This window comes from Salinigranum halophilum, assembly GCF_007004735.1.
In the GTDB taxonomy this organism is placed as follows: Archaea; Halobacteriota; Halobacteria; order Halobacteriales; family Haloferacaceae; genus Salinigranum; species Salinigranum halophilum.
Map to the genome: position 1 here is coordinate 277,058 of NZ_SSNL01000004.1, position 55,555 is coordinate 332,612.

The window sequence follows — 55,555 nt, forward strand, 5'->3', positions numbered from 1 at the left end:
ACGTTCCAGTAGGACCTTTTTTCGGGTCCTCGCACGTCTTCGACGCGCTCCGCTTCGCCGAACAGCCCGACACCCACACCGAGCCGTCCCTTCGACAGGTTCTTAACCCCGCTCCCCCGAGTCGCAGGTCCGAACACCTCGTCGGGCAGCGCGACGACACGACTTCGTTTCACCGGAAATCGGGTGTGTCAAATCGCTAGACTGGAGCGGTGTCGCTCTTCTGATTTATAACTCGTCTTCGAGGTCGAGCAGGATGCCTTCCGCGTGGTCCTCCGGCGAGACGTTCTCGTACGCGCGGACGACCCGTCCGTCGGGACCGACGACGTAGGTGTTGCGGAACACCCCGTCGAACGTCTTGCCGAACATGTTCTTCTCGCCGTAGGAGTCGTACGCCGCGGAGACCTCGCCGGACTCGTCGGACAGGAGGTCGAACGAGAGGTCGTGTTTCTCGGCGAAGGCGGCGAGGTCGGAGACGGGGTCGTCGCTGATGCCGACGACCGAGATACCTCGTTCTTCGAACGCGTCGAGCGAGTCACGGAAGCCACACGCCTCGGTGGTACACCCAGGAGTGTCCGCGCGGGGGTAGAAGTAGACGACCACCCACCCGTCGAAGTCGGTCAGCGAGACTGTCTCGCCGTGTTGGTTCTGCAGTTCGAACGTCGGGGCTGTCGTCCCAGTTTCGAGCATGGTCGTACTCGCGTCGCGGATGGCAAGAACCCTGATGACTGCCGTGACCGCTTGCCGGTAGTCGCTCGGGGCAGCGACATCCGGACCCGGCTCACGGCAGTCCTCAGTCGATGCGTTCGGCCGCGTTTTTCTGCACGAGGGGGTCGGCGTTGGTCGTCGGAAGCATCACCACGTCGTCGCGCGCGAGGTCGTACTCGCGCTCGTCGACGCCGTAGACGGTCCCGACGTCCGCCGTGATGCGCAGTGTCGTCCGCGTCAGGCCGGTCCCGGCCTCGTCCGTCTCGGTCGTCTCGTCCGCGGACGACTCGTCGCCGACGGCCGAGGCCGTCGGGGCCGCACCGTCGGCCGTCGCCTCGCTGGAATCGCCGGAGGCGGCCACGACCCCCTCGGGGGGCCGGTCCCCGTCCGTCGTCTCCGTCTCCGCCGCCTCACCGGCCGGTGTCGTCTCTTCGGCAGCGGGCGTGTCCGGCGGGGCGGGCGGAGAACCGGCCTCACCGGCCGCGGACTCGTTCCCGAGCGCGTCCACGAGGAGGTCGTCCGAGGCATCGGCGGGTCGGTCACGTCCGACGTCGGACGACTGTCCCCCGGTCGCCCCCGCCTCCGGCACCGCGTCGTCGACCGGACCACTCCCGGCCGCGCTCGCCCCACCCGTCCCTTCGAGGGTCGTCATGACCGTCTCACGGTTCTGCCGGATACGCGCGACGAGGTCGTCGAACAGTTCCCGCTCCTCGGTGGTCATTCCCTCTTCGTCCGTCGCCATGTCCGCGGCGGCGAACGAGGCGTGTTTGACGACCTTGCCCACGCGACGCTCGTACAGCGCGTTCGCGACCTCCTGTGTCGACTCGATGGTGTCTGTCAGCTGGCGGACGTCCTCGGAGGCGAAGGGGTCGTCGGCCGCCTCGACGGCCCGCTCGCGCTCGTCTTTCAACTGGGCGACGTAGTCGGCGACGTCCTCGTAGAAGGAGTCCCGCAGGTGCTGGAGGCTGTCCTTCTGGCGCTCTGCCCGTTGCACACTGCGTAACTCTTCGAGGTTCATCTGTTAGGGATCATCTCGTCTCGGACCGGGTCACGACTGAACGACTTCCGCGCGCCCTCGCGCGAGGAGGAACACGCCGACGCACTCACGAACCGACACGACACCCTCCTCTACCCTAAAGCTGTCGCCCTCCATCTGCACCGGGCCGGGCTCGGTCACCTCGACCCGTATCTCCCGGTCGGTGAACGGCTCGGCCACCGCGTCGACGAGCGGGTCGAACGACTCGATACCCGCCACCGGGAGCCGGCGAACCACGAGCCCCGTCCCGCCGTGGAGGCTGCCCGGGAACCGGATGAGCCGTCGGAGGTCCGTCGTCACCGGTTCGTCGATGGGCGCCGTCTCGTCGGCGACGACCTCCCGTGCGAGTGACTCGACCAGCGTTCTGACGCCGGGGCCGCCGGCCTCGAGGTTCCCGGTTCGGACGGCCTCCGGGGTGGTCTCGAACGCGCCCAGGATAGTTCGGGCGCGCTTCTCGCCGATGCCGTCGAGTTCCATGAGCCGCGCGGTCGCGTCGGCTTCGTCCATCGCCGCGAGTTCGTCGACGAACGCGAGGAGTCGGCGGTGCGTCCGCGCCCCCCAACCGCCTTCGGTCTTGAGCATCCGGCGCGTCGTTCCCCGCCTGGTCTCCGTCCGGACGAGGCCGTCGATGTCGAGGTCGATGGCGCGCAGGTAGTCGACGACCTCGCGCCGCGCCGTCGAGTCGAGCGTCCGGACGCTCTCCTCGCGCACGTGCACGTGATATCCACGACCTCCCGAGAAGACGACCTGGAGGTCATCGTTCGAGAACCCGAGGTCGTCGGTGAGGAGGTCGACGAGGCGGACGAGCGCGCCCTTACACCGCTCGAGCATCTCCGGGTAGGGCGTCGACTCGTCGACGCCGTCGAGGTGGTCGCCGTCGAGGTCGAAGACGAGGTCGGCCGCCAGCCACCCCTTCTCGTCCATCGTTCCAGCACCGGGGGCCCGATACTCGGCGGCCGAGAAGTACACGTGTCGGGGCGCCTCGTCGGCGAGGAACGTCCCGACGTCGCCGAGGTCGACGAGCGCTTTGTGTCGGACCATCGTGGTCCCGCCGGCGGTCCACGGGATGTAGCCCCACTCGCGCGACTCGGCCGCCGGCGGGAGGTCGACGTCGGTCGACGCGTAGTACGCGCTGAACCGACGGCGCAGGAAGTCGCGGGTCGCGGGGTCCATGTCGGCGGATGTTGTCGAGAGGTCGGTAAAGTCGTTGCGTCTGCGCGGTCCGGACACCGATCCACTGAAGCATTAAGTCGTGAAGTCACATACGCCTACGGAAGGGGACTGGTTCGGGGCGGTCGGATGAGCCGGTGGCCACCTTCGGGCTCACGCGTAGTGATGACGGCGAATTTACTACAACTGCGGTAGTAACAATTACCGAAAGAATAAATAAGAGGTATACTAACACATCGAACTGTAATGGTCGATACTGAGCCACACGACAGCGAATCGGGTGTGTCGCGGCGGAGTTTCGTCAAGGCAGCAGGGGCCTCGGGGGTCGCAGTCGGGCTCGCAGGGTGTGTGAGCACCGGCGGCGGCAGTTCCGATGGTAACGGCGGTGGCGGCTCCGATGGCGGCAGCGGTGGGTCGACGGACACGCCCATCAGCACCGAGGAGCCGACCGAAGAGATCACGATTCAGTGGGCGGCGGACACGCGCGTCGCCAACGCGAGCGAAGAGATCCAGCAGGCGCTGACCGACGCGGGCCTGCCGGACAACATCACGGTCGAAATCCTCGCCGGGTCGCAGGTCACGGACAACCGCCAGTCGCAGTACCAGCAGTGGCTGAGCTCGGGTCGCGAGGACCCCACGCTCATGATGATGGACAGCGGATGGACGATTCCGTTCATCGCCCGCGAACAGCTGCAGAACCTGAGCCAGTCGCTCCCGAGCGAGATGGTGAGCGAGGTCGAAGACGAGTACTTCCAGGCGTCGGTCAACACCGCACAGGGACCGAACGGTGACCTGTACGGGATTCCGCTGTTCCCGGACTTCCCGACCATGCAGTACCGCAAGGACCTCCTTCGGAACGCGGGCTACGGCGACTCGGACTTCGAGACGTGGGCGACCGAGTCCATGTCGTGGCAGGAGTTCTCGCAGGTCACGCGGGAGGCGCTCGACGCCAACGACGTCGAGTACGGGTACACGTTCCAGGCGAACGTCTACGAGGGCCTCTCGTGCTGTGACTTCAACGAGTTCATGACCTCGTGGGGTGGCGCGTACTTCGGCGACCCCTCGCAGTACCTGTTCGGCCCCATTGGCGACCGCCCCATCACGGTCGACGAGCAGCCGGTCATCGACTCCATCAAGATGGTCCGGACGTTCATCCACGGCACGGACGACCCCGAGGGCATCGGCGGCGACTTCGCGGGGAACATCGCCCCCGAAGCCGTCCTCCAGTGGACCGAGGAGCCATCGCGCAAGCCGTTCACGAGCGGCGACGCCATCATGCACCGCAACTGGCCGTACGCCATCCCGATCAACGGGGCCGAAGACACCTTCGGCGAGGACCTCGGCGTCATGCCCATCCCCTACGGTGTCACCGCCGACGAGGCCGAGTACCCGATGACGGGTGGCCCGGTCGCCGCGCTCGGTGGCTGGCACATGACGATGAACCCGAACTCGTCGTCCGCGAAGAAGCAGGCCGCCGTCTCCGTGCTCCGCGCCATGATGAAGGAGTCGTTCGCGCTCGCGATGTTCCGCATCATCGGCTGGATTCCGCCGAAGCCGACGCTGCTCGACTCCGACGCCGCGGCGGAGGTCGACATCATCGGCCGCTACACGGAGCAGCTGAAGGTGGCCGGCGAGAACGCCATCCCGCGGCCCGTCACCGTCGTCTGGCCCCAGCAGTCGGGCCGCATCGCCAGTCAGGTCAACGCCGCCTACGCGCAGGAGAAGACTCCCCAGCAGGCGATGTCCGACCTGAAGTCTCAGCTCGAGCAGATCGAGAACAGCGCATAAGTACCCTCGGTACACTCTGTCACACGAACACACATGGCAACAGAACAACGAACCGAGGAGGGCGTTCGCACGAGCGGGGGCCCCATTACGGCGGTCACCCGCTGGATGGAGAACCTCTCGGAGGCGCAGTACGCGTATCTGCTCCTCATCCCGGCACTCTTGCTCCTGCTCGTCATCGCCATCTACCCCTTGGCGTCGACGTTCCTCATGTCGCTGTCGGCGGACGCCCTGACGGGCTCTGCTCGTCTGGGTGAGTTCGTCGGCCTCCAGAACTACGTACAGCTCCTCACGGGACAGATCGACTTCAAGTTCCCCTCGCCGTTCCTGCCCGGCGGGGGAGTCGGATTCATCCAGAGCGCACTCGGTGTCACCCTGGTCTTCACCGCGGTGAGCGTCCTGTTCGAGACCATCATCGGCTTCGGCCAGGCGTTCGTCCTCGACCAGGACTTCCGGGGTCGTCGGTGGGTCCGCGTCGCCATCATCATCCCGTGGGCCGTCCCCATCGTCATCCAGGGGATGATCTTCTTCCTGATGTTCCAGCCGAACATCGGCTTTCTCATCGGGACCACGGAGAACCCGACGCTGCTCAATCAGCTCGGCATCAGCACGACGCCGTTGCGGAACACGGTGGACTCACTCACGCTGATCATCGTCGCCGACGTCTGGAAGACGACGGCGTTCATGGCGCTCCTCATCCTGGCAGGAATGCAGAGCATCGACCGCTCGCTGTACGACGTGGCGAAGGTGGCAGGCGCCTCGCCGTGGCAGCAGTTCAAGATGATTACGTTCCCGCTCATCCTCCCGACCATCCTGGTCGCGATGCTGTTCCGCACCATCGCCGCGATGCGCGTGTACGGCATCATCGAGACGATGGCGGGCTGTTCGACCGTGCCGTCGCTGTCGTGTCTCGTCGTGACGACGTTCAACTCACGACTGTACGGCACCTCGGCGACGGTCGCGTTCGTGACTGCGGCCATCATCGCCGTCGTCGTGTCGGTGTACATCTTCAAGTTCGCCGACGCAGAGGGAGGTGCCTTCTGAGATGTCGATCGAGGACTCAACCCAGGGAATGGGCAAGATGGACGACGCACCGATCAAGCGCGGCCCGCTCGCGACGTGGGTCAGCAAGGTCATCAAGAACCCCAAGCGCGCGTACCGCGCGATGTTCTACGTCCTGACCATCTTCTTCCTCATCACGACGCTGTTCCCGTTCTACTGGCTGCTCGTGCTGGCGCTCACGCCGAACGAGGCCATCTCGAACATGGGGCTGCTCCCCAAGGGGTTCAACCCCGGCGTGTTCGTCACGATGTTCGAACGGGTGCCGTTCCACCTGTACATGTTCAACAGCTTCGTGCTCGGCATCACGACGACCGTCATCGTCCTCCTGCTGGCGTCGCTGGCAGGCTACGTCTTCGGTCGGCTTCGCTTCCCCGGGAAGAACGTGCTGATGCTGGCCATCCTGGCCATCTCGTACTTCCCGCCGGCAGCGTTCCTCATCCCGCTGTTCCAGCTCTTCACCGGGAACGTCTCACTGACGTTCATGATACCTGGGCTGCCGGAGTTGACAGTGTCATCGCCAGACACGTTCAACACGCCCATCCCGATGGTGATGCCGTTCAGCGCGCTGTTCATGCCGCTGTCCATATTCATCCTCACGACGTTCTACGGCCAGATTCCGGACGGCCTCGAGGACGCCGCGCGGGTGGAGGGAACCACCAGACTGGGCGCGCTGTTCCGCGTCATCATCCCGCTCTCGGCGCCAGGGGTCGCGACGGCGGGCGTCCTGACGTTCATCAGCGTCTACAACGAGTTCTTCTTCTCGTTCCTGATGAACAACGGTGAGGCATCCTCGTGGGCGCCCATCGTCGCTGGCATCCTGAAGTATCAGGGCCAGTTCGACACGCCGTTCAACCTCATGGCAGCAGCGAGCATCGTCGGGGTTCTGCCCGTCGCAATACTGGTCATCATCGCTCAGGAGCGTATCGTGAGTGGGCTGACCGCCGGAGCACTCAAGGAGTAATACAATGGGAGACGTCAAACTCGAGAACGTGTACAAGCGGTACGAGGACGTAACGGCAGTCGAAGACATGAACATCCACATCAGAGACGGCGAGTTCGTCTGTCTCGTCGGTCCCTCTGGCTGTGGGAAGTCGACCACGATGGAGATGGTCGCCGGGCTCACCATCCCCTCCGAGGGGAGTGTCTACATCGGCGGGCGCGAGGTGACGAACCTCCCGCCGAAAGACCGCGGCATCGCGATGGTGTTCCAGAACATCGCGCTGTTCCCGCACATGGACGTGTACGACAACGTCTCGTTCGGGCTCCGGCTGCGTGACTTCGACAAGGAGGAGATCGACCGCCGCGTCGAGCGCGCTGCGGAGATCGTCCAGATCACCAACATGCTCGACCGGATGCCCGACGAGATGTCCGGCGGGCAGCGCCAGCGCGTCGCCATCGCTCGTGCCATCGTTCGGAACCCCGACGTGTTCCTGATGGACGAGCCGCTCGCCAACCTGGACGCGAAGCTTCGCGTCCACATGCGGACGGAACTGCAGCGCCTCCACAAGGAGCTGCAGACCACCATCATCTACGTGACGCACGACCAGGCCGAGGCGATGACGATGAGCGACCGCATCGCGGTCATCGACTCCGGCAGTCTCCAGCAGATCGACCCGCCGCTCGTCTGTTACAACGAGCCGGCGAACATGTTCGTCGCGACGTTCATCGGCTCGCCGTCGATGAACATGCTCGACGGGCGCATCGGCGAGAACGGCTGGGAGAACGACAACATCTCCGTCGACTTCGACCCCGCGCAGTACGGTCTCTCGCCGGGCGACGAGGTCGCGATGGGCATCCGCCCCGAGGACGTCTACCCCGTCAACCAGGCGGGCGGCGTCGAGAGCCAGACGAAGGTCATCAACGCCGACACCGACGTCATGGAGCCGATGGGAGACGAGACGTTCGTCTACCTCCTCCTCTCGGAAGACGCCGAGGTCGACCTCGAAGAGGGCTCTGGCAGCGGGCAACTCCTCATCAGCGTCTCGCCCGACACGGAGATCGAAGAAGACGAGGGCATCGAGGTCGTCCTCGACCGCTCGAAGGTCCACCTGTTCGACCGCGACACCGGCGAAGCCGTCCAGCACGGGCTGGACACCATGACCAGCACCGGCGGTGCGGCCGAAGCGGCCGAGAGCGACGACTGACCTCGTCTCGTCGAACCGCGACTGCGACTCCACTGTCCTGTTATTTTCACCCCCTGTGAGCCACAGGACCGTGCGCCGAGCACGGCGACAGCGCACCGACCGGCGGTGTCGACGGTGCTCGGTTCCGTGGCCGCGCCGACCCCGCATGACCGAGCTATAAGTATCGCCCGTGCCTCCGGTCGGTATGGTCACGATAGAGGGGTACGCCTACCTGGGCGGGATGACCCTGCTCTTCTTCTTCTGGGCGTACGGTATCGTCCGGTTCTTCATGGACGTGAAGAACATCTACGTCCCGAAGGGCAAACAGTACGTCCGCGGGCGCCGGCGGCTCAAAGAGGAGAAGAAACAGGAAGAAGAGCGCGAGGAGAAGGAGCGACAGCTGTACTGAGCGGTCTCGCGCCCCGCCGTGGCGTGCGAACGACTCACAGGACCGCCTGCAACACACAACACGTAACCACCTTCCCCGTTTCGGGTGAGCTATGACCTCCAGCGCAGACGGACGGGTTCGAATCGGCATCGTCGGCCTCGGCAACATCGGCACCTACCACGCGGAGTTCCTGGCGGACGTCGAGGCCGCAGCCCTGGTCGCTGGCCTCGACATCGACGCGGACGCCCGTGAGTCGTTCGCCGAGACGTTCGACGTCGACACGTACGCCGACCGCGGCGACCTCTTCGACGACGTCGACGCCGTCATCGTCACCACGCCGAACCGCTTTCACGAGGACTACGCCGTCGCCGCGCTCGACGCCGGCGTCGACGTCCTCCTGGAGAAACCGCTCGCACACACCCTCGAGAGCGCAGAGCGTATCGCCGCCGCGGCGGAAGCGAGCGACGCGCTCTGTATGGTCGGGTTCAACAACCGCTTTGCGAACCCGGTCGAAGTGCTGAAACACGACCTCCGCACGGGACGGTTCGGCGACGTCACACACGTCGAGGCGAACTACGTCCGCCGTCGGGGAATCCCCGGCCGCGGTTCGTGGTTCACCTCGAAGGAGGTCGCCGGCGGCGGTGCGCTCATCGACATCGGCGTCCACGCCATCGACCTCGCGCTGTACTTCCTCGACTTCCCCGAGGTGGTCGAGGTGTCGGGGACGACCCGCGCGGAGTTCGGCATCCACGACGAATACGCGTACCTCCGGCAGTGGGGCGCAGACCACGGTCCCGGCGGGTTCGACGTGGAGGACTCGGCGACGGCGTTCATCCGCTGTGCCGACGGCCAGACCGTCTCGCTCGAGGTGGCGTGGGCCGCGAACCGCCCCGACTCCGACGAGTTCGTCATCCGCGGCACCGAGGCCGGTGCGACCCTCGACCGGGGGGACCACGAACTCACCGTCTACGAGGCGGGTATCGGCGGTGCCAACCACTTCTCGACGACGGACGTCGAGACCCAGGAGGCCGTGACCCACCAGCAAGAACAGCGGGCGTTCGTCGAGGCCGTCGACCAGGGTCGACTCGAGCGGAACACCGTCGACCAGGCGCTCGCGGTCCAGCGGGTCATCGACGCTATCTACCGCTCGGCGGCACACGGGAGCGCCGTCAGGCTCGACGACTGAGCCGGCGTCGCCCCGAGAGAGACAGCTTGAAACGGCCGGCTCACCCATCCCACACCATGTCACCGTCAGCGCTCTCGCGCCTCCGCCGCCCGGAGTACACGGGGGAGAACCGGTGTTGGCCGTGTACCGTGTTGAACGTCGCGCTCGTTGCCCTCGGGAGCGCCGCCGTCGGCCTCCTCTCACCCGTACTGGGTGCGCTCTCTCTTCTCGGCGGCCTCGTCCTCGTCGCGCTCCGTGGGTACGTCGTCCCGTCCACACCCGAGTTCGCGCCGCGGGTCGCCGCGGCGCTCCCCGTCGACCTGGGCTTCCACCAGCACCGCACCGACGGCGGCCGGACCTCCGAGTCGCTGACGGGTGCCGACGAGGTCGACGGCGAGACCCTCGTCCGTCGACTCGCCGAGGCCGGCCTCATCACCGCCGACGAGTCGGGCGAACTCTTCCTCGCCGCGGAGACCCGCCGGACGTGGGAGGCGGGGATGCGACGCCTGCGCGACGTCTCCGACGACGAACTGGCCGCGGCGACGGCCTCGGCCGCGCCGTTCCCCGCCGAGGGTCGAGTCGAGGGTGACTGGGTCGTCGTGACGCGGACCGGCGACGCGGACGGAACGGCTATCGACGGCGACGAGGGCGACGAGGTGTGGCTCTCGCGGGCGCACGCCGTCGCGGACACGGCCGCCGTCGCCGCGATGGGCGACGCGGTCGACGCGGAGACGGCCGCACAGGCCGCGATGCCGTTCCGTCTGTTCATCGAGACGTGTCCGCTGTGCGGCGGCGACACCGAAGAGACCGTCGTGCGCGAGTGTTGCGGGGGCACCCAGGGCGTCTACGACAACCCCGAGACACCCGTCCTCGCGTGTGTGGCGTGTGGCGAGGTCCTGTACGAGTTCTGACGGCCGCGTCCCGAGGCTCGCTACTCGAACGCCGACCGGTCCGGAACGCCCTCTCTCCCCAGGAGAATCTCCTGTGCCTCGACGGATTCGAGCGCGGCGACCAGCCCACCGACGTCGACGGGGCCGTCGGCGGTCTCGATGACGAACGACGCGACCTCTTCGGACTCCTCGAAGGTGTACGTCTCGACACGGCCTTCGACGACGACGGTCTCGCCGGTCTCGACGTCGCGCCCGGAGACGGAGGCGTAGAAGGGGCCCTCCAGCTCGCGAACGTCTTTGACCGCGCGGCGAATCGAGGCGTAGCGGCGGGGGAACGGCCGCCGCTTGCCGTCCGCGGCGAGCGTCTCGGCCGTCGTCCACAGCACGGTGCCGAAGAAGCCGCTCACGAGGAAGCCGAGCGCGGAGCGGTTGAAGATGACGCCGTAGCGGTCACGGTCGTCGCGGAGGGCGTCCTGCGTCGCGTAGATGGAGTAGTCGCCGTCGGCGACCGCCAGGACGGGCGTCGTGATGCCGCGGCGGGCCCGTGCGACGGTGGCGACGTCGAGGTAGTCGAACTCGCTCGGGTTCGGGGCGCGCGAGGCAGGGGTGACGAGCAGGTCGATGCTCACGCCCGCGTCGATCTGGGCGGCGAGGTCGTCGCGGAACCGCCGGAGGAGGTCGGGTGTCAGCGAGAGGACGAGTTCGTACTCGGCGGTCTCGATGATCTCCTCGATGTACCGCAGGATGGTCGACCGGGACTTGACGAGCGTGACGGCCTCGGTGTCGCGAGCCGGCGCGGTGTAGCGCGCTCCGAGTTCGGTGACCAGTTCGTCCAAGGAGCTCTGGATGCTCCCGAAGGCGTCGTCGGGGTCGACGGCGACCACCTTCATCGGACGTGACTCGCGGAGTTCGACGAGCCCCCTGTCGGAGAGCGAGCGGACCGTGTCGTACACCCGCGGCTGTGGGATGTCGGTCCGGTCGGCGATCTCGCTCGCGGTCAGCTGCCCGTGTTCGAGGACCGCGAGGTACGCCTCGATCTCGTACTCCCCGAGGTTGAACCGGTCGCCGACGCGCTCCATCGTCGTCCGCAGGTCGTCTACCATACCGTGACGGTCGCGCGTGGGGGCCTAAAGGATTTATTATAATTCGAGTAGCACGGCGTTACAGAAACTCGTTCTCGGAGCGGCGTTCTCGTCGCTCCGGGCCGCGAGGACAACCCTTTTTTGTAGATGCGCCGAGCGTTCCCCATGGACCCCCTGGCCGTGGCGTTGCAGGCGACGGACGAGCCCACGCTGGCGGACGTCTTGCCGGGGTGGGCGCAGTTCCCCGGGTGGCGGCTCATCGTCGTCGTCGCCATCCTCGGCATCGGGGCGTACGTCTCGAAGTATCTCGTCCGGCTCCTCGGTCGGCCCATCGCACGGCGGTTCGAGCGCCAGAGCGTCGCCCAGACCGCCCTCAAGGGCGCGCGGGTGGTGACTATCCTCCTCGCGGGCGCGTTCGCGCTCAACGTCGTCGGCATCGAACTGGGGAACATCGTCCTCTCCGTGACGGTGCTTTCGGCGGTAATCGGTATCGTCCTCGCGCCAATCATCGGGAGCGCCATCAACGGGCTGTTCATCCTCGCCGACCAGCCGTACGAGATCGGCGACATGATCGAACTCGACGACGGACGGCGCGGGTTCGTCGACGACATCACCCTCCGCTACACCAAGATGTTCACGCTCGACAACACGTTCCTCGTCATCCCGAACTCCACGATTCGCAACCGCGACGTGGTCAACTACTCCGCGGAGGACGAGCGGACCCGGCTCACCCTCGAGGTGCTCGTCACGTACGAGTCGGACCTCGACAAGTCACGGCGACTGCTCGAACAGGCGGGGCGACAGTGTGACATGGTCATCGAGGGGGGCCCGGACATCCGCATCGGAAGCGCGCGCTACCCTGCGAAGCCGACGGCGTACATCGGACAGTACGCCGACCACGGTATCACGCTCTCGCTCCGCTACTGGGCGAAGAAGCCGTACAAGCTCGGGACCGTCCGCTCGCGCGTGCTGACGAACCTCGGGCGGCTCCTCGAGACCGACGGCGAGAACGTCGAGATGGCCTACCCGCACCAGCACCTCGTGTTCGACGAGACGAGCGGCGTCGCACGGGTAGAACTGGGAGACGGCCGTGAACGAGCGCGTGACGACGGTGAGCGTACGGACGCCGACCACGACGGCCGACAGCCCCTCACGCAGTCCGACAGCGACGGGTGACCCGCGCGCTCACTCGGCGCGGACGGTGACGACCTGACAGTCGAGTTTCTGCTCTAGAAACGTCTCGATGTCGGGGTCGTCGAGGAACCGCTTGACCATGGTTCGCCAGCGCGAGGCCTGCTGGGAGCCGATGACGACGATGTCGGCCTGTTCGGCGGCGACCTCTTCGAGGATGGTCTCCTCGACGAGAAACCCCCGTCGGACGACGTACCGGGCGCGGTCGATCTGGCCGACGGCGCGCTCGGCCGCCCGTTTGAGGTCCGCACGGGTGACTCCCCGCGAGTCCTGATAGAGGTCGACGTGGAGGACGGTGATGTCCGCGTCGTTCTCGCGGGCGATTCGAACGGCCTCTCGCAGTGTCGCTTCGGAGGGCTCCGACAGCGGATACCTGACCGGAACCACGACGCGCGTCATGTCCGGGGCAAAACGCCCCGGTAGCCTGAACGTTTCCCTTGCGGTTCATTTCGGGAGCCGTCCGTCGACGCACGCGTCGACGCCCTCCGAGCGCGCGTACGCCCAGAGCACCTCGTACTGGATTCCGACCTCCCCGGCGCGGTGGCGCTGGGCCAGCGTGGGGAACTCGTGGTCGGTGTGCAGCAAGTAATCGGAGGTCCCGACGGTGTACGTCCTGTCGGGGTCGAGCGGTTCGCCGCCGACCGAGACCTCCGTCGTGCCGTTCGCGACCGCCACCGAGACGCCGCTGACGTGACCGTGCCACCAGTCGGGGTCGCCGAACGAGAGGTTCTCTCCCGCCGACTCGGCGAGGATGGCTTCGAGTTCCGCGCCCGTCACCTCCGCGGTGACGACCTGTTCTTCGAAGGGGACGAGGCTCACGAGGTCGCCGGTCGTCACCGCGCCCACGAGCGGTGGCCCGTCGCGGAGGCCGCCGCTGTTCTGCAGGCCGACGTCGGACTCGGTCGCCCAGCGGTAGGCGTCGGCGACGAAGTTCCCGACGCGACACTCCCCGCCGAAGACGGTGTCGCGGTCTCTGGCGAGGGGTTCGTCGACGTGGGCGACCACCTCGTCGAAGCCGGCCGCGGCGACCCGGTCGCGGAGCGCGTCGACGAGCGGTTCGTACGGCTCGGCCGCGTCGGTGTCGTGGAGTGTCGCCGTCCCCGTCGACAGGTCGACCTCGCAGACGGCCTCGCCGTTGACGCCGGGGCGCGTACAGCGTGTTCCCCCCACGAGTTCGTTCCGTCGGCTGTGGACGTGGCCGCCGAGGACAACGTCGACCCCCTCGACGGCGGCGAGGTCGTCGTCGCCGGCACCGAGGTGCGAGAGGGCGACGACGTGGTCGACGCTGCCGAGCGAACTGACCGCCTCGCGCGCCGCCGCGATGGGGTCGACGAACGTCACGTCGGCCGCCATGGGGTTGAGCGAGCCGGTCGCAGGGTCGGTGACGCCGAAGAACCCGACGCGCTCGCCGTCGACTCGGGCGACGGCGTGGGGGACGACGCCGGCATCGCGCCCGAACGGCCGCCCGTCGAGTCGGGCGTTCGCGCTCACCCACGTCGCTTCCGAGTCGGCGACGATGTCGAGCGCCGCGTCGGGACCGAAGTCGAAGTCGTGGTTCCCGAAGGTCTCGAAGGCCGTGTCGACGGCGTCGAAGAGGTCGAGCGCCTGGCGACCGCGCGACGCGAGCGCGACGACGCCGGGTGCGGTGTCGTCCCCGGTCCCGACGACGAGCGAATCGCGGTCAGACAGCGCTCGGAGACAGCCCGCGAGGCGACCGGCGCGAACGGGGTCGTCGTAGACGTTCTCGACGTCCGAATACTGCAACAGCCGGACCATCTCTCTCCCGGAAGCGGGTCGGCGGCAAAAAGGCGGCGTTGTCTACTGCGGTCCTTCGAGTTCGAACGCCACCGTGACTTCGGCCTGGTACTCGCGGTCCTCGACACTGGCGATCTCGACGCCGAGTTCGTCGACCTCGACCCAGTGGACGTTGTCGAGGGTGTCGTTGGCCCGGTCGATAGCGTCGTCGACGGCGGCGTCGAAGCTCTCCGCGCTGCGGCCGATGAGTGTGATCTTCTTGTAGACCATACTGACACGTTCGGGGTACGGGGACAAAAAATCACACCCCGACTGCGGGGTGTCTCGACGACTACGCTTCGTCGGTCCGCCGCTCCAGATGGCGGACGAGCGCGCCGACGACGTCGCTCAGGTACGCGCTGCCCCAGACGGCGACGACGAGACCGCCGATGATGTCGAACACGAGGTCCAAGAGGGTGTCTTCGAGTCCGTACTGGGTGAGGATGGTGGCTCCGCCGAAGACCGAGCCGAGGCCGCCGACCGCGAACTCCAGCACCTCCCAGAGGACGCCGAACGCGACGACGAACAGGAGGATGAAGACGAAGATGAACCGCGGGGGGAGGGTAACCTGCTCGCTGTGGAGGTCGATGGCGCGGACGGTGGCGTAGCCCGCCGCGGCGACGACCGAGGACGAGAGCGCGTGGGTGAGGTGGTCCCACCACCAGACGCTCTGGTAGAAGCTGAGCTGTGACCCGGGGAGCCCCACGGTGCCGAGCGCGTGGAGGAACACGGCGGTGGTGATCCACAGGGTCAACCTGGCGTCCATCGGGATGCGGTAGTCGCGTTCGAGCGTCGCCGGCAGGTAGGTCACCCCGAGCGCGATGGCGCTGTTGGCGATGATACCGACGTTGCCGCGGTCGAGGCCGATGAACACGAGGCCGACGAGGACGACCTGCATCGCTCGGGTGAGACGACGCTGGGTGTCGGGGGCGAGCGTGACCCTGTCGCGGAGCCTCACGCGTCTGCCACCTCCTCCGCAATACCGCGCGTGCGTGCCCGACGGCGGAAGTAGTACTCGAAGAGGACGCCCGCGAAGACGCCGGCGACCGTCGCGGCCACGAAGTCCCACATGAGTTCCCGCTCGATGACCGCCTCGGGTCGACCGTCGAGCAGGAGCGCCGTCCCGAGGAAGAGGTCGGCCGCCCACTGGGCGACGGCCCAGATGCCCGCGGCGGCCATCGTCGTGACGACGACGAACAGGAGTGCGAACGCCTCGTTCATCCGGACCGGAGTGAACACGTCGAGTTCGACGGCGATGACGAGCGCCACGGCCGCGACGGCCAGATACGTCGTCACCCGACCGGTGAGGGTGAACTCGCCGACCCGCTGGCCGACGATGAACGTCCGCCCCACGACGGGAAACGACGCGAGAAGCAGGACCTCCCACGGCAGCATCACCAGCGGGTTCCCGTACCGGGCGGCGGGAATCACGGCGAGGACGGCGAGGACGGCCGTGAAGCCCGCCCAGACGACACTGCCCCAGGCGGCGTTGATGCCCACGGCGGCGACGAGGAGGGCGACGAGAACCCACGCGAGCACCGCGTTCAGTCGTTCGCTCTCGACGACTGCCCGGAGCCCACTGGTTCGCGACATACCTCACACACGGCCGGATGGGGACAAACCCCTTTCGCCACGCGCAGGTCACACAGCGCGCGAGCGCCCACCCGGTCTCCTCGTCACACGACGAGATACGCGACGGCGTACGCGGCCCACGCGACGGTCACGGCCGCAAGCGCCGTGAACAGCGCCGTCGTCCGGTCGGGGACGGACAGCCGGCGCTGGCGGTCCGCCCGGAGGTGGACGCGGGGCATCACGCCGACGGCACCGACCGCGACGACGCTGAAGACGAACGGGTACGAGAGGTCGAGCGTCGGCGGTGGGATGAGAAAGACGCTGAGGGCGTACCCTACAGCTACGGCGACGCGCGGCGAGACGAGGTCGCCCAGTCGCAGCCCGGCCCCGTCGACGAGGACGGTGACCGCGAACCAGACCGCGAGCAGTTCGAGCGCACCCGCCGCGAGGAGGTGAAGCGTCGGGTCGCCCGCGAGCGCGACCCGCTCGGCGAGGAGGACGACGTCGAGCGGATAGAGCAACGCGGGCGGCGTCCCCGTGAACAGGTCGCCGAACGGGTGCGACAGCAGGCCGAACGCGGCAGCGCCGGCGAACGGGCCGAGGGGAAGCGCCGTCCGCCGGGCCGTCTCCCGCGCGACGACCACCGCGCTGGCGACGAACAGCGCAGTGACGGCACCCCCGAGGACGCCGGTGTCGAAGCCGACGCCGGCGACGAGGCCGCCACCGAGGCCGAGCGCGGCGACGGACCGCGGTCGGGGGCGAGCAGACCGCGTCCCGGCGTACCAGAGCGCGGCGACGCCGGCGACGACCGCCGCGACGACGAGCGAGTGGGTCACGCCGCGATGGACGACCGTCGAGGTCGACCAGAACGCCGACGCGAGCGCGAACGCGTCGAGGCGGGCACCGAGGAGACCGACCGGCGCGTAGAGCATGTCGACGTCGGGAATCGTCGCGAACGCGGCCGCGACGAGGCCGAGGAGGAGTGCCTCGCGGCGCTCCGTACGCCGGCGGGACAGTCGGGTGACGACCGCGAACGCGAGGGCGGCGTGGCCGACGAACATGGCTACCGTTCGCGTCTCCGAGTCATAAATCGAGTGTGAGAACGAGTCTCGCGGCGAACAGCGGGCGACTCCCGCTGCTTACGCCGGTGCCGTCTCGACGCCACGGACGACGTCGTACTCGTCGGAGTCGCGGTCGACGCCGATGACCGCCCACTCACAGTCCGGTGCGGCGCGTCGGAGTCGGTCGACGAGTTCCCCTGTCCGGTCCGTCCAGGTGACGAAACACTGGAACCGATAGTCGCCCTCGCGAACGGTCCCGCCGTCGGGCACGGCGCGGTCGGCATCACCGCCGAGTGCGGTTACGCGGACGGTCCGCCACTTGCGTTCGGCCAGTAGCTCCGGGCCATTCCCCGACACCTCGTATCCGAGTCGTCGGAAGATGGCCCGCGCCTCCTCCACAGGCGGCATGGTAACAGGGGCCATGTGGCTACCGATACCACTCAGGCTATGATAAATCTTGTCACGATTCTCACAGGCTGCGACGAACGGGGCTACTCGTGGGCTGCGTCCCACTCCTCGGGCTTGCGGACGTTCCGACACTCGTTGCACTCGATGCGCCCCATCGTGTCCATCGCGGTGTCGAGCGACCCGCAGTTACCACAGCGGTACCCCCACCGCGTCTCGCGGTCGGGCGTGACGTAGACGACGTAGAAGGGTCCCTTCGACCCGCGCTCGACCTCGTCCTGTGCGACGTACACCGTGTCGCCGGCCTTCGTCTCCGTCGCTTCGAGTTGCATACCCTCTGAACGGCCCCGAGGCGTTATATACTGTCGGCACTCAGGCGTCGTCGGTCACCGGCACGTCGACGAGAGCCGGCCCCGCGTGGGCGAGCGCCCGTTCGAGCGTCGCGTCGAGGTCGTCGACCGAGTCGACGCGGAGTCCCAGTGCACCGTAGCTCTCGGCGCTCTGTACCAGGTCGACCGGCGGGTCGAAGTCGACGCCGTCGTACTCGTAGTCGTCTGGCCGCCCGCCCATGAGCAGCGCCGTGTTCTCCTTCAGGATGCGGTAGTTGCGGTTGTCGGGGACGACGACGGTGAGGTCGAGGTCGTACCGCACCGCAGTGTAGAGCGCCTGGGGGTAGTACAGGTACGAGCCGTCGCCGACGTAGCCGACCACGGGCCGGTCGCGTCCGGCTTCCCGCTCGGCGAGCGCGACACCGACCGCCGCGCCGACGCCGAACCCGAGGCTCCCGCCCTTCTCACCGACGAGTTGTGTCCGCTCGAAGGGGAACGCCGCGTGCAGTGCGGGGCTCGCCGTGATGCCCTCGTCGACGACCACGGCGTCGGGCGCGACGCGGGCGAGCGCCCGCGCCAGCCCCGTCTTCGTCACGGTGTCGTCGACGGCGGTGGGCGCGTCGCTCTCCGCACCGCCCCACGTCCGGGCGGCGTCGAGCCGACGAGCGCGCTCGGCCTCGTCGATGCGACCGCCGAGCCGTTCGGCGAGGTCTGCGAGCACCTGCGCGGGGTCGCCGAGGACCGCCACGTCGGCGGGGGCGTGCTTGCCGAGTTCCCACCCGTCGTTCGTCACGTGGACGCAGGTGGCGTCGTCGGGGACCAACGGTTCGGTCGGTCGCGAGACCGTCGTGTTGGTCGAACAGCCCACGAAGACGAGCGTGTCGGTGTCCATCGCGTCGGCCGTGTACGACGCCCGCGTCGACAGTGGGCCGTGCCACTGCTCGTGCCCGGCCGGGAAGTTCACCTCGCTGGCGAGGATCTCGCCGTGGACGCGCGCGCCGGCGGCCTCCGCGAAGTGGACGGCGGCTTCGACACCGTCGCTTCGGGCCACCTCGTCGCCGAGGACGACGACCGGTTCCGTCGCCGATGCGATGGCCGCGGCCGCGTCGTCGATGGCCGCGCTGTCGCCGCGGCCGGCGGTCGGGATGGGGCCCAACCGCTGTGGGTCGGCGTCGGCCTCGGCCTGCTGGACGTCGACGGGGAGCGCGAGGAAGACGGGACCGGTCGGCGGCGTCAGCGCGGTTCGGACCGCCCGTCGGAGCATCGTCGGCAGCGCGGCGACGTCTTTGACCTCCGCGGCCCACTTCGTGTACTGCTCGGCGAGCGAGACCAGATCACCCGAGAGGATGGGCTCTTCCTGCTGGAAGTCGCGGTGGTGGGTGCCCGCGGTCACGAGGAGCGGCGCGCCCGAGAAGTCGGCGTTCAGGAGGTTGCCGAGGCCGTGGCCCAGCCCGCCCGCGAGGTGGAGGTTCACGACGCCCAACGGACACGTCTCGGCGTCGACGTGGCTGTCGTAGCGCCGCGTCATCGCGTAGCCGGTCGCGGCGGCGACGGCGACGTCCTCGTGGAGGCCGAGCACGTAGTCGACGTCGCTCGCGCCGACGGCCTGCATCAGCGGGAGCTCGGTCGTCCCGGGGTTCCCGAACAGTTGCGTGACGCCGTACGATTCGAGCGCCCTGACGAAGAAGTCTGCACCCGTGGTCATGGCTGAGGGTCACGGCTCCGCGTGAAATAGGTTGGTCTTCGCGGGGGCAACCGGGACAGTCAGACGAGAAGAGCGACGAGCGGGGACGGCGCGCCGTGCAGCCGGCTCGACTCAGGTCCGGAACGACTCGCCGCAGCCGCACTCGCTCACGACGTTCGGGTTCTCGACGTGGAAGCCCGCCGCCTGGAGGCCGCTCTCGTAGTCGAGAGTCGAGCCGCCGATGTACTTCTGGGAGGCCGGGTCGACGAAGATTCGGAGTCCGTGGTGTTCGGTCACCGCGTCGTCCGACTCGGGTTCGTCGTCGAACCGCATCCCGTACGAGAGTCCGGCACAGCCGCCTTGCTGGACGAACAGACGGAGTCCCGCGACGTCCGTGTCGAGACCCTCGCCCTCCAGGAGGGACAGCGCCTCGGAGGCCGCGGCTTCCGTCACCCTGACGGGCGTCTCTTCTCCGTGAGCCGCTTCTGCGCTCATGCGTGTAGGTTTCACACCCAGTGAGTTAACGTTGACGCAGGGCCCCGCCTGCCCCCGGAGACGGCCGCCAGCGGGCGACCGCAATGGCGTCGAACGCGCGGCCACGCCGACCCGGCGACGGCTCCGAATTCCGAGTCCCGAGTCGCTGTCGCGGTCGGTGACGACGGCGTGGCGACGGTCAGTCGTCCACGTCGAACCGCACGCGAACGCTCTCGGCGTGCGCCTCTAACCCCTCGGCCGCCGCGAGCGTCGTGATGGTGTTCGAGAGCCCTGCCAACCCGTCGCGCGACAGGCGCTGGACCGTCGACGACCGGAGGAACGTGTCGACCGAGAGGCCGCCGTGGAGACGCGCACCGCCGCTCGTCGGCAGGACGTGGTTCGTTCCCGAGGCGTAGTCGCCCGCCGCGACGGGGGTGTACGGGCCGAGGAAGACGCTCCCCGCGTTCGAGATTCTGTCGAGGAGGGCCTCGTCGTCGTCGGCCTGAATCGACAGGTGCTCGGCGGCGTACTCCTCGGCGAAGAGGACGGCTTCGGGCATCGACCGCGCGAGGAACACGCCGGAGGCGTCGCTCTCGAGGGCGTCCTTCGCGACGTCGGCGCGCTCGCGACCGGGGAGTTGCTCCGTCACCGCCTCGACGACCGCCTCGGCCACCGATTCGGAGTCGGTGACGCAGACGACCGAGGCGTTCGGGTCGTGTTCGGCCTGTGCGACCAGGTCCGCGGCGGCGTACGCGGGGTGAGCGGTGTCGTCGGCGAGGACGAGGACCTCCGAGGGGCCGGCGAGGAAATCGATCTCCACCTCGCCGCGCACCTCGGCTTTCGCCGCCGTCACCCACCGGTTTCCGGGGCCGACGACCTTCTGCACGCGGTTGACCGTGTCGGTCCCGTACGCGAGCGCGGCGACGGCCTGTGCGCCGCCGATGGAGTACACCCGGTCGGCACCGGCCTCGTGGATGGCCGCGAGCGTGACCGGGTTCAGTTCGTCGGCGGGCGGCGTGGCGACCGCGACGTGGTCGACGCCGGCGACGACGGCGGGCACGACGCCCATGATGGCGCTGGACGGGTACGCCGCAGCGCCGCCAGGGACGTAGACACCGACGCGTTCGATGGGGCGGAACCGCCGGCCGAGTTCGCGGCCCTCCTCCTCGACTCGCCAGTCCTCGGGGACCTGCCGCTCGTGGAACGAGCGGACGTTGTCGATGGCTGTTCGAATCGCCGTCAACACGTCGTCGTCGACCTCGTCGACGGCGCGTTCGGCCTGGTCCGTCACGTCGATGTTACCGACTTCGACGCCGTCGAACTCGCGTGAGAAGTCCCGGACGGCCACGTCGCCCTCGTCGCGGACACGCGCCGTGATGTCGCGGACGTCGCTCCGGATTTCGGTGACGCCGGCGTCGCGTTCGAACAGCGCCTCCCGCTCCGTCGGGCGGAGGTCGCCGACGGCGCGAACGTCGAGATCAAGGTCCATATCCGGAGTTGCGGCGGCGACAGAAAAGACGTTCCGACTCGGCGGCCGTTCCGACGGCCAGAGCGGGCCGCGGTCTCAGTCGCTCGTCTCGGCCGAGTGGGTGGACTCGTGGTCGTCAGACGCGAAGCCGTCGAACGGCGTCGAACTGTCGCCGCGGATGAGCTCTTCCTCGCCGATAGTCAGCCCCAGTTCGACGAGTCGGCGGGCCGCCGTGGTCAACTCCTCGGCGTCCGCGGCGACGACGGTGACGACGACGTTCTCGGTCCCGGTGGCGATCTCGCGGACGTCGACGACGCCGGGGACCGCGAGCGCCCCGGCCGCGAGCGACTCACGCTCCGGAATCGGGGCCGTACAGATGAGGTGCATGTAGAGCGGGTAGCCGGCGCGCTCGTAGTCGACGGCGGCGTGGTAGCCCGTGATGATGCCCTCGGATTCGAGCCGCTGGATGCGCTTTCGGACGGTCGACGCCGAGACGTCCATCCGCTCTGCGATTTCGCCGGACGACGTGTGCCGGGCGTCGCGCTGGAGGGCACCGAGGATGGCCCGGTCCAGGTCGTCGAGTCCCTCGAGAGTCATATCCGTCCTACGAACGGCCTCGCGCATGAACGTTGTCGTTGCAGGGCTGCCGCAGGAGGCGGACAACGTGGACGGCACAGCCGCCCACGGGCCGTCGGTTCGGCGGTTCGACCGCTCACGGGTCGGTGTGCCGGCCCAGTCCGATACGGATACGAGTGTGAGAGCACTGCAGAGACGGTCGCACAGACACCGGCGACGACCGCCCCGAACCGTTCCGATACGGACACGTTAACGTTCAATCGTTCCTGAATCGGCAGCTCATAACCAATATGTCGCCCAGATAACTTGATTCGGAGATGACGCCCAGTCAGACTAGGCGAACAGCCCCTGGAGGTGCCGTACCGTGACCACCCGGAGTCGGCAGGCGACCGTGCTCGTCGTGTCGGCGCTCGTCGTCAGTGCGATCGTGAGTGTCGGCGTCGGTGCGGCGGTCGTCGACGCCGGCGTCGTCGCCGACGGCAACCTCGACCGGGGCAACAACGACGGCCAGATCGGCCTCTGTCAGTGGGTCGCAGTCGAGGAACTGGTCGTCCCGGTCGACCCCGCACAGAACGGGTTCAACGTCGAGTTCGGCCGGTCGGTCGCGGTCGACGGTGAGACCGGGGTCGTCGGCACCCCCGGCTTCGCCGGCGTCACCGACGCGGTGTACGTCTACGACCTCTCGACCTCGCCCACACAGCTCCGGACGACGCTCACTCCCACTGACGGCGCGCCGAACGACGGCTACGGCGTGTCCGTCGCGGTGTCCGGCGACACCGTCGTCGTCGGGGCGTCGGCGCACGACGCCGTGGGTGACGACGCCGGGACGGTGTACGTCTCCGACCTGACGGACCCGACGGCGGAGACGAAGCTCACGGCGTTCGACGGCGAAGCCGGCGACCGGTTCGGTGCGGCAGTCGCGCTCGACGGGGACACGCTGGTCGTCGGCGCACCCGGCGACGATGACGGCACGGGAGCGGTCTACCGCTACGACCTCACCCAGTCCCCGCCGACGGCGGCGAAACTCACGGCGTCGGACGGTGAGGTCGGTGACCGGTTCGGGTCCTCGGTCGCCATCGCCGGCCAGACCGTCCTCGTCGGTGCCCCGAGTGCGGGTGCGAGCGGGGCGGCGTACGTCACCGACCTGACGAACCCGACGGCGGAGACGACGCTCGTCGTCGCCGACGTCGTCGAGTCCGGTCTGGTCGGCGCTGCGGTCGCGCTCTCGGACGGGACCGCGCTCGTCGGCGCACCCGGCGACGGCTCCGTCCACGTCTTCGACCTGACGGCACAGCCGACGGCGGCAGCCGAGGTGCTGACCGACGGGACCGGGTTCGGTGGGGCGGTGGCCGGCTCGGGTGAGACGGCCGTCGTCGGCTCGTCGGGCGCCGTGGCCATCTACGACCTCGGCTCGGCCCACCCGACGGTCCCCGTTGCCGAGGCGACCGGCGTGAACGAGCCGCTGTTCGGAACGTTCGGCGCAGCCGTCGCCGTAGACGGGGAGACGGCGCTGGTCGGGACGGCCGGACGGACGGTGTCGGTCTACCGCTGCGTCGACTGACCGGCGCGTGGTGGCGTCTGTCCTCTCGCAGTCGGGCGACGTCGCCACGTCGCCTACGGAATCAAAAGTACCATGCCACCCCACCACCCAGAGGACCGTACTCAGGTGGTTTCCGTGACAGAGAAACGCGAATACACAGGCGACTATCCGAACAAGAAACTGTACATCCCCGGCCCGACGGGAGTCCGTGACGACGTCATCGAGGCGATGTGTGAACCGATGTTCGGCCACCGCATGGACCGGATGACGGACCTCTACACGACCATCGTCGAGGACACGAAGACGTTCCTCGGCACCGACAACGACGTCATCGTCCTCACGGCGTCGGGGACGGAGTTCTGGGAGGCCGCGACGTTGAACCTCGTCGACGAGAACATGCTCGTGACGACCTGCGGCAGCTTCTCGGAGCGCTTCGCCAACGTGGCCGACCGCCTCGGGAAGAACGTCGACCGACTCGAGTACGAGTGGGGTAACGCGGTCAAACCCGAAGACGTGCGCGCGGCGCTCGAAGAGAGCGACACCCACTACGACGTCGTCGGCTGCGTGATGAACGAGAGTTCGACGGGGGTGCGAAACCCCATCGAGGAGATCGGCGACGTCGTCGCCGACTACCCGGACACGTACTTCGTCGTCGACGCCGTCTCGTCGCTCGGCGGCGACTACGTCGACATCGACGCCCACGGCATCGACGTCATCTTCGCCTCGTCGCAGAAGGCGTTCGCGATGCCGCCGGGCCTGGCCATCTGCGTCGTGAGCGACGAGGCGTACGAGCGGGAACTCGACAAGGAGTCGGCGTCGTGGTACGGCGGGTTCCAGCGCTGTCTCGACTACTACGACCGGAAGGGCCAGACCCACTCGACGCCGGCGATTCCCATCATGCTCGCGTACCGCAAACAGATGAAACACATGCTGGAGGAGGGTCACGAGGGGCGGAGCGAGCGCCACCGCGAGATGGCCGAGTACACCCGCGACTGGGCGTCCGAGCACTTCGAGATGTTCCCCGAGGAGGGGTACGAGTCACAGACGGTGGCCTGCATCGAGAACACCCAGGGAATCGACGTGGCCGCGACCATCGACGAGGTGTCCGAGCGGTACGACATGGTGTTCTCGAACGGCTACGGGTCGACTCTCGGCGAGAAGACGTTCCGCATCGGCCACATGGGCGAACACGACGTCGAGTCCATCGAGGCACTGACCGACGCGATCGAGGACGTCGCCGGCCTGTAATCGGTGTCGGCCGCGCTCACGCGGCCCGCTGTGACTGCGGTGTGACGCGCCCGATTCGAACCCAGGCGACGGCGGTGACGACCACGATACCGACGAGCGGGACGAACAGCAGTCGCATCGCCACGGCGATACCCGCGTCCCCGATGACGAACCCCATCGCCGCGGGGACGCCGGCGATGCCGCAGGAGGAGACGACCAGTCCGATGGCGTTGACCGGCGCGCTGTGTTCGGGCGTGCGCTCGGTGGCGTACGCCAACAGCGTCGGGTAGAGCCCCGACAGGGTGAGACCGATGCCGAACACGCCGACGAGGAGGCCGACGCCCGAGGCGACGACGAACGTGTAGACGGCCGAAATCAAGCAGAGTCCGCCCAGCCCGAAGGCGAGCGGGACCGACCCGAACCGCTCCGAGAGCGACCCGGCGACGAACCGCCCGGGGATGTACGCGGCGAGGAGGACGCTCAGAGAGACGGTCACCAGTGACTCGGGGAGCCGTCCCTCGGCGTACGTCGTGAGCCACGTGAACAGGCCCCCCTCGACGCCGGTGGTGAACAGGATTCCCGCGGCCATCACCAAGACGGCGGGTTTGCGGGCGATTCGACGCAGGCCCGCGAGGGTGAGGGGGTCGTCCCCGCCGTCGACGGACGGACTCGGGAGGGACCAGACGAGTGCGACGACCGGGAGAAACGACGCGCCGAGCACGTAGTACGCGAGGCGCCAGTCGCCGACCCAGAGCGCGGCGGTCACCGCGAGCGGCCCGAGCGTCGCGCCGACGGCCCACATCATGTCGTAGTAGCCGAACAGCCGTCCGCGGCGGTGCGGGTACAGGTGGCTCAACAGCGGCCGGTCGCTGCCGCGGCCGATGCCCGCGAAGGCCCCGCGGAGGACCAGCATGACGAGGAAGACGCCGAACGTGGGGACCAGTCCCATCGCGAAGACGCCGAGCCCGGTCCCGACGACACCGACCAGCAAGAGCGTGCGCGTGTCGAAGCGTCCGGCGACCGCGCCGACGGCGGCGACGAGGACGAGGAACCCGACCGTCCCCGCGGGTGCGACCAGCCCGAGTTGCCACTGCGGTGTCCCGAAGCTCTCGCGCAGCACGGGGACGAGCGCGCCCTGGACCTGCAACGTCGCGCCCTCGAGCGCGACGAACGCGAACACCGCCAGCGTCCACCAGCGACGGCTGTCGGACGCCGGCCGAGTTTCCCCGTCGGTGACCGTCTCCATGTGTCGACCACGGCGCACCCTCGGAAAAATATTTTGTAGATAGTCACACAATATTCTCTCATGTCTGCGGATTCGCTCCGTGACCATCTCGTGTCCTTCGGCCTCTCCGAGAAGGCGGCGGCGGCGTACCTCGCCGTGCTCCAGTCGGGGGAGGCGACGACGGGCGACGTGTCCCGGGCCGCCGGAATCTCTCAGGGGTACGTCTACGAACTCGCGACCGAACTGGCCGAGCGCGGCCTCGTCACCGTCGACGAGACGGCGAGTCCGACCCGGTTGCGGGCGCGCCCGCCAGCGGACGCGCTCGGGATGTTCTCCGAGCGACTCGACCGGATGAGCGAGGACATCGAGCGCCTCTACCGCCGCGCGGAGTCGAGCGAACCGGCCGTCGAAATCGTCCACTCCCGGACGACGGTCCGCAAGCGCATCGCTCGAGCGGTCGACAGCGCGCAGAGCGAGGTGGTGTCGACCATCCCGGCGACGGAGTTCTCCCACCTTCGCGAGGCGCTCGCCGACGCCCGCGAGCGCGGGGTCGCGGTGTACCTCCAGCTCGTCGCGCCCCTCGGTAACGCGTCGACCCCCGTCGACTGGGACGGGTACGGAACCGTCGTCAAGACGTGGGACGCGACGCCACCGGTGACCGTGGTGGCCGACGAGCGAACCGGCGTGATGGGCGCACACGGCGTCCTCTCGGGCCGCCACGGCTCCGCGTACGCGCTCGCGTTCTCACAGCGGGACATCGCGGGGGCCTTCTTCGGCAACGCGATCAGCAACTTCTGGCCGATGGGTAAGGTGCAGCACGTCACCGCGCCCGACCCGCTCCCGGCGACGTACGACCACGTCCGAACCGCGGTGACACACGCCGCGCTCCACCGTGCCGACGGCCGGTCACTCCTCGCCGACGTCACCGTCCGAGCCGTCGGAAGCGAGGAGACGACGACGTACGAACGCGTGCCCGTCGTCGACGTCCGGCAGAACCTCGTCGGCGAGTCGACGAACGCGTTCCCCATCGAGAACAGCCTGGTGTTCGACACCCCGGACGGACAGATCGCCGCGGGTGGCAACGACGGAAGCCTCCAGCCGTTCTACGAGGGCTACGCGGCGGTTTCGGTGACCCTGTACGACGGGGGGACCGCCTGAGGGTCGCCGCCGGAGCCCCGACCGTTCGCGCACCGTCTCGGACGCGGTCACTCCGCCGCTCGCTGGTCGAGTGGGTCTTCGAGTTCGCCCATGACGGCTTCGAGGGCGTCCGTCGCCGTGAGGAGGCCGACGATGTTCCCGTCCTCGATGACGAGCGCGAGTTCCTGGTCTTCCGCCTGGAACTGGTCGAACGCGTCGCTGACGTTCGTCCCGGCCGCGAGCGTCATCGGCGGGGCGGCGATTTCGGCGAACGACAGGACCCCCGACTTCAGCTCCTCGAAGTGCGCGATGATCGAAGGAGCGTACACGATGCCGTGGAAGTCGGTGAGTTCCTCACCGACGAGCGGGAAGCGCGTGTGCGGCGTGTGCTGAATCCGGTCGAAGTTCTCCGCCGGAGACGCCGTCGTCGAGAGGGCGACGACGTCGTCGACCGAGACCATGAGTTCGCGAATCGGGCGTTCGTCCACGTCGAGCGCGCTGAGCACTTCGTCGCGGCGCTCTTCGGGGAGTTCGCCCTCCTCGAGGAGCGAGTGGACGCGGTTTCGGAGCTGAGCCCGTGATTCGAGCACCTCCTCTTCGGTCTCGAGCCAGGCACCGGTCATCTCGACGCCGATCAGTTTGAGCGTCCCCTTGGCGACCCAGTCACCGAGTGTGATGAGCGGCGAGATGAGCCAGTTGAACCAGTAGAGCGGACCGGCCCCGTATCGACAGACCTGCCGCGAGCGTTCGACGCCCAGATACGTCGGCGTCTGCTCGCCGTGGGTGAGATGCAGGAGGTTGATGATGCCGAACGCGACGAGTGCTCCGGCCCCGACCGACGCCAGGGGGGTGTTGGCGAAGTACGGCTCGAACAGGGCAGCCAGGGCGGGTTCGGCGACGATACCGACCGCGATACTGGACGCGGTGATGCCGACCTGACACGTCGTCAGGTAGATCTCCAGGTTCTGTGTCATCTCCCAGGCCCGTTCCAGAGCGGTGTTGCCGTCGATGAACTCCGATTTGCCGAACTGCCGGGCGCGGGTCAGTGCGAACTCGATCGCGACGAAGAACCCGTTGGTGAGGATGAGCGCGAGACCAGCGACCAGGCGGAGGCTGAGTTCCAGCGGGGTCATCGTGCCCTGTTTTCCGAGCCCCCAATAAATAAGCAGGGAAACATGATTGGAGGCCCACAGGAGCCGAACCGACACTCGCCGTGGCGGTCCACCTCCGAACCGTCACGACGCGTCCGTACGCCGCGCGCCCGAACCAGAGCCCGTGACTACACACCAACCCGGTGTCGCCACCCACCGGCTCCGACCGGGCCGCGGGCGCTCACTCGAGGTCGAAACGGTCCGCGGTCATGACTTTGTGCCAGGCGTCGACGAAGTCCTGCACGAACGTTTCCTCGCCGTCTTCGGCGCCGTAAACTTCAGCGATGGCCCGAAGCCGCGAGTTCGAGCCGAAGATGAGGTCGTAGCGGGTCGCCTCCCAGACCTGCTCGCCCGTCTCGCGGTTGTAGCCCTCGTAGACGTGTTCCTCGTCGGCTTCCGCCCACTCGTAGTCCATGCTGAGCAGGTTGTCGAAGAAGTCGGTGGTCAACACGCCAGGTTCGTCGGTGAGCACGCCCAGGTCGGTGTCCTGGTAGGTGGCGCCGAGCTGACGCAGCCCGCCGACCAGCACCGTCATCTCTGTGGGCGTCAGGTCAAGCAGGTCGGCCTTGTCGACCAGTTGTGCTTCGGGCTTGCGGTCGGTGTTCTCGAACGCCTCGCCCAGATAGTTCCGGAAGCCGTCGGCCTCGGGTTTCAGCGCCTCGAAGGACTCCTCGTCGGTCCACTCGTCCTCGGCGTCGACACGGCCCGGTTCGAAGGGCACCTCGATGTCGTGCCCGGCTTCGGCTGCGGCCTGCTCGATTGCCGCGTTCCCACCCAGGACGACGAGGTCAGCGAGCGAGACAGCCGTGCCGTCCGACCGCGACTCGTTGAATTCTGCCTGGACATCTTCGAGCGTCGAGAGCACCGTCTGTAGCTGGTCGGGCTCGTTAGCTTCCCAGCTGCGCTGTGGCTCGAGCCGGATACGGGCGCCGTTTGCGCCGCCGCGTTTGTCGCTGTCACGGTAGGTCGAAGCCGATGCCCACGCGGTCTTGACGAGCTGTTGGGTCGTCAGGTCCGTCTCGAGGATGTCCTCTTTGAGCTGTTCGGCGTCCGCATCGTCGATCGGTGCGAACTCACGGTCCGGCAGCGGGTCCTGCCAGATCATCGTCTCCTCGGGTACTTCGGGGCCGAGGAACCGCTCGGGCGGGCCCATGTCGCGGTGGATGAGCTTGTACCAGGCCCGCGCGAAGGCGTCTAGGAACTCCATCGGGTCGTCTTGGAACTCCTCGATAACCGCTCGGTAGTCGTCGTCTTTTTTGAGCGCGATGTCCGTCGTCAACATCATCGGCGTCTGCGTGTCGTCGGGGTCGTGGGCGGCCGGCGCGTCCTCGACTTCGTCATCGTGTATCGGCGTCCACTGCCACGCACCGCCGGGGCCTTTCTCGACCTCCCACTCGTTGTCAAGCAGCGTGTTGACGTAGGACATGTCCCACATCGTCGGCGTGGAGTTCCAGGGGCCTTCGATGCCGCTGGTGATGGTGTCGTCGCCTTTCCCGGAGCCGTAGTCGCTCTCCCAGCCGAGGCCCATGTTCTCGATGGGCGCGTCCGCGGGCTCGGGACCGACGTACTCGTCTGGGTCGTCCGCGCCGTGGACCTTCCCGAACGTGTGGCCGCCGGCGATGAGTGCGGCCGTTTCCTTGTCGTTCATCGCCATGCGGTCGAAGGACTGCCGGATGCGCTCGGCCGACCACTCGGGGTCCGGTTGCCCTTCCGGCCCCTCGGGGTTGACGTAGATGAGCCCCATCACGGTCGCACCGAGGTGGTCCTCGAGTTCGTCGTCCTCGTCGAAGCGGTCCCACGACTCCATCTCCTGTTCAGGACCCCAGTCAGCGCCCCCGTCGGGCTGGAACGCGTCCGTGCGCCCACCGGCGAAGCCGAAGGTTTCGAATCCCATCGATTCCATGGCGACGTTGCCAGCCAGCACGATGAGGTCAGCCCACGAGAGTTGCTTGCCGTACTTCTGTTTGATCGGCCACAGCAGGCGGCGGGCCTTGTCGAGGTTGGCGTTGTCGGGCCAGCTACCGATTGGCTCGAACCGCTGTGTCCCGCCCGAAGCACCGCCACGGCCGTCGGTCGTCCGATAGGTCCCGGCGCTGTGCCAAGCCATCCGGATAAATAGCGGGCCGTAGTGGCCGTAGTCGGCTGGCCACCATTCCTGGGAGTCGGCCATCAGGTCCTCGAGGTCCTCTTTCACAGCCTCCAGGTCGAGGTCCTGGAACTCCGCTGCGTAATCGAAGTCCTCACCGAGTGGGTACGGTTGTGCGTTCTGGTCGAGTGCGCTCAGGTCCAGTAGGTCGGGCCACCAATCTTGATTTGGCTTACTCATAGCCGTGGGTTGATGCCTTTCCCTGTTAAAATTGTCTCTCTCGGAAGGAATGTTCGCGGTAGACGAAAGAATTTATCCGTTTCGTGTGCTCTCTCGCGCGTGGCGGACAGCGAGAGATTTGTGAACCCCCGCCGGGACAGGGGTCACGACCAGCACGGCGTCGGCCTCCTCGGAGCGGTGACGCCGCGCGTTGTGCCGCGCTACCACGACGAGAGCAGCGCTCGTGTCGCACCCATCGCTACCCAACCCGGAATCGACTGCCCGGGACCCTCCCGGAGGACGGCTGTGCGGTAGCGTCCGGCGCGTCTCTGACGACCGGTCACCCGCCGAGCATCGCGAACACGAACACGAGCGCCAGGTATCCGGTGACGACGACGACGGCCGCGACGGGCACCGGTGCTAGGTGCGAGTAACTACTGATGCGTTCGTCGGCGGTGCCGTTCTCGACGCGTTCGATGTCGACCTCGCCGGACTGAATCGCTTCGGCCTCGGGCATCACCTCGGGGAGTCCCTTCCGCCGGGCGTCGAGTTTGTTGAGCGCGAGGACCGCGGCGGCAGTCAGCACGAACGCGAGCGGGAGGGCGACGAACGGGGTCCGCAGGCCGAGCCCGTAGAGGACGAGTACGACGACAGTGACTCCGGCGGCCGTCGCGGCGAACGGAATCTGCGTACTGACGTGGTCGATGTGGTCCGAGCCGGCGAAGATAGATGACATGACTGTCGTGTCGCTAATCGGCGAACTGTGGTCGCCCCAGATAGCACCGCCGAACAACATCGCCACGACGACGGGGAGGACCGAGGGGCCGACGAGTTCCAGGCTCAGCGGAATCGCCAGCGGCGTCAATATCGCCATCGTTCCCCAGGACGTGCCCGTCGTGAACGCGACGAACATCGCCGCGACGAAGACGATGAGCGGGAGGAAGCCACCGGGCACGCCGCTTCCGACCATCACGTCCACGATGTACTGGGCGGTTCCGACGTTCTCGGCCGCGAGGCCGATGGCCCACGCGAGGACGATAATCGCGAGGGCGATGACCATCGTCTTGAACCCGTCGATGATCGTCTCGCTGGCCTCTTCGAGGTCCATGGTGCGGTAAGCGAGCGAACCGACGAACCCGGTGAGCATGAACGCGAACGCGCCGTACAGCAGACCGAGCGCGACGTCGGTCTCCTGGAACGCTGTCGCGATATCGACGCCGGGCTCGTAGCCGCCCCCGAGATACCACATCGAGACGAGGCCGGTGACGAGTAAGACGAGAATCGGCGCGAAGAAGTTCACCAGCGAGGGGTTCTTCTCGCTCGGCTCGCCCACGTCGGCGGAGACATCCGACAGCGGTGTCGCGTCGTCTTTGATCGTTGCACCCGTCGAACGCGCGCGCCACTCGGCGTCGAGCATCGGGCCGAAGAACCGCTGCGTGATGGAGATGAACCCGACCATGAAGAAGGCCATGAAACAGTAGATGTTCCACGGGATGGACTGGAGGAACAGTCCGAACGCGGTCACGCCGAGTTCCTGGGCCGTTACGCGGGTCGCCTCGAACCCGGCGATGATCATCGACACCTGAAATCCGATCCAGTTCGACACCGGCCCGAACGTCGTCACTGGCGACGTCGTCGAGTCGAGCGCGTAGGCGTGCATCTCTCTGGACGAGCGGTTCTCCTGGGAGAGCTCTCTCGTCGCGTTCCCCGTCACGACGGTGCTCGTGTACGAATCGAAGAAGATGAACACGCCGATGAGCCAGGTGAGTATCTGTGATTCTCGCGCGGTGCTGACCCGGTCGCCGATCGCCCGTTCGAGGGCCAGTATCCCGCCGGACCGATAGATGAAGGCGGCACCAGCACCCATGAAGAGGATGAGAATGATGAACTTGGTGTCGAACGGCGAACGAACCACCTCGACGAGCCAGTCCATCGTCAGTGCCGTCGCTCCGACGGGGTTCCATTCGGCGACGAGCAGTGCACCCACCCAGACACCGGCGAACAGCGACACCAGCACCTGACGCGTCGTCATCGCCAGCACGATCGCCAGGACCGGCGGCGCGAGCGCCAGGACACCGAAGTGCTCGGCCATGCGAACTGGTGACACGGGCGGCGCTGAAAAATCTTGTCAATTCATCGACTACTCCCGACGAAACTCCTCCGCGCCGGTTCGGAGCGTTTTCACGCGGTGTGTCTTCGTCAAGGTCGTGGCCCTCCTAGAGGCGTCGCTGGGCGACGAGAGCGTGTGCGTCCGGAACACTGGCCACCGGACAGACGAGTACGAGACCAGAGCCGGATGGCGGCGGTAGCGTGTACCCAGTCGCACGTTCTGCTCGACAGCACGGCACCGTCGGTGAAGGTGGACGACGACACGACGTCCCGACTCGAACGGTTACAGGCCGATATCCGGTCGAGGACAGGGAACCGCGTCACTGAGACGGTGGCTGCTGCTCGTGATACGGATGTGTCGCCCGGAACACTACCGGCCGGGTTTCTACTAGTAGGCTCGGTGGACGTAAAATATTGAAGAATCAGTAGGGAACAGCCAACCAACGGTCTCTACTCGTTTTCGAGAGCGTCGTAGATGTCGCGGTGTTCGTCTCGGTCTGTCTTGGCGACTCGTCGCACCAGTTCTCGACGAATATCAGCCATCACGTCGTCGAGCGGTGTCCGTTCGCCGGTGTGGGTCTCGAATGTCATCCTACCCATCCTGATTAGGCGTGGCGATCGATCCACTCACAGAACGCGTCGAAGTCGTTGGCCCCGACACTGTCGGCGATGCCACGTAGTGTTCCCGTCCGAAGTTCGTCGTGTAACGGAACTGTGACTCGGCGTCGGTCGCTTTCGTTCGTCGGGTGTTCGTAGTACAGTTGCGCGTGGTCCCCAGCCGTCCGTCGCCACTCGAAGCCCCGACGTTGACCAGCACCTTCACCACTTCCATGCCGGAGAACGTCCGTCTGCCCATCGATTAGTCGAGCACGTCCGGTGGGTCCCGGTCACCAGTCCTGTTGTTGGTCGGGTCGATGCCCAACTCTTGAAGTTCCTCGTCCGTCGGTTCTCTCCCGATCTCGTCGTTGTGGAGCGCAACCGCCTCGTCGAGGTTTTCTAGTGCGACCGTTCTGGACTGGCCTTGCGTCGTGACTCCGGTTTCGACGTGTTTGGCGATCCACCAGTCGTCCTCGCGCCACAGACGAATCTCGTCCGTGTGATTCGCTCCGTCTCTGGTCGAACTGGCCATTCTAGCTACGGATAGCGCAACACGTCGAATAAGCGTTTGGTCGGTGGCTATCTGAACGTCGCACATCGGGGGTGTTTATTCGGCTGTATCGGGTACGTGGGCGGGGAGTTGCTTCGCCGCCAGAGTAAACGCAGGTAATCAGAATCCAGTAGGAAGAGCGGTTACTACCAAAGAACCGGACTCATCGGTAGATCGCAACTGAATCGATGTATATTATTCACAAATGTTTCTAACAGCATACTCGAAATGTACGCCCGGAACACTAACGACCGGTCTCATCCCTGGGCTGCGTGCCGTGTCGACCGGGAAACCCTCGTGCCAGGCGGCCCGCGTTCGGTCGGATGACCTGGAGGGGCGGTCCATCTGTCCCACACCGGGGTTCTCCGCGCGTCATCGCGTCCTCGTGGACGTGCTCGGGCGGGGACTGCGGTGTGTGTCGGAGAGAAGGGGCGAACGCGTAAACCGATTACGCCCCCGTCGCGTCAGCCCGAGCGGTACTCGTCCTCGCGAATCTGGACGTACTTACCGTTTCGGAACTTGAACTTGCGTTTCTTGTACGTGCCGACGAGCCTCGCCGCACTCACGCCCGCGCTCATCTTCGAGACGCTCAGCGAGCGGTACCCTCCCTCATCCGTCTGGAGTTTCCGTGCCGTCTTGAACGCCCAGTCCCAGTCGTCGGGTCCGTACTCGTGGACGATGTCGGCCATCGCCACGTTGCGGAGAATCTCGTCGTTGATCGCGTCCTTCCACGCCCGGTTGTACGACGAGAGGTCACCCTCGCCGGCGAGTCGCCCCGCGATTGCGCCCGTTCGGACGGCGACGTGGTCGCCGCCTTCGTGGAACGCCGAGGTCGACCCCATCGCTCCGCCGACCACGGCGATGTCCGACGCGACGGGCGAGTCGATGGGCCGCGTGGACGAGATGGGGTACGTCTCGGTTCCCTTCGTCTTGCCTCTGTCCGCCACGAGGGGGAAGTCCTCCTCGATGTCGTACTCGTCACCGTACTCCTGTTCGAGGAGTCTGCGGATGTACTCTCGGCCCTGTGGAATCCGCTCGTCTTCAGGTGTGAGCAGTTCGTACTTCTCGCGGTCTTTCACCTGGTCGATGTCGAGGCCGATGGGCATGGTCAACCCCACGCGGCAGACGTTGTCGTCGTTCGGGAAGACCCACGGATACGCCGTGTGGCCCGGCATGTACCCCCACCAGAACTTGATGGCTCCCGAGACCTCTTCGTACACCTCCTCGGGGAACTCGCGGTGTTCCTGATACGCGATGTGGTTCGCCTTCGTCGACGCGAGGCGGTCGGTGATGTCGAAGTCGACGAGACGGTCCAGCACCTTGTTGGTGACCGTCCGCTGGGGGCCGTCGGCGAGGACGAGGAAGTCCGCACCGACGGTCGTGCCGTCCGCGGTCGTGACCAGGTGCGTCGGGTCGTCCGCACCGCCGCTCGCGTCGAGGGGGGTCTCGACGTCGCGAACGGAGACACCGACGCGGTACTCGGCACCTTTCGACTCGGCACGGTCGCGGAGGAAGTCGTCGAAGCGTGCCCGATTGAAGCAGTAGCCGAAGTGGTCGTACGACGATTCGATACCCGTCGAACGCATCGTGACCGACTCGTTCGGCCCGATGAACTCCGCCCGGTCGAGGTGGTGGAGGAGCACCCCGTCGGGGAACTCGTCGGGATGGATCCCCATGATGTCGACCCAGTAGTCGAGGATGCCCGCGGCGTCTGTCGAATCCGGCCCCAGTCTGTCGGGGCGGTCGGCCCGCGGCACCCCCTTCTCCAACACGAGTGCCGACGCGCCGGTCTTCGCGGCGGCGTGTGCCGCCGACGAACCGGCCGGACCCCCGCCGACGATGACCACGTCCACGCGTTCCATACTCATGTCGGTCGGGTTGGCGGTATTAAATCCCATTCTTTGCCGGTGGTGAGAGTAGCCTGCATCTCCGTCCGACCTGTTCGTCCCGTGCCGCGGCCGACGGCGTTGCTCGCGACCACCGAAGACGGCGACCCCGGCCGCTTCGAACGGACTCATGGTCGTCGCACGGCATCCCCGTGTATGAGCGACACACCACCGGACGTCGCGGTCCTGCGGCAGAAGGTCCACGGGATGCCCGCCAGCGAGTACGCCGCCGCGCTCCGCGAACGACTCCCCGACCACGAGGTCGTCCTCACACGGACCCCCGACGAGGAGCGCGAGGCGTTCGCCGCTCGTGTCGTGACGGGCCACCGCGTCGACCCCGAACGGCTCGACGCCGGGATGACCGTGTTCGCCTGCACCTGGGCCGGAACCGACCACCTGCCGACTGACGCGCTCGCCGACGCGGGGGTCACGGTGACGAACGCCGCGGGCGTCCACGGGCCGAATGTCGCCGAGCACGCGGTCGGCGCGATGCTCGCGTTCACCCGCGGCTTCGACGTCGCGTGGCGGCGACAGCGCGAGCGTGAGTGGCGCTCCTTCCAGGCGGCAGAACTCAAGGACTCGACGGTCACCGTCGTCGGCCTCGGCGCAATCGGCGAGGCTGTCGTCGACCGACTGGCCGGGTTCGGCGTCGACACCGTCGGCGTTCGGTACACGCCCGAGAAGGGGGGGCCGACGGACGAGGTGGTCGGCTTCGACGCCGTCCACGACGCCTTCGCGGAGAGCGACTATCTCGTCCTCGCCTGCCCGCACACCGACACCACCGACCACCTCGTAGACCGCGACGCCTTCGAGACGCTTCCCGCCGAAGCCGTCGTCGTGAACGTCGCCCGCGGGCCCGTCATCGACACCGACGCGCTCGTCTGGGCGCTTCGACGGAACCACATCCGCGGTGCGGCGCTCGACGTGACCGACCCCGAACCGCTCCCCGAAGCACACCCGCTGTGGAACTTCGGCAACGTACTCATCACACCGCACAACGCCGGCCACACGCCCGATTACTACGAGCGACTCGCGGACATCGTCGCCGAGAACGTCCGACGACTCGACCGTGGTGACGACGACCTCGTCAACCGGGTCGTCTGAGCGGCCGACCGGTGTCGGCACGAACCTCATATGTCTGGTAGTACCCTTTTGAACATTCACGAAGTAGAGAGAGTATGCGGAACAGGTACGTCGTCGTGCAGACGGCCGGGGGGACCTGGCACCTCGCCACCTGTCTCTGGGCCCACGTGGGGGTGACGCGTCGTCGAGAGCGGGTCGTCTCCGACGCGGAACTCGACAGCCTCGAGAAGACCTGTGATCACTGTCTCGGACGCCCCTGACGACACCGGAGGCGCCTCTCCCCGTCGCTCAGGTCACCACTCGTCAGTGCCGACGACGTTGTTCCGGAGCGTGCCGACGCCCTCGTACGTGATCTCGACGCTGTCGCCGGGTTCGACGAGCCCCGGATTCGCCGGACTCCCGAACGCGACGACGTCGCCCGGCTGGAGGGTGAACCGCCGAGAGATGAAGGAGACGACCTCGTGTGGGCCGAACAGCATCAGTTCGGTGTTGGCCTCCTGGCGGCGCTCGCCGGCGACGTCGGTGTACATGTCGATGGCCGACGGGTCGACGTCGCTCTCGACCCACGGACCGAGCGGCCCCGACCCCCGGAACGCCTTCCGCGCCGTGCGACCCTGCTGGTCGAGCGCGTCGACGTCGTTCATCACGGTGTAGCCTCGCACGACGTCGGGGACCTCGTCGACGGCGACGTCGCGACACTCGACGTCGATGACGGCCGCGAGTTCACCCGCGTAGGTCAACTCGTCGGTGAAGGGCGGATACGCGATGGGGTCGTGGTGGCCCGAGAGCGACGCCGGAGGTTTGATGAAGAAGTCCGGTTCCTCGGGCCGTTCGTACTCCATCTGTTCCAGCGTCGCCGCGTAGTTTCGCCCGACGCAGTACAGCGCCGTCGGCTCACACGGCGGGAGGAGGCCATCCTCGTCGACCACGTACTCGACTCCGTCGCTCGTGAGCGTTCCGTCTCGGTACTCGCCCGAGACGACACCGTCGTCCGTCCGTGCCCTCGCCAGTCGCATACACGCCCATCGCGTGGTGTGCGGCGAAAGCCTGTCGCTTCCCGTGACTGGGTCGGTGAGCTCACGCAGGGTGCATGTTTTTGTCAGCCGAACACCACCCACGGACGAGAGGCAATGACAGACACGACCGACGTCACACTTCGGCGGACACAGCTAGCGACGCCCGCGAGCGACACGAAGATGATGCACTCGGCGGCCGGGAGCGACGCGGACGAGGTGTTCTTGGACCTCGAAGACTCCGTGGCACCGAACGCGAAGGCGGACGCGCGTGACCCGCTCGTCACGGCTCTGACGGAGGAGGACTGGAGCGACAAGGTCGTCTCGTTTCGGATGAACGGCCTCGACACCCGCTGGTGGTACGAAGACCTCATCCACGTCGTGAGTGAGGCTGGCGAGTACCTCGACGACATCATCGTCCCGAAGGTGAAGCGCGCGAGCGACATCCACACGGTCGAGACGCTCCTCGAACAGGTCGAGGTCAACGCCGGACTGGAGGCGGGCGGCATCGGCCTCGAACCGCAGATCGAGGACGGCATGGGGATGCACAACGTCTACGAGATCGCCCACGCCTCACCCCGACTGGACTCCGTCATCTTCGGCCCCGGCGACTACTCGGCGGCGATGGGAACGCCCGGCCTCGACATCGGCCAGTTCCCCGACTACCCCGGTCACTACTGGCACTTCGCGCTGTCGTACATCAACGCCGCGGCCAAGAGCGCGGGACTGCCCTGCATCGACGGCCCGTACGCCGACATCGAAGACGAAGCGGGCTTCCGCGAGTCGGCCTCGAACGCGAACATGATCGGCTGTGACGGCAAGTGGGCCATCCACCCCTCACAGATCGAGATCGCCAACGAGGTGTTCGCGCCCGACCCGGCGGTCGCAGAACGCGCCGAACGCATCGTCACCGCCTACGAGGAGGCGATGGCCGAGGGGAAGGGTGCGGTGAAGGTCGACGGTCAGATGGTCGACGAGGCGACGAACAAGATGGCCCAGGAGATCGTCGCCACCGCACGGGCGGCCGGTATCCTCTGACCGACAGCCGAGAGAGTCGCGGAGAGGGGGCGGACAGGCGGTACGCGGTCGGCCCGGACGCGGCGTACCGCACACCCGCGTGACGCGCCCGGTCGGTGAACCTGAAGACACCTGCGGATGGGCGCGTCATCGGTCTTGAACCCTCGGCGTGGGGTGACTCAGTCGAGCGACTCGACGAGCTCGACGACGTGTCCGTCGGGGTCTTCGAAGAAGACGACACGCGCACCCGCCTGCTCGACGTCCATCGGACCGTTGACGATGCCGTAGTGTTCGATGTGCTCCAGTTCCTCGTCGACGGAGTCGACGTCGAGCGCGAGGTGGTCCCACGCGTCGCCGACGTCGACCTCGTCGACCTTGGGGTCGTCCTTCAGTTGCAGTTCGATGCCGTTCTCGTCGACGACGTAGCGGTTCTCGGCACCCGCGAGTTCGAACGAGCGCGAGTACTCGAAGCCGAACTGCTCGTAAAAGGCCTGGCTCTCGTCGGCGTCCGTCACGTTCAGACACAGGTGGATGAACGGTGCCATGGGGCTACTCGCAGAGAGGGTGGCATAAATCCGCTCGTTGTCGCTGTTGTCGCCGGTTCTCCGCGGTGAGGGCGCCGGACTCGTTACAGTTCGGCCCCGCCGGTGACGTTGAGTCGGTCGCCGGCTCTGTGCTCGGTGATTCCGAACTCGGTCGTCGCATCACCACGAACCGTCCGGAACTCGTGTCGGTCGCCGGCTGTCGTCTCACGAACCCGGTACAGCAGGACGTACCACTGCTCGTCTTCGTCGTCGTACGCTGCTTCGAGTGGACTCCAGGTAACGGTGCTCATGCGGGAGATGCGACGCACCGCGTGATGATAAGCGTGTCAGTCAGCCAACTGAAGTGCCGGAGTGTGACACGACGAGAACCTGTTACCACAGATTTATCATGAACTACCCTAACGAATTCTCCATGGCTGTCGACGACCCGACACAGGAGCCGTCGCCGGAGACTTCGGCGGCGACACTCGGGCACGACCGTCCGGACGTCGAGGAGTATCGCGCGCTCGCGAGCGACCTGCGCGATGCCATCGACGGCGGCGTCGAGTTCGACGAGTACGCACAGGTGCTGTACGCCACCGACGGGAGTATCTACGGAGCACGCCCCGCCGGGGTGGTGTTCCCGACCGACGTCGAGGACGTCCAGCGCGCCGTCGACGTCGCGACGAGTCACGGCGTACCCGTCCTCCCTCGCGGTGCTGGCTCCTCGCTCGCGGGGCAGGCCGTCGGCCCGGGCTGTGTCGTCCTCGACCTCTCCCGACACCTCGATTCGGTCCTCGATATCGACCCCGACGCGCGACGCGCGACGGTCCAACCAGGCGTCGTGCAGGACCACTTCGACGCCGAACTCGAGCCGTACGGGCTGAAGTTCGCCCCCGACCCCGCGTCGGCGGCCCGTGCGACCGTCGGCGGCGGCATCGGCAACAACTCCACCGGGGCCCACTCAGTACGGTACGGCATCACCGACGCGTACACGGAGGAGCTGAAGGTCGTCCTCGCGGACGGTTCGCTCGTCCACACCCGTGAGGTCGTCATCGACTCCGACGAGTACGACGAAATCGTCGAACAGGGCGACCTCGAGTCACACATCTATCGCACCGTCAGGGGCGTCGTCGAGGACAACGAGGCGGAAATCGAGGCGCGGTACCCCACCTTGAAGCGCTGTGTCTCGGGCTACAACCTCCACAAGGTCGTCTACGAGAACGAGGCGGGCGAACGCTGTATCAACCTCTCGAAACTCCTCGTCGGAGCGGAGGGGACGCTGGGCGTCGTCGTCGAGGCGACGGTGAGCCTCGTCACCCGTCCCGAGGAGACGGCGCTCGTCCTCTACTGCTTCGACGACCTCGTCGACGCGATGCGGGCGGTCCCCGAGGCGCTCGACTACGGCGCCTCGGCGGTGGAGTTGATGGACGACGAGGTGTTCGACCTCGCCGCGGAGTCGACCGAGTACGCACAGTACGTCGAGCAGATTCCGGCGGGGACGAAGGCGGCGCTCATGCTGGAGTTCGACTCCGAACTCCACGGCGACTTCGAGGGGGCCATCGCCGAGACGAACGACCACTTCCTCGACGAGGGAGCCGACCTGTTGGGTGAGGTGCGCACACGAGACCACCAGACCGACGGCGGGGCGACCGCCGGGCAGGCACCGACACCCGCGGCGGCCACCGCCTTTGCGGCCATCGAGGCGTACACGCCCGAGGCGCAGGGCCGAATCTGGAAGCTCCGGAAGGCGGCGATTCCCCTCTTGATGTCGATGGAGGGTGACCCCAAACCGTACCCCTTCATCGAGGACGCCTCCGTGCCGCCCGAAGAACTCGCCGAGTACGTCCAGCAGTTCGAACGGGTGCTCGAAGAGAACGGGACGTCGGCGGCGTACTTCGCACACGCCGGCGTCGGAACGCTCCACATCAGGCCCATCCTCTCGCTCAAAGAATCCCAGGGCATCGAGACGATGCACGCCATCGCCGACGGCGTGACCGACCTCGTCCTCGAACACCACGGCGCGTTCTCGGGCGAACACGGCGACGGCCTCGCGCGGACGGAGTTCAACCCCAAGATGTACGGGGAACAGCTCTGGACGTCGTTCAAACAGGTGAAGACGGCGTTCGACCCCGACTGGCTGATGAACCCCGGGAAGGTCGTCTTCCGCGACGACGACCCGACCGACATGCGCGAGCATCTCCGCTACGGCGCGGAGTACTCGACTATCGAGCCGCAGACGGCGCTCGATTTCTCCGACGAGGGCGGCTTCTCGCATCTGGTCGAACTCTGCAACGGCTGTGGCACCTGCCGACAGACCACCTCGGACGTGATGTGTCCGACCTACCGGGCGTCGAAAGAGGAGATTCAGACCACCAGGGGCCGAGCGAACATGCTCCGGGCGGCCATCAGCGGCGACCTGCCCGAGGAGGAACTGTACTCCGACCGCTTCCAGGAGGAGGTGCTGGACCTCTGTGTGGGCTGTAAAGGGTGTAAATCCGACTGTCCCACGGGAGTCGACATGGCGAAGCTCAAGACCGAGGTGAAACACCAGTACCACCAGCGCGAGGGGTCGTCGCGGCGGGAGAAGCTGTTCGCGGACATCGACGCGTGGTCGCGGCTGGGAAGCACGCTCGCGCCCGTCTCCAACTGGGCGACGAAGCTCCCGGGCGCGCGGACGCTGATGGAGTCGCTCGTCGGCATCGCTCGCGACCGAGAACTCCCGACGTTCACCCGCGAGACGCTCGTCGACTGGTTCGAGGCGCGCGGCGGGCCACGGGTTCCGGAGGCCGACGCGGAGCACCGCGTCCTCCTCTTCCCGGACACGTACACGAACTACTCCTACCCTGAACCGGGGAAGGCTGCCGTCAGGGTACTGGAGGCCGCAGGCGTCCACGTGCAGGTCCCGACCGACCTCGAACCGTCCGGGCGGGCGTCGTACTCGAAGGGCTTCCTCGACACCGCCCGCGAGCGCGCGGCGGCGAACGTCGACCGACTCCAGCGCCGGGTCGACGAGGGCTTCGCGGTCGTGTTCGTCGAACCCTCGGACGCCGTGATGTTCCAAGACGAGTACCGGGACCTGCTCTCGGGTCCGGCGGTCGAGCGTGTCTCGGACGCCGCCTATGGGGTGTGTGAGTACCTCGACGTCCACCACCTGGACGGGGAACTAGAGACGCCCGCACCCGAGTCGATGGAGACGCTCACCTACCACGGTCACTGCAACCAGAAAGCGACGAACAAGGACCACCACGCGGTCGGCCTGCTCCGGAGAGTGGGCTACCGGGTCGACCCGCTCGACTCGGGCTGCTGTGGGATGGCTGGCTCCTTCGGCTACGAGGCCGAGCACTTCGCGCTCTCGAAAGCCATCGGGCGCATCCTCTTCGACCAGGTCGACGCGAGCGAGGGCGAGCAGGTGACCGCGCCGGGTGCATCCTGTCGGTCGCAGCTGGGCGACCGCGAGGCGGCGGCGGAGAACCCCCCGCACCCGATCGAGTTCGTCGCCCGAGCGCTCGACTGAGGTGGCGGCCCTCTCGATTACGGTCACGGACGGGGAGGAGGAAATCACCCTCGACGACGACCGGACCGACGACGCGCCCGAGACGCGAGCACCGCTCGCCGAGGCCCTCCCCGTCGCGGGCGAGGCGGCACGGTGGGGGGACGAGCTGTACGTCTCGGTCCCCGTAGCCACTGCCGCCGAGAACGCCCGCACCGTGGTCGACGTCGGCACGGTCGCGTACTGGCCGGCCGGGGAGAAACGCTGTCCTGGGGGCCGACGCCGGCATCTGAGGGAGACGAACCCAGGGCTGCCGCGCCGGTGAACGTCGTGGCACGGGTCGATGACGCGTCTGCGCTGGCGGCGGTCGAGGGCGGGGCGCGTGTCCGGGTCGAGCGGGCGTGACGGTGGCCGACCGTCACCCGCGGACGTAGAGCCCGGCGAAGCCGCCGACCACCACTCCGATGAGGTGTGCGTACTCGGCCGACCCTGCCCCGGCAGTCAGTACGAAGTCGGTGAACAGCAGCGAGACCATGCCGATGCCGCCGGCGAGGCCGACGGCGTACACCCCCGCCGACCGCGCCGCCGGTCCGTCACGAATGGTCCGGACGGCGACGAACGCGACCAGTGCGACGACGCCCGCGCTCGCCCCGACCGCGCCGCCTTCGACGCCCATCAAGAGGTAGCTCCACACCTGTGCGGCGGTGCCTGCGAGCGCGCTACTGGCGAAGAGCCAGTACCAGGTCGGCGCCGACAGGTCGGCCTCGGCGAGTGAGCCGAACACGACGAGGAAGAGCAGATTCCCGAGGAGGTGGCCGACCGACTGATGCCCGAGAGGTGCGAGGAGCCACCCCGGCGAGGGGTCCGCGCTCGCGGCGAACCAGAACGCCATCGTCGGGAAACCGAACAGCCACCAGACGAGCGACTGGACGACGAACGTCGTCGTGAGGACGCCGACGAGCGTGGTCGTCGCCGGACGCGTCGCTCGCCAGGAGGCGAATCGCGCGTGCAGGCTGGCCGCGTCCCCCGCCGACTCCATCAGGTGGGGGTCGGGACGGGACCGAGAAAAGGATTCGCCGTCGCTGGTGTCCGCCGTTCAGCTCAGACCCAGCCCTCTTCGACGAGCAGTTCGCCGTTGAGGACCGACGCGCCCGCGGCGCCGCGGACCGTGTTGTGCGCGAGGCAGTTGTACTTCACGCCGTTCGTCGTCTGTTGGATACCGCCGGCACAGACGGCCATGCCGTCCTCGCGGTCGCGGTCGAGACGCGGCTGGGGGCGCGAGGGGTCGTCGAAGACGTGGATGAGCTGGTCGGGCGCGCTGGGCAGGTCGACGCCGGGGAACTCCCGCATCGCCCGGGCGACGTCGTCGACGGACGGGTCGTCGGCGAGGTCGGCGAAGACGTTCTCGAGGTGGCCGTCGAGCGTCGGAATGCGGTTACAGGAGGCGGCGACGTCCATGCCGTGGAGTTCGAGCGCCGCACCGTCGAACGAGCCGAGGAGCTTCCGTGACTCGGTCTCCATCTTCGACTCCTCGCCGCCGATGTGCGGGAGGGCGTTGTCGATGATCTCCATCGAGGTCACGCCGGAGTAGCCCGCGCCGGAGACCGCCTGGAGCGTCGTGACGTTGACACGCTCGAGACCGAACCCGTCGAGCGCGGCCAGCGTCGGCACCATCGTGATGGTCGAACAGTTGGGGTTCTTCACGAGCGCGCCGTCCCAGCCACGCTCGTCGCGCTGAATCTCGATGAGGTCCAGGTGGCCCGGGTTGATTTCGGGGATGGTGAGGGGGACGTCTTCGGCCATCCGGTCGTTCGAGGAGTTCGACGAGACGACGTAGCCCTCCTCGAGAAAGAGCGGTTCGACCTCGGCGGCCACCGAAGAGGGGAGCGAGGAGAAGAGCAGGTCGACGTCGTCGCCGACGTCGTCCGGGTGGGTCCGGCCGACGGTCATCGACGCGATGTCGTCGGGAATCGGGGTGTTGACGCGCCACTTCGCTGCCTCACGGTACGACTTGCCCGCGGAGTCCTCGCTCGCGGTCAGCGCCGCCAGTTCGAAGGTCGGGTGGTCGTCGAGAAGCTGGATGAATCGCTGGCCGACGGCACCGGTTGCACCGAGGATTCCGACTCGTACACTCATTGGGGTGTGCTTGTGTGGCACTCACATAAGACGCTTCGGAATCGGGCCAGATATCACAATCGTTCACTCGAAACCGCCTTTCGGGGCTATTTTTGGACAAATACGTTTCGTCATCCGCGTCAGGTGCTGTCCTTCACGCTCGGCTCGGCTCGGTGAGAGAGTTGTTCACTCGCGGCCCGCGACGTCCGTCGTCAACCGTTCGTTCACGGTCGTTGACACGGGGTGAAAAACCGATAGAAACACGTGGGTCTTCCGAGAAGTACGGTCCAAATGTTCAGTAAGGTACTGGTGGCGAACCGCGGAGAAATCGCGGTTCGGGTGATGCGGGCCTGTGAGGAGCTCGGCGTCCGGACGGTCGCCGTCTACAGCGACGCGGACAAACACGCGGGACACGTCCGGTACGCGGACGAGGCGTACAACGTCGGCCCCGCCCGCGCGGCCGACTCGTACCTCGACCACGAGGCCGTCATCGAGGCCGCACGGAAGGCGGGCGCGGACGCCATCCATCCGGGCTACGGCTTCCTCGCGGAGAACGCGGCGTTCGCGCGGAAGGTCGAGGAGACCGAGATGGTGTGGGTTGGCCCGTCGGCCGACGCGATGGAGCGACTGGGCGAGAAGACGCAGGCGAGGAAAGTGATGAACGAGGCCGGCGTCCCCATCGTCCCCGGGACGACCGACCCCGTCGACGACCCCGCCGAGGTCCACGACTTCGGCGAGGAGTACGGCTACCCCATCGCCATCAAGGCCGAGGGGGGTGGCGGCGGGCGTGGGATGAAAATCGTCCACGACCCCGACGACGCCGAAGAGAAACTACAGAGCGCCAAACGCGAGGGTGAGGCGTACTTCGACAACCCGTCGGTGTATCTGGAGCGGTACCTCGAAAAGCCCCGGCACATCGAGGTCCAGATTCTCGCCGACCGCCACGGCAACGTCCGTCACCTCGGCGAGCGGGACTGCTCGCTCCAGCGCCGACACCAGAAGGTCATCGAGGAGGGCCCCAGTCCCGCACTCACCGACGAACTGCGGGAGAAGATAGGTGAGGCCGCCCGCCGCGGTGCCGACGCCGCCGACTACTACAACGCCGGCACGTTCGAGTTCCTCGTCGAAGAGGAGCCGCGAGGTGACGGCGAACTCCTCGGACCGGACGCGAACTTCTACTTCCTCGAGGTGAACACGCGAATCCAGGTCGAACACACCGTCACCGAGGAGATCACGGGCATCGACATCGTCAAGTGGCAGCTCCGGGTCGCCGCCGACGAGGAACTCGGCTTCGCACAGGAGGACGTCGAGATAGACGGTCACGCCATCGAGTACCGAATCAACGCCGAGAACCCCGCCAACGAGTTCGCCCCGGCACCGGGCGGGAGCTTCGAGACGTACGACCCGCCGGGCGGCATCGGTGTCCGACTCGACGACGCCATCCGGCAGGGCGACGACCTCGTGACGGACTACGACTCGATGGTCGCGAAGCTCGTCGTCCACGCGAGCGACCGTGAGGAGTGTCTGGCGCGCTCGGAACGCGCGCTCCGCGAGTACGAGATCGAGGGCTTTCACACCATTATCCCGTTCCACCGGCTGATGCTCTCCGACGAGGCGTTCATGAAGGGAACGCACACGACGAAGTATCTCGACGAGGAGATGGACCGCTCGCGCATCGAGGCGGCCGTCGAGCGCTGGGGACCGAGCGCGTCGTCGGACGACGCGGACGACGAAGAGGTCACCGAACGGGAGTTCACCGTCGAGGTCAACGGCAAGCGGTTCCAGGTGTCGCTCGAAGAGCGCGGTGCCCCCGCCATCGAACTCCCCTCCGGCGGTGGAAACAGCGGCCGCAGCCGCCCCGACGTCGCCACGGACGAAGACACCGGCGGCGCGGTCGCGGCCGACGGCGAGCAGGTCGCCGCGGAGATGCAGGGGACCATCCTCTCCGTCGAGGTCGAAGCCGGCGACGAGGTGGAGAGCGGTGACGTCGTCTGCGTCCTCGAGGCGATGAAGATGGAGAACGACGTCACCGCCCAGGCCGGTGGCACGGTCTCGCAGGTCCTCGTCGGCGAGGGCGACTCCGTCGACATGGGCGACGTGCTCATCGTCATCGAGTAACGGCCCCGCCCACGCTCACCACGTCCGCCGCCGACGTCGCTACCCTCGTGACCGCGGTGAAACTCGTCGGCGGCACGGTACGCCCTGCGCTCGACTATCGGGCGCTCCCGGCCGTGGAGGGCCGAGCCGTCGCCTTCATACGTACCTCGCGTCTTCATCTCACATGAACGAGACACGCCGCGCGTTGCTCGACGAGTTATCGTCCGGTGCCGTCTCCGGTCCGGCACTGGCCGAGCGCCTCGGCGTCTCGCGGGCGGCCGTCTGGAAGCAGGTCGAAGCACTCCGTGACGAGGGGTTCGTCGTCGAGTCGACCGACGCGGGCTACGTCGTCGCGGAGGTGCCGGAGTTCGGCGCGGGTGCCGTCGAGTACGGGCTCGACGCTGGCTACACCATCGAGTATCACGACACCATCGGGAGCACGAACGACCGCGGACGCGACCTCGCGAAGGCGGGCGAGCGGGACGTCGTCGTGCTCGCGGACGAGCAGACGGGGAGTCGAGGCCGGCTCCGTCGGGCGTGGACCGCACCCTCGGGGGGCGTCTGGCTGAGTATCGTCTTCCGGCCCGAGTGTCCGCCGGCGCACGCCCCAATCTACACTCTCGCGGCCGCCGTCGCGACGACGCGAGCGGCGCGCGAGGCAGGCGTCGACGCGTCGATCAAGTGGCCGAACGACGTCCTCGTGAGCGACGACACCACGGAACGCGGCGGCCGCAAACTGGCGGGTATCCTCACCGAGATGGAGGGCGAGGCGAACCGCGTCTCGTGGATTCTCGTCGGCATCGGCGTCAACGCGAACGTCGACGGGGCGCTCCTCCCGGCGGGCGCGACGAGCGTCCGCGAGGAGGCGGGCGACGTCGAGCGACGGCTGTTCGTCCAGCGCCTCCTCGAGACCTTCGACGACCTCCGCGGCGACCCCGACACGATTCTCGACGCGTGGCGAGACCACGCCGACACGCTCGGCCGTCGGGTCCGCGTCGAGCTGACGAACGAGACCATCGAGGGCGAAGCCGTCGACGTCGAGTTCCCCGGTGCGCTCGTCGTCCGGACCGAGCGTGGTGAGCGAGTGATTCACACGGGCGACTGCGAGCATCTGCGTCCCGTCGGCGAGTGACGGGCGGAGACCGACGCCTCAACGGAGCACACGCTTCACGTCGGCCTGTCCCGCTCGCCGGACCACCGCGCGGACGGGGTCGCGCGCGCCGGCGAGGTTGTCGGAGTCGCCATCGAGGACGAGCAGTTTCGCCGGCGCGCCCTCCTCGACGAGGCCGTGGTCGAGACCCGCCAACTCGGCCCCGTTGACCGTCGCCATCCGGAGGACCGCCTCGGCGCTCACGTCGGAGAGCTTCGCCGCGAACTCCATCTCGCGGAACATCGACGGGGAGTTGAGCATCACGTTGTCCGTCCCGAGCGCGACGGTCGTCGCCTCTCCGAGGCGACGAATCGGCGGCACACCGACGTTCGTGACGAGGTTCGAGCGCGGACAGACCGCGATGGGAACTCCCTCGGCGGCGACGCGGTCGAGTTGGTCGGCCGTCGCGTGGACCATGTGGACGAGGAAGTCGGGGTCGAGGTCGATGGCGGCGTCGACGTCGTCGGGGTCGCGCTCGCCGGCGTGAATGCCGAACAGTTTGCCCGCCTCGCGAGTCGATGCTCTCAGCTCGGCGAAGTCGCCGTCGCGGGCCCCGCTCGCCCCGAAGCCGTCGCTCGCGTCCATCGCTGCTGTGGTCTCGCGGCCGAGGACGACGGCGTCGATGTCGAGGCCGTTGCGGGCGCGCTCGAACGCCTCGACGCCGGGGACGCCCCCCTCGCGGAACTCGACACACGCGGCGGTCCCCGTCGCCTCCATGAACCGCAGCGAGCGCCGCATCGCGGCGACCTTCTCGTCCTGGGACGCCGCCCGGAGGAGGCGGTGTTTGAGTCCGTCCGGCGGTGCGACGAGTTCGTCGAGCGAGAGCCCCGTGCCCGCCTCCTTGGCGATGGAGTCGCCGATGTGCGTGTGGGCGTTGACGAACGCCGGGCAGATGATGTCCGTCGAGTCGGTCTCGACGCGCTCGACTGCCTCGACGCGGCCGTCCTCGACGACGACCCGTCCCTCGACCGGGTCGAAGTCGCGACCGACGAGGAGTGTCCCCTCTACGTGCATCGGTTCGACCCTGGAGAGGAGCGTCCTTGAACCTGTAGGTTCACCTCTTCGGGAGACGTCTCAGTCCGACGGTCCAGCACATCACACCGCGGCGACGCCGCGGACCTCGAACCGTGCGCCGTCGGCGTCGTCGACCACGCGTACCGTCCAGCCGTGCGCCTCCGCGACTTCGCGGACGATGCGCAGTCCGAACCCGGTTCCGTCAGGGCTCGTCGAGAAGCCGGAGTCGAACACCACGTCCCGTTGCTCCGGGGGGATTCCCGGCCCGTCGTCGACGATGAAGAACCCGTCCGAGAGCTCACCGACGGTGACCGTGACGTCGGGAGACCCGTGTTCGACGGCGTTGCGGAACAGGTTCTCCAGGAGGCGTCGAAGCTGGCTCTCGACGGCGCGCACCGTCGTGTCGGTCTCGACAGCGAGCGTCGCCTCCGGCGTCGCGACCGCCTCCCAGCAGCGTTCGGCGAGTCCCGGAAGCGACACCGCTGTCGGGTCGAGGTCGGCCCGGCCGTGCCGCGCCAGCGCGAGCAGGTCGTCGACGAGCGACCGCATCCGGTCGTGCGCGCCCGCGACGGCCGCGAGCTGGTCGCTGTCCTGTTCGCCCCGAGCCAGTTCGAGCCACCCCTCCGCGACGTTCAGCGGGTTCCGGAGGTCGTGGCTGACGATGGACGCGAACTCGTCGAGTCGCTCGTTCTGCCGCTGGAGCTGTCGTTCGCGTTCGACCCGGTCGGTGACGTCGCGAATCGTCCCGACCCGTCCGAGGTCGCCGTCACCGGCGGTGACCCGCCCGAACCGGAGTTCGGCGGGGAAGCGCTCGCCGCCCCCCGTCACGAACTCGTACTCGATGGCCGCGACGTCGCGCCCTCCGTGAGCGAGTTCTGCCCGCAGGTCGTCGGCCGCGTCGACCGTCTCGTCCGTCACCCACTCGTCGACGTCAGTCCCGAGCAGTTCACCCCGAGAGACGCCCTTCATCGCGGCGTACGCCTCGTTGACGTACACGATAGTCCCGTCCGATTCGATGGCGTAGACGGCGTCCGGGAGCGACTCGAGCACGGTTCGGTGGTGTGTGAACCCCCTGTCACCGGTACGGTCGGTGACGTCGCGGCCGACACAGACGACGGCACTCGACTCGTCGGACCCCTCCCCGCCCGGTGAGGCCCACGTCGTCGCCGTGAACTCGACTTCGAGGCGGGTGCCGTCGGCGGCGACGAGCGTCGCGTCGAACCGTGTCTCGCCCGTCTCGAGGGTGTCGGCGACGTGTTCGACGACCCGCTCGGGTGCGTCGAACAGACGCCCCGTCGGGAGCGACGACAGCACCTCGTCGGTGTAGCCTGTCGCCTCTCGTAGTGTGCGATTCCACTCGATGAGCCGCCCCGACTCGTCGAACACCGCGACGACGTCGGCGACGGCGTCGACGAGCGACGTGGCCTCCGACGTGACTGGGGAATCGTCGTCCACTGGTCTCAGCTGGCTGTCGCGTTTGATAAACGTGCGGCCGCCGATATCAGATGTGCGAACACGGGCTCACCGGAACTCGTCGAGCGTCGCGTTCAGCCCCGCGCGTACGTCGCTCACGAGCGTCCCCTCGATATCGAGTCCGAGGACGTCGACGGCCGCCCGCCCGACCTGTTCGGTCTCGGCGCGGGGGCAGTAGACGCCGAGCCGCCACTGCTGTTTCTGCGCCGTGCGGAGCGCCGACACCAGCGGCGACGCCTTCCCCAGTTCTCTGATATCCCCGTTGACGACCACCCGCGACGTCGATTCGGTCATCGACGGTGACGAGGGGACGTCGACGATGACGGCGGACGCGTCGAGACCGACGCGGTCGGCGATGGCTCGCTCGAGCGCTCGCAACTCGTCGTGGGCGGCGTCCAGGAGAGACGTCGGAACGTCGCCGTGTTCGGCCCACACCGCGCGCTTGAACAGCCGTCTGGCGTCGAGTCGCTCGGCGTATGCGCTCGTCGCGGGTGTCGCACGGAGCGCCGAGACGAAGTCGTAGTCGTCCATCCGCCGGAGGTCCGCCGCCGAGATGTCGGGCGTCTCGAGCAGGCACTCGGCCGCCCGCCGGAGCATCGCCTTCGAGATGCGGGCGACGGGATGCGCGTAGACGGTGGGGTTCATGAGCGCCCGGGCGAGGAGGAGCGACTCCGCAGTCTGGACGTTCCCCTCCCGCAGGACGAGTTCCCCATCGACGAAAGCGAGTTCGCGGACGAGGCGCTCGTGGTCGATGGTCCCGTAGGGGACGCCGGTGTGGTGGGCGTCTCTGACGAGGTAATCCATCCGGTCGACGTCGAGTTCACCGGAGACGAGTTGCCCGTATCGTCCGTCGCCGCGGACGAGGCCAGCCACGGCCTGCGGGTCGATATCGTGTTCGTCGAGGACGCGACCCACCTCCCCGCTGGTGACGAGGTCGTCGACGTCGTCGTGGTACTTGCCCGTGTGACGGTGGACGACGCTCTCGACGTTGTGGCTGAAGGGTCCGTGACCGACGTCGTGCAGGAGGGCGGCGGCACGGATTCGCTCGGCGGCGACCCCCTCGACGCCGAGGTTGTCGAGCGCGCGGGTCGCGAGGTGGTACACCCCGAGCGAGTGCTCGAATCGGGTGTGGTTCGCGGAGGGGTAGACGTACTTGACGGTGCCCAACTGGGTGACGCGACGGAGTCGCTGGACGGCCGGCGTGTCGATGAGCGCCTCGGCAACGCCCCCGACCTCGATGTGGTCGTGGACGCTGTCCTTGATGGCCAGCATACGGGGAGATGTGCCGGCATCGGACAAAAACCGTCGGGTGGCCCCGTCGATGCCGTCGCGTCGTCGGTCTGGGTGGCGGGACGACTCAGTCGTCCGTGGTCGCGGCCTCGGTGACGTCGCTCTCCCCTTCGAAGTCGTCGTCGAGGTCGACCTCGTCCCTCGTGAGGTCGGCGTCGCGCCACGTCCCCTGTTTGTACCAGACGAACGCGATGGTCGCGCCGACGGCGTTCGAGACGACGAACGACCACCAGATACCCGAGGGGCCGAACTCCTGGGCGCCGAACCACGCGACGGGGAGTCGGACGACACCGAGCGCGGAGATGGCGATGACGGCCGAGATGAACGTCTTGCCGGCCCCGCGGAAGCTCCCGCTGTACGCCCGCAAGACGCCGAGCAGGCCGAACGTCGGGGCGACGATTCGGAGGAAGTTCGCGCCCTCGTCGACGACCGCGGGGTCGGTCGTGAATATCGCGACGATCGGTTCGGTAAAGACGAAGACGACGACGCCCATCGCCGAGAGGACGAGGAACATCGTCTTCGCGGCGAAGTCCGCCGTCGCCTCGGCGCGGTCGGGCTTTCCGGCACCGATGTTCTGCCCCGACATCGTCTCGACGGCCTGGGCGACGGCGATGGCGGGGAGGAAGATGACCGAGAACACCCGGGTGCCGATGCCGAAGGCGGCGACGACGGTGGTCGAGAAGAGGCCGACGACCACGAGGAGGAGGTTGACAGAGAGCGCCCTCCCGGTGACCTCGACGGAGGCCGGGCCACCGAGCGTGAGGATGCGGCGGAAGTAAGAGAGGTCGGGCACCATCTGCCGCGGGCGGATGCGCACACCACGGTCGCCCTTGAGCATGATTCCGAGGCCGACGACGAGCGCCAGCGACCGCGAGAACACCGTCGCGTAAGCCGCGCCCGCGATGCCGAGTTCGGGGAACACCCACCAGCCGAAGATGAGGAACGGGTCGATGATGACGTTGACCGCCACCGACCCGAACATGACGAGCATCGGCGTGATGGTGTCGCCGTAGCCGCGCATCAGCGAGATGAACACCAAGAAGCCGAAGAGGAAGACGATGCCCAGCGAGATGACCTGCATGTACGCCGTCGCACCCGGGAGCACTGCCGGCGACGCGCCCAGGAGCCGGAGGATGTCTTCGACGAGGAAGTAGCCGACACCGCCGAGGACGACGCTCGCGATGATGGCGAACGTCATCGTCTGGGAGGCGGCGTACTCGGCTTCGCCCTCCTCGCCAGCGCCGACGTACTGCGCGACGAGGACGCTGCCCGCGATGGAGATGCCGATACCGAACGAGATGAGCAAGAAGACGAGGGGGAAGCCGAACGAGATGGCCGCGAGCGCCTCCGTCGAGTACTGGCCGAGCCAGAACGTGTCGGCGAGGTTGTACGCCGTCTGGAGCAGGTTCGTGATGACGATGGGGAGCGCGAGGTAGAACAGCGGCTTGCCGATGCCGCCGCTGGTGAGGTCGAACTCCTCTTTGCTCTTGAACAGCCCCGACAGGCGGTCGAGGACGCTCATCGGGACGCCTCCGGTCGGGACGTGGGGTCGGCGGGACGGAGGTGGTCGTCGACGTAGGCGTCGAGGTGCTCGCGCGTCTCCGCGAGCGAGTGGCCGACCGCGACGTTGCGCGTGTGGGCACCGACCACGACGTCGGCGAGGAACGTCGCCGTCGCCTCGGGGTCGACCGCCCGGAAGGACCCCTCGTCGATGCCCGCTCGGACGACGGTCTCGATGCGCGAACGGAGCACGTCGTCGACCGCCACGAGTCGCTCGCGGTACGCCTCCTCGTAGGGTGCCTGTGCCTTCACCTCGAGCATGGCCGTGTGGAAGGCGGGGTAGTCGTCCTCGTCGGCGGTGAGACACTCGTCGAACAGCGCCCGCAGCCGAGCGGTGGCGTCCTCTCCAGGGAGGTCCTCGAGCCGCCCCTCGTACCACGACGCGAGCGAGTCGAGAAAGGTCGTCAGGAGGTCGCGCTTGGTGTCGTAGTGGTAGTGGAGGGCGGCTTTGCTCAGGTCCGTCTCGTCGGCGATGTCTTGCATCGTCAGGTTCGCGTACCCGTGCGCACAGAGCGCGCGGCAGGTCGCACGGACGACGGTCTCGCGGGGCTCGTCGGACATTCAGTGTTCGAACTGACTAACTGGTCAGTCAAGTATCCACGGATTCGCGCGTGACGGTGTCAGCGCGTGTCCCGTGTGCCGACCCGACACGCCCGACAGAGCGATGGAGGAAGCTTCAAACCGCCCCTCCACAAAGCAGGGCTCTATGCTGACGTTCCTCGCCGGTGGGACGGGGACGCCCAAACTGCTCGACGGCCTCGGTGCCGCCGTCGCGCCGAGCGACGTGACCGTCGTCGGGAACACGGGTGACGACGTCGAACTCGGCGGCCATCTCGTCTGTCCGGACCTCGACACGGTGCTGTTTCACGGCGGCGACGTCCTCGACCGCGACCGGTGGTGGGGAATCGCGGGAGACACCACCGCGACGCACGACGAACTGCACCGACTCGCGGACGCCGCGGGGGTCGAGGGCGGCCCCCGGTATCTCCCGGACGACGCACAGACGCGGGGACGACCCATCGCCCGCTGGCGGCGCTTCTCGGGGGTGGCGGAGTTCATGGAGATCGGCGACCGCGACAGGGCCGTCCACCTCACCCGGACGGGGCTCCTCGACGAGGGACGGTCGCTGACCGCGGTGACACGAACCCTCGCCGAGGCGTTCGGACTCGACGTCGACCTCGTCCCGATGAGCGACGACCCCGTCGCCACCATCGTCCACACGGTCGAGGGAGCGATGCACTTCCAGGAGTACTGGGTCCACCGACGCGCCGACCCCGCGGTCGAGGACGTGGAGTTCCGCGGGGCCGACGACGCCGAACCGACCGCGGCGGTGCTCGACGCCCTCAGCGACCCGGTCGTCGTCGGGCCCTCGAACCCCGTGACGAGCATCGGCCCCATCCTCGCACTGCCCGGCGTGCGGGAGGCGCTGGCCGAGACGCCGGTCGTCGTCGTCTCGCCGTTCGTCGGCCGCGAGGTGTTCTCCGGGCCGGCGGCGAAACTCATGGCGGGAGTCGGCCGCGACCCCTCGACACGCGGCGTCGTCGAGGCGTACCCCTTCGCGGACGCGTTCGTCCTCGACCGGGAAGACGAGACGGAACTCGACCGCCCGGTCGTGCGAACGGACAGCCGCATCGACGACGCTGCCGACGCCCGGCGCGTCCTCGATGCGGTCTGGGAGGCACTCGAGAGCGCCGATGCTGACGCCGAGGTGCCCCGATGACGGGCGAGCCCCCGCGACTCGTCCTCGCGAGCCTCTCGGGGGAGGCGGACGCCCGCTGGGCGAGAGACGGGAGCCTGTGGGCGGACCTCGCGATGCTCGGCGGCATCGCGCTCGACGCGGAGTCACGGGAGGCCGCACGACAGTTGGTGGCGCGGGACCGCTCGGAATTCCTCCCGCCGGACCCGCTCGTCTTCGTCGACGTCCAACTCGCCGCCCTCGCGGACACGCCGATTCGGGCCGGGATGAACGTCCGAAGCGCCACCGTCGAGCCCGTCCGAGCGGCCGCACGCGTCTGTGCGGCCCACGACGCGGTCGTCGA

Annotated in this window: 54 protein-coding genes and 1 pseudogene (2 of these 55 cut by a window edge); 21 read left to right on the forward strand and 34 right to left on the reverse strand. The window is 67.6% G+C overall.

Annotation, left to right across the window (positions count from 1 at the left end; genetic code table 11):
• A protein-coding gene (locus E6N53_RS10050) for a CDC48 family AAA ATPase (RefSeq protein ID WP_142858941.1) crosses the window boundary here: on the forward strand, positions 1–12 show its final stretch. Its footprint begins 2,250 nt before the window's first position; the window shows 12 of its 2,262 coding nt (coding positions 2,251–2,262); its start codon lies beyond the left edge, outside the window; the stop codon is at positions 10–12.
• A gap of 213 nt (positions 13–225) precedes the next feature.
• On the opposite strand, the gene bcp is transcribed toward E6N53_RS10050, so the two are convergent.
• From bcp to priS, 3 genes are all read right to left on the reverse strand, one after another.
• Complete coding sequence (gene bcp / locus E6N53_RS10055; RefSeq protein ID WP_142858943.1) at positions 226–687, reverse strand: thioredoxin-dependent thiol peroxidase; 462 nt, start codon at positions 685–687, stop codon at positions 226–228.
• 103 nt (positions 688–790) lie between these two features.
• Positions 791–1,723 (reverse strand): hypothetical protein, encoded by a 933-nt coding sequence (locus tag E6N53_RS10060; RefSeq protein WP_142858945.1) that lies wholly within the window; start codon positions 1,721–1,723, stop codon positions 791–793.
• 30 nt (positions 1,724–1,753) lie between these two features.
• On the reverse strand, positions 1,754–2,914 hold the full coding sequence (gene priS, locus E6N53_RS10065) for a DNA primase catalytic subunit PriS (protein WP_142858947.1): 1,161 nt from the start codon (positions 2,912–2,914) through the stop codon (positions 1,754–1,756).
• Between the two features lie 243 nt (positions 2,915–3,157).
• Here priS and E6N53_RS10070 point away from each other — a divergent pair, with 243 nt between their 5' ends.
• From E6N53_RS10070 to E6N53_RS10100, 7 genes are all read left to right on the forward strand, one after another.
• Entirely contained in the window at positions 3,158–4,699 is a 1,542-nt protein-coding gene (locus E6N53_RS10070) for a substrate-binding domain-containing protein (RefSeq protein ID WP_136590216.1), read from the forward strand.
• A 33-nt stretch (positions 4,700–4,732) separates the two neighbouring features.
• A complete protein-coding gene (locus E6N53_RS10075; RefSeq protein WP_136590217.1) occupies positions 4,733–5,740 on the forward strand; it encodes a carbohydrate ABC transporter permease in 1,008 nt (335 codons plus the stop codon).
• Between the two features lies 1 nt (position 5,741).
• The gene (locus E6N53_RS10080) at positions 5,742–6,719 is read left to right on the forward strand and encodes a carbohydrate ABC transporter permease (RefSeq protein WP_136590218.1); all 978 of its coding nucleotides are present in this window, start codon (positions 5,742–5,744) and stop codon (positions 6,717–6,719) included.
• 4 nt (positions 6,720–6,723) lie between these two features.
• Complete coding sequence (locus tag E6N53_RS10085; RefSeq protein WP_142858949.1) at positions 6,724–7,902, forward strand: ABC transporter ATP-binding protein; 1,179 nt, start codon at positions 6,724–6,726, stop codon at positions 7,900–7,902.
• 184 nt (positions 7,903–8,086) lie between these two features.
• The gene (locus E6N53_RS10090) at positions 8,087–8,290 is read left to right on the forward strand and encodes a DUF8005 family protein (RefSeq protein WP_142858951.1); all 204 of its coding nucleotides are present in this window, start codon (positions 8,087–8,089) and stop codon (positions 8,288–8,290) included.
• A gap of 91 nt (positions 8,291–8,381) precedes the next feature.
• Positions 8,382–9,455 (forward strand): Gfo/Idh/MocA family protein, encoded by a 1,074-nt coding sequence (locus E6N53_RS10095; protein WP_142858954.1) that lies wholly within the window; start codon positions 8,382–8,384, stop codon positions 9,453–9,455.
• Between the two features lie 56 nt (positions 9,456–9,511).
• The gene (locus E6N53_RS10100) at positions 9,512–10,345 is read left to right on the forward strand and encodes a DUF8054 domain-containing protein (RefSeq protein WP_142858957.1); all 834 of its coding nucleotides are present in this window, start codon (positions 9,512–9,514) and stop codon (positions 10,343–10,345) included.
• 20 nt (positions 10,346–10,365) lie between these two features.
• On the opposite strand, the gene trmB is transcribed toward E6N53_RS10100, so the two are convergent.
• Positions 10,366–11,427, reverse strand: coding sequence for an HTH-type sugar sensing transcriptional regulator TrmB (gene trmB, locus E6N53_RS10105; protein ID WP_142858959.1), 1,062 nt, complete (start codon positions 11,425–11,427; stop codon positions 10,366–10,368).
• 144 nt (positions 11,428–11,571) lie between these two features.
• Here trmB and E6N53_RS10110 point away from each other — a divergent pair, with 144 nt between their 5' ends.
• Positions 11,572–12,582 carry a mechanosensitive ion channel family protein gene (locus E6N53_RS10110; protein ID WP_142858962.1) on the forward strand — a complete coding sequence of 337 codons (1,011 nt, stop codon included), beginning with the start codon at positions 11,572–11,574 and terminating at the stop codon, positions 12,580–12,582.
• A 9-nt stretch (positions 12,583–12,591) separates the two neighbouring features.
• Here E6N53_RS10110 and E6N53_RS10115 read toward each other — a convergent pair whose 3' ends face one another.
• The 12 genes from E6N53_RS10115 to E6N53_RS10170 all read right to left on the reverse strand — a co-directional run bounded on the left by E6N53_RS10115 (position 12,592) and on the right by E6N53_RS10170 (position 21,981).
• Positions 12,592–12,996: a universal stress protein gene (locus E6N53_RS10115; protein WP_136590225.1), complete on the reverse strand. Its 405-nt coding sequence runs from the start codon at positions 12,994–12,996 to the stop codon at positions 12,592–12,594.
• Between the two features lie 45 nt (positions 12,997–13,041).
• On the reverse strand, positions 13,042–14,373 hold the full coding sequence (locus E6N53_RS10120) for a bifunctional metallophosphatase/5'-nucleotidase (protein ID WP_142858965.1): 1,332 nt from the start codon (positions 14,371–14,373) through the stop codon (positions 13,042–13,044).
• Between the two features lie 42 nt (positions 14,374–14,415).
• Complete coding sequence (locus E6N53_RS10125; RefSeq protein WP_136590227.1) at positions 14,416–14,622, reverse strand: dodecin; 207 nt, start codon at positions 14,620–14,622, stop codon at positions 14,416–14,418.
• A gap of 61 nt (positions 14,623–14,683) precedes the next feature.
• Positions 14,684–15,349, reverse strand: coding sequence for a DUF2238 domain-containing protein (locus E6N53_RS10130; protein ID WP_142858967.1), 666 nt, complete (start codon positions 15,347–15,349; stop codon positions 14,684–14,686).
• Entirely contained in the window at positions 15,346–15,984 is a 639-nt protein-coding gene (locus tag E6N53_RS10135) for a hypothetical protein (protein WP_142858969.1), read from the reverse strand. Before E6N53_RS10135 ends, E6N53_RS10130 begins: the two co-directional genes overlap by 4 nt.
• A gap of 83 nt (positions 15,985–16,067) precedes the next feature.
• The gene (locus E6N53_RS10140; RefSeq protein ID WP_142858971.1) at positions 16,068–17,024 is read right to left on the reverse strand and encodes a metal-dependent hydrolase; all 957 of its coding nucleotides are present in this window, start codon (positions 17,022–17,024) and stop codon (positions 16,068–16,070) included.
• 78 nt (positions 17,025–17,102) lie between these two features.
• Entirely contained in the window at positions 17,103–17,447 is a 345-nt protein-coding gene (locus E6N53_RS10145) for a DUF7116 family protein (protein ID WP_236639649.1), read from the reverse strand.
• 68 nt (positions 17,448–17,515) lie between these two features.
• Positions 17,516–17,761: a DUF5816 domain-containing protein gene (locus tag E6N53_RS10150; RefSeq protein WP_136590231.1), complete on the reverse strand. Its 246-nt coding sequence runs from the start codon at positions 17,759–17,761 to the stop codon at positions 17,516–17,518.
• Positions 17,762–17,801: 40 nt separating this feature from the next.
• Positions 17,802–19,463: a thiamine pyrophosphate-binding protein gene (locus E6N53_RS10155; protein ID WP_142858974.1), complete on the reverse strand. Its 1,662-nt coding sequence runs from the start codon at positions 19,461–19,463 to the stop codon at positions 17,802–17,804.
• A gap of 111 nt (positions 19,464–19,574) precedes the next feature.
• Positions 19,575–19,937, reverse strand: a complete 363-nt coding sequence (locus E6N53_RS10160; RefSeq protein WP_142858976.1) for a HesB/IscA family protein — start codon at positions 19,935–19,937, stop codon at positions 19,575–19,577.
• Positions 19,938–20,115: 178 nt separating this feature from the next.
• Positions 20,116–21,405, reverse strand: a complete 1,290-nt coding sequence (hisD, locus tag E6N53_RS10165; RefSeq protein ID WP_142858979.1) for a histidinol dehydrogenase — start codon at positions 21,403–21,405, stop codon at positions 20,116–20,118.
• 75 nt (positions 21,406–21,480) lie between these two features.
• The gene (locus E6N53_RS10170; RefSeq protein WP_142858981.1) at positions 21,481–21,981 is read right to left on the reverse strand and encodes an Lrp/AsnC family transcriptional regulator; all 501 of its coding nucleotides are present in this window, start codon (positions 21,979–21,981) and stop codon (positions 21,481–21,483) included.
• Positions 21,982–22,324: 343 nt separating this feature from the next.
• On the opposite strand from E6N53_RS10170, the gene E6N53_RS10175 reads away from it, so the two are divergent.
• Positions 22,325–23,521 (forward strand): FG-GAP repeat protein, encoded by a 1,197-nt coding sequence (locus tag E6N53_RS10175; RefSeq protein ID WP_142858984.1) that lies wholly within the window; start codon positions 22,325–22,327, stop codon positions 23,519–23,521.
• Between the two features lie 114 nt (positions 23,522–23,635).
• Positions 23,636–24,748: a pyridoxal-phosphate-dependent aminotransferase family protein gene (locus tag E6N53_RS10180; protein ID WP_142858986.1), complete on the forward strand. Its 1,113-nt coding sequence runs from the start codon at positions 23,636–23,638 to the stop codon at positions 24,746–24,748.
• Between the two features lie 16 nt (positions 24,749–24,764).
• On the opposite strand, the gene E6N53_RS10185 is transcribed toward E6N53_RS10180, so the two are convergent.
• The gene (locus E6N53_RS10185) at positions 24,765–25,973 is read right to left on the reverse strand and encodes an MFS transporter (protein WP_142858988.1); all 1,209 of its coding nucleotides are present in this window, start codon (positions 25,971–25,973) and stop codon (positions 24,765–24,767) included.
• A 60-nt stretch (positions 25,974–26,033) separates the two neighbouring features.
• On the opposite strand from E6N53_RS10185, the gene E6N53_RS10190 reads away from it, so the two are divergent.
• Positions 26,034–27,110, forward strand: coding sequence for a TrmB family transcriptional regulator (locus tag E6N53_RS10190; protein ID WP_142858990.1), 1,077 nt, complete (start codon positions 26,034–26,036; stop codon positions 27,108–27,110).
• Between the two features lie 47 nt (positions 27,111–27,157).
• Here the strand turns inward: E6N53_RS10190 and E6N53_RS10195 are convergent, their stop codons facing one another.
• The 7 genes and pseudogenes from E6N53_RS10195 to E6N53_RS10220 all read right to left on the reverse strand — a co-directional run bounded on the left by E6N53_RS10195 (position 27,158) and on the right by E6N53_RS10220 (position 35,663).
• The gene (locus E6N53_RS10195; RefSeq protein WP_142858992.1) at positions 27,158–28,222 is read right to left on the reverse strand and encodes a CNNM domain-containing protein; all 1,065 of its coding nucleotides are present in this window, start codon (positions 28,220–28,222) and stop codon (positions 27,158–27,160) included.
• Positions 28,223–28,421: 199 nt separating this feature from the next.
• Positions 28,422–30,566, reverse strand: a complete 2,145-nt coding sequence (gene katG, locus E6N53_RS10200; protein WP_142858995.1) for a catalase/peroxidase HPI — start codon at positions 30,564–30,566, stop codon at positions 28,422–28,424.
• Between the two features lie 319 nt (positions 30,567–30,885).
• On the reverse strand, positions 30,886–32,577 hold the full coding sequence (locus E6N53_RS10205; protein ID WP_201741141.1) for a Na+/H+ antiporter NhaC family protein: 1,692 nt from the start codon (positions 32,575–32,577) through the stop codon (positions 30,886–30,888).
• 527 nt (positions 32,578–33,104) lie between these two features.
• Positions 33,105–33,245 (reverse strand): hypothetical protein, encoded by a 141-nt coding sequence (locus E6N53_RS21025; RefSeq protein WP_201741115.1) that lies wholly within the window; start codon positions 33,243–33,245, stop codon positions 33,105–33,107.
• 14 nt (positions 33,246–33,259) lie between these two features.
• Positions 33,260–33,510, reverse strand: a pseudogene (locus E6N53_RS10210) (type II toxin-antitoxin system HicA family toxin).
• A gap of 3 nt (positions 33,511–33,513) precedes the next feature.
• On the reverse strand, positions 33,514–33,783 hold the full coding sequence (locus E6N53_RS10215; RefSeq protein WP_142858999.1) for a type II toxin-antitoxin system HicB family antitoxin: 270 nt from the start codon (positions 33,781–33,783) through the stop codon (positions 33,514–33,516).
• Positions 33,784–34,265: 482 nt separating this feature from the next.
• Positions 34,266–35,663, reverse strand: a complete 1,398-nt coding sequence (locus tag E6N53_RS10220) for an NAD(P)/FAD-dependent oxidoreductase (RefSeq protein WP_142859001.1) — start codon at positions 35,661–35,663, stop codon at positions 34,266–34,268.
• Positions 35,664–35,843: 180 nt separating this feature from the next.
• Here E6N53_RS10220 and E6N53_RS10225 point away from each other — a divergent pair, with 180 nt between their 5' ends.
• The gene (locus E6N53_RS10225; protein ID WP_142859004.1) at positions 35,844–36,791 is read left to right on the forward strand and encodes a D-2-hydroxyacid dehydrogenase; all 948 of its coding nucleotides are present in this window, start codon (positions 35,844–35,846) and stop codon (positions 36,789–36,791) included.
• A gap of 74 nt (positions 36,792–36,865) precedes the next feature.
• Positions 36,866–37,030: a hypothetical protein gene (locus tag E6N53_RS20715; protein ID WP_161596542.1), complete on the forward strand. Its 165-nt coding sequence runs from the start codon at positions 36,866–36,868 to the stop codon at positions 37,028–37,030.
• A 33-nt stretch (positions 37,031–37,063) separates the two neighbouring features.
• Here E6N53_RS20715 and E6N53_RS10230 read toward each other — a convergent pair whose 3' ends face one another.
• Positions 37,064–37,786 (reverse strand): fumarylacetoacetate hydrolase family protein, encoded by a 723-nt coding sequence (locus E6N53_RS10230; protein ID WP_142859006.1) that lies wholly within the window; start codon positions 37,784–37,786, stop codon positions 37,064–37,066.
• 114 nt (positions 37,787–37,900) lie between these two features.
• Between E6N53_RS10230 and E6N53_RS10235 the strand changes: the two genes are divergently transcribed.
• Positions 37,901–38,821 carry an HpcH/HpaI aldolase/citrate lyase family protein gene (locus tag E6N53_RS10235; protein ID WP_142859008.1) on the forward strand — a complete coding sequence of 307 codons (921 nt, stop codon included), beginning with the start codon at positions 37,901–37,903 and terminating at the stop codon, positions 38,819–38,821.
• 158 nt (positions 38,822–38,979) lie between these two features.
• Here the strand turns inward: E6N53_RS10235 and E6N53_RS10240 are convergent, their stop codons facing one another.
• A complete protein-coding gene (locus E6N53_RS10240; RefSeq protein WP_142859010.1) occupies positions 38,980–39,345 on the reverse strand; it encodes a VOC family protein in 366 nt (121 codons plus the stop codon).
• Positions 39,346–39,428: 83 nt separating this feature from the next.
• Positions 39,429–39,635, reverse strand: a complete 207-nt coding sequence (locus E6N53_RS10245) for a hypothetical protein (RefSeq protein ID WP_136590251.1) — start codon at positions 39,633–39,635, stop codon at positions 39,429–39,431.
• A gap of 122 nt (positions 39,636–39,757) precedes the next feature.
• Here E6N53_RS10245 and E6N53_RS10250 point away from each other — a divergent pair, with 122 nt between their 5' ends.
• Together E6N53_RS10250 and E6N53_RS10255 are read left to right on the forward strand one after the other, a co-directional pair.
• Positions 39,758–42,841 (forward strand): FAD-binding and (Fe-S)-binding domain-containing protein, encoded by a 3,084-nt coding sequence (locus tag E6N53_RS10250; RefSeq protein WP_142859011.1) that lies wholly within the window; start codon positions 39,758–39,760, stop codon positions 42,839–42,841.
• 1 nt (position 42,842) lies between these two features.
• Positions 42,843–43,142, forward strand: a complete 300-nt coding sequence (locus tag E6N53_RS10255) for a cyclophilin-like family protein (RefSeq protein ID WP_201741116.1) — start codon at positions 42,843–42,845, stop codon at positions 43,140–43,142.
• Positions 43,143–43,235: 93 nt separating this feature from the next.
• Here E6N53_RS10255 and E6N53_RS10260 read toward each other — a convergent pair whose 3' ends face one another.
• On the reverse strand, positions 43,236–43,856 hold the full coding sequence (locus tag E6N53_RS10260) for a rhomboid family intramembrane serine protease (RefSeq protein ID WP_142859013.1): 621 nt from the start codon (positions 43,854–43,856) through the stop codon (positions 43,236–43,238).
• Between the two features lie 62 nt (positions 43,857–43,918).
• Positions 43,919–44,953, reverse strand: a complete 1,035-nt coding sequence (gene asd, locus E6N53_RS10265) for an aspartate-semialdehyde dehydrogenase (protein ID WP_136590255.1) — start codon at positions 44,951–44,953, stop codon at positions 43,919–43,921.
• A gap of 270 nt (positions 44,954–45,223) precedes the next feature.
• Between asd and E6N53_RS10270 the strand changes: the two genes are divergently transcribed.
• Positions 45,224–47,050 (forward strand): acetyl-CoA carboxylase biotin carboxylase subunit, encoded by a 1,827-nt coding sequence (locus E6N53_RS10270; RefSeq protein ID WP_142859016.1) that lies wholly within the window; start codon positions 45,224–45,226, stop codon positions 47,048–47,050.
• 163 nt (positions 47,051–47,213) lie between these two features.
• Positions 47,214–48,161, forward strand: a complete 948-nt coding sequence (locus E6N53_RS10275; RefSeq protein WP_136601762.1) for a biotin--[acetyl-CoA-carboxylase] ligase — start codon at positions 47,214–47,216, stop codon at positions 48,159–48,161.
• An 18-nt stretch (positions 48,162–48,179) separates the two neighbouring features.
• Here the strand turns inward: E6N53_RS10275 and E6N53_RS10280 are convergent, their stop codons facing one another.
• The 5 genes from E6N53_RS10280 to E6N53_RS10300 all read right to left on the reverse strand — a co-directional run bounded on the left by E6N53_RS10280 (position 48,180) and on the right by E6N53_RS10300 (position 54,077).
• Entirely contained in the window at positions 48,180–49,193 is a 1,014-nt protein-coding gene (locus tag E6N53_RS10280) for an amidohydrolase family protein (RefSeq protein ID WP_142859018.1), read from the reverse strand.
• A gap of 81 nt (positions 49,194–49,274) precedes the next feature.
• Entirely contained in the window at positions 49,275–50,648 is a 1,374-nt protein-coding gene (locus E6N53_RS10285) for a PAS domain S-box protein (RefSeq protein ID WP_142859020.1), read from the reverse strand.
• Between the two features lie 66 nt (positions 50,649–50,714).
• Positions 50,715–51,938 (reverse strand): HD domain-containing protein, encoded by a 1,224-nt coding sequence (locus tag E6N53_RS10290; protein WP_142859022.1) that lies wholly within the window; start codon positions 51,936–51,938, stop codon positions 50,715–50,717.
• An 85-nt stretch (positions 51,939–52,023) separates the two neighbouring features.
• The gene (locus E6N53_RS10295; protein WP_142859024.1) at positions 52,024–53,478 is read right to left on the reverse strand and encodes an MATE family efflux transporter; all 1,455 of its coding nucleotides are present in this window, start codon (positions 53,476–53,478) and stop codon (positions 52,024–52,026) included.
• Positions 53,475–54,077: a TetR/AcrR family transcriptional regulator gene (locus E6N53_RS10300; protein ID WP_136590262.1), complete on the reverse strand. Its 603-nt coding sequence runs from the start codon at positions 54,075–54,077 to the stop codon at positions 53,475–53,477. The genes E6N53_RS10295 and E6N53_RS10300 overlap by 4 nt, the downstream gene beginning before the upstream one ends.
• 145 nt (positions 54,078–54,222) lie before the next feature.
• On the opposite strand from E6N53_RS10300, the gene cofD reads away from it, so the two are divergent.
• Complete coding sequence (cofD, locus tag E6N53_RS10305) at positions 54,223–55,236, forward strand: 2-phospho-L-lactate transferase (protein ID WP_142859027.1); 1,014 nt, start codon at positions 54,223–54,225, stop codon at positions 55,234–55,236.
• Positions 55,233–55,555: the 5' portion of a tRNA-dihydrouridine synthase gene (locus tag E6N53_RS10310; protein ID WP_142859029.1), read on the forward strand. Its footprint extends 487 nt past the window's final position; the window shows 323 of its 810 coding nt (coding positions 1–323); its start codon is at positions 55,233–55,235; its stop codon lies off the right edge, out of view. Before cofD ends, E6N53_RS10310 begins: the two co-directional genes overlap by 4 nt.

What these genes read in the sequence shown, in the direction of transcription:
- bcp (WP_142858943.1), bottom strand. Translation starts at nt 687, where the DNA reads ATGCTCGAAACTGGGACGACAGCCCCGACGTTCGAACTGCAGAACCAA.
- E6N53_RS10060 (WP_142858945.1), bottom strand. Translation starts at nt 1,723, where the DNA reads ATGAACCTCGAAGAGTTACGCAGTGTGCAACGGGCAGAGCGCCAGAAG.
- priS (WP_142858947.1), bottom strand. Translation starts at nt 2,914, where the DNA reads ATGGACCCCGCGACCCGCGACTTCCTGCGCCGTCGGTTCAGCGCGTAC.
- E6N53_RS10070 (WP_136590216.1), top strand. Translation starts at nt 3,158, where the DNA reads ATGGTCGATACTGAGCCACACGACAGCGAATCGGGTGTGTCGCGGCGG.
- E6N53_RS10075 (WP_136590217.1), top strand. Translation starts at nt 4,733, where the DNA reads ATGGCAACAGAACAACGAACCGAGGAGGGCGTTCGCACGAGCGGGGGC.
- E6N53_RS10080 (WP_136590218.1), top strand. Translation starts at nt 5,742, where the DNA reads ATGTCGATCGAGGACTCAACCCAGGGAATGGGCAAGATGGACGACGCA.
- E6N53_RS10085 (WP_142858949.1), top strand. Translation starts at nt 6,724, where the DNA reads ATGGGAGACGTCAAACTCGAGAACGTGTACAAGCGGTACGAGGACGTA.
- E6N53_RS10090 (WP_142858951.1), top strand. Translation starts at nt 8,087, where the DNA reads ATGGTCACGATAGAGGGGTACGCCTACCTGGGCGGGATGACCCTGCTC.
- E6N53_RS10095 (WP_142858954.1), top strand. Translation starts at nt 8,382, where the DNA reads ATGACCTCCAGCGCAGACGGACGGGTTCGAATCGGCATCGTCGGCCTC.
- E6N53_RS10100 (WP_142858957.1), top strand. Translation starts at nt 9,512, where the DNA reads ATGTCACCGTCAGCGCTCTCGCGCCTCCGCCGCCCGGAGTACACGGGG.
- trmB (WP_142858959.1), bottom strand. Translation starts at nt 11,427, where the DNA reads ATGGTAGACGACCTGCGGACGACGATGGAGCGCGTCGGCGACCGGTTC.
- E6N53_RS10110 (WP_142858962.1), top strand. Translation starts at nt 11,572, where the DNA reads ATGGACCCCCTGGCCGTGGCGTTGCAGGCGACGGACGAGCCCACGCTG.
- E6N53_RS10115 (WP_136590225.1), bottom strand. Translation starts at nt 12,996, where the DNA reads ATGACGCGCGTCGTGGTTCCGGTCAGGTATCCGCTGTCGGAGCCCTCC.
- E6N53_RS10120 (WP_142858965.1), bottom strand. Translation starts at nt 14,373, where the DNA reads ATGGTCCGGCTGTTGCAGTATTCGGACGTCGAGAACGTCTACGACGAC.
- E6N53_RS10125 (WP_136590227.1), bottom strand. Translation starts at nt 14,622, where the DNA reads ATGGTCTACAAGAAGATCACACTCATCGGCCGCAGCGCGGAGAGCTTC.
- E6N53_RS10135 (WP_142858969.1), bottom strand. Translation starts at nt 15,984, where the DNA reads ATGTCGCGAACCAGTGGGCTCCGGGCAGTCGTCGAGAGCGAACGACTG.
- E6N53_RS10140 (WP_142858971.1), bottom strand. Translation starts at nt 17,024, where the DNA reads ATGTTCGTCGGCCACGCCGCCCTCGCGTTCGCGGTCGTCACCCGACTG.
- E6N53_RS10145 (WP_236639649.1), bottom strand. Translation starts at nt 17,447, where the DNA reads ATGGCCCCTGTTACCATGCCGCCTGTGGAGGAGGCGCGGGCCATCTTC.
- E6N53_RS10150 (WP_136590231.1), bottom strand. Translation starts at nt 17,761, where the DNA reads ATGCAACTCGAAGCGACGGAGACGAAGGCCGGCGACACGGTGTACGTC.
- E6N53_RS10155 (WP_142858974.1), bottom strand. Translation starts at nt 19,463, where the DNA reads ATGACCACGGGTGCAGACTTCTTCGTCAGGGCGCTCGAATCGTACGGC.
- E6N53_RS10160 (WP_142858976.1), bottom strand. Translation starts at nt 19,937, where the DNA reads ATGAGCGCAGAAGCGGCTCACGGAGAAGAGACGCCCGTCAGGGTGACG.
- hisD (WP_142858979.1), bottom strand. Translation starts at nt 21,405, where the DNA reads ATGGACCTTGATCTCGACGTTCGCGCCGTCGGCGACCTCCGCCCGACG.
- E6N53_RS10170 (WP_142858981.1), bottom strand. Translation starts at nt 21,981, where the DNA reads ATGACTCTCGAGGGACTCGACGACCTGGACCGGGCCATCCTCGGTGCC.
- E6N53_RS10185 (WP_142858988.1), bottom strand. Translation starts at nt 25,973, where the DNA reads ATGGAGACGGTCACCGACGGGGAAACTCGGCCGGCGTCCGACAGCCGT.
- E6N53_RS10190 (WP_142858990.1), top strand. Translation starts at nt 26,034, where the DNA reads ATGTCTGCGGATTCGCTCCGTGACCATCTCGTGTCCTTCGGCCTCTCC.
- E6N53_RS10195 (WP_142858992.1), bottom strand. Translation starts at nt 28,222, where the DNA reads ATGACCCCGCTGGAACTCAGCCTCCGCCTGGTCGCTGGTCTCGCGCTC.
- katG (WP_142858995.1), bottom strand. Translation starts at nt 30,566, where the DNA reads ATGAGTAAGCCAAATCAAGATTGGTGGCCCGACCTACTGGACCTGAGC.
- E6N53_RS10205 (WP_201741141.1), bottom strand. Translation starts at nt 32,577, where the DNA reads ATGACGACGCGTCAGGTGCTGGTGTCGCTGTTCGCCGGTGTCTGGGTG.
- E6N53_RS21025 (WP_201741115.1), bottom strand. Translation starts at nt 33,245, where the DNA reads ATGACATTCGAGACCCACACCGGCGAACGGACACCGCTCGACGACGTG.
- E6N53_RS10215 (WP_142858999.1), bottom strand. Translation starts at nt 33,783, where the DNA reads ATGGCCAGTTCGACCAGAGACGGAGCGAATCACACGGACGAGATTCGT.
- E6N53_RS10220 (WP_142859001.1), bottom strand. Translation starts at nt 35,663, where the DNA reads ATGGAACGCGTGGACGTGGTCATCGTCGGCGGGGGTCCGGCCGGTTCG.
- E6N53_RS10225 (WP_142859004.1), top strand. Translation starts at nt 35,844, where the DNA reads ATGAGCGACACACCACCGGACGTCGCGGTCCTGCGGCAGAAGGTCCAC.
- E6N53_RS20715 (WP_161596542.1), top strand. Translation starts at nt 36,866, where the DNA reads ATGCGGAACAGGTACGTCGTCGTGCAGACGGCCGGGGGGACCTGGCAC.
- E6N53_RS10230 (WP_142859006.1), bottom strand. Translation starts at nt 37,786, where the DNA reads ATGCGACTGGCGAGGGCACGGACGGACGACGGTGTCGTCTCGGGCGAG.
- E6N53_RS10235 (WP_142859008.1), top strand. Translation starts at nt 37,901, where the DNA reads ATGACAGACACGACCGACGTCACACTTCGGCGGACACAGCTAGCGACG.
- E6N53_RS10240 (WP_142859010.1), bottom strand. Translation starts at nt 39,345, where the DNA reads ATGGCACCGTTCATCCACCTGTGTCTGAACGTGACGGACGCCGACGAG.
- E6N53_RS10245 (WP_136590251.1), bottom strand. Translation starts at nt 39,635, where the DNA reads ATGAGCACCGTTACCTGGAGTCCACTCGAAGCAGCGTACGACGACGAA.
- E6N53_RS10250 (WP_142859011.1), top strand. Translation starts at nt 39,758, where the DNA reads ATGGCTGTCGACGACCCGACACAGGAGCCGTCGCCGGAGACTTCGGCG.
- E6N53_RS10260 (WP_142859013.1), bottom strand. Translation starts at nt 43,856, where the DNA reads ATGGAGTCGGCGGGGGACGCGGCCAGCCTGCACGCGCGATTCGCCTCC.
- asd (WP_136590255.1), bottom strand. Translation starts at nt 44,953, where the DNA reads ATGAGTGTACGAGTCGGAATCCTCGGTGCAACCGGTGCCGTCGGCCAG.
- E6N53_RS10270 (WP_142859016.1), top strand. Translation starts at nt 45,224, where the DNA reads ATGTTCAGTAAGGTACTGGTGGCGAACCGCGGAGAAATCGCGGTTCGG.
- E6N53_RS10275 (WP_136601762.1), top strand. Translation starts at nt 47,214, where the DNA reads ATGAACGAGACACGCCGCGCGTTGCTCGACGAGTTATCGTCCGGTGCC.
- E6N53_RS10280 (WP_142859018.1), bottom strand. Translation starts at nt 49,193, where the DNA reads ATGCACGTAGAGGGGACACTCCTCGTCGGTCGCGACTTCGACCCGGTC.
- E6N53_RS10290 (WP_142859022.1), bottom strand. Translation starts at nt 51,938, where the DNA reads ATGCTGGCCATCAAGGACAGCGTCCACGACCACATCGAGGTCGGGGGC.
- E6N53_RS10295 (WP_142859024.1), bottom strand. Translation starts at nt 53,478, where the DNA reads ATGAGCGTCCTCGACCGCCTGTCGGGGCTGTTCAAGAGCAAAGAGGAG.
- E6N53_RS10300 (WP_136590262.1), bottom strand. Translation starts at nt 54,077, where the DNA reads ATGTCCGACGAGCCCCGCGAGACCGTCGTCCGTGCGACCTGCCGCGCG.
- cofD (WP_142859027.1), top strand. Translation starts at nt 54,223, where the DNA reads ATGCTGACGTTCCTCGCCGGTGGGACGGGGACGCCCAAACTGCTCGAC.